This is a genomic window from Photobacterium sp. GB-36 (assembly GCF_003026135.1).
Classification (GTDB): domain Bacteria; phylum Pseudomonadota; class Gammaproteobacteria; order Enterobacterales; family Vibrionaceae; genus Photobacterium.
This window is the reverse complement of record NZ_PYNY01000023.1, coordinates 1-57,671: the sequence shown is the minus strand read 5'-3', so window position 1 is coordinate 57,671 and position 57,671 is coordinate 1. Positions and strand designations below refer to the sequence as shown.

Annotated in this window: 52 protein-coding genes and 3 tRNA genes (1 of these 55 running past the window's edge); 21 read left to right on the top strand and 34 right to left on the bottom strand. The window is 42.8% G+C overall.

What is annotated here, in order from left to right; genetic code table 11:
* Together C9J46_RS17270 and C9J46_RS17265 are read right to left on the bottom strand one after the other, a co-directional pair.
* Positions 1 to 437: the 5' portion of a uracil-DNA glycosylase family protein gene (locus C9J46_RS17270; RefSeq protein WP_107291276.1), read on the bottom strand. It extends 151 nt beyond the left edge of the window; the window shows 437 of its 588 coding nt (coding positions 1-437); it begins with the start codon at positions 435 to 437; its stop codon lies beyond the left edge, outside the window.
* Between the two features lie 31 nt (positions 438 to 468).
* Complete coding sequence (locus C9J46_RS17265; protein WP_107291275.1) at positions 469 to 1,380, bottom strand: D-2-hydroxyacid dehydrogenase; 912 nt, start codon at positions 1,378 to 1,380, stop codon at positions 469 to 471.
* A 67-nt stretch (positions 1,381 to 1,447) separates the two neighbouring features.
* Between C9J46_RS17265 and C9J46_RS17260 the strand changes: the two genes are divergently transcribed.
* The 3 genes from C9J46_RS17260 to brnQ all read left to right on the top strand — a co-directional run bounded on the left by C9J46_RS17260 (position 1,448) and on the right by brnQ (position 3,933).
* On the top strand, positions 1,448 to 2,035 hold the full coding sequence (locus C9J46_RS17260; RefSeq protein ID WP_005372684.1) for a YjaG family protein: 588 nt from the start codon (positions 1,448 to 1,450) through the stop codon (positions 2,033 to 2,035).
* Positions 2,036 to 2,387: 352 nt separating this feature from the next.
* Positions 2,388 to 2,510 carry a hypothetical protein gene (locus C9J46_RS21890; RefSeq protein WP_255418321.1) on the top strand — a complete coding sequence of 41 codons (123 nt, stop codon included), beginning with the start codon at positions 2,388 to 2,390 and terminating at the stop codon, positions 2,508 to 2,510.
* A gap of 115 nt (positions 2,511 to 2,625) precedes the next feature.
* A complete protein-coding gene (gene brnQ / locus C9J46_RS17255) occupies positions 2,626 to 3,933 on the top strand; it encodes a branched-chain amino acid transport system II carrier protein (RefSeq protein WP_107207956.1) in 1,308 nt (435 codons plus the stop codon).
* Between the two features lie 66 nt (positions 3,934 to 3,999).
* On the opposite strand, the gene C9J46_RS17250 is transcribed toward brnQ, so the two are convergent.
* Positions 4,000 to 5,058 (bottom strand): CNNM domain-containing protein, encoded by a 1,059-nt coding sequence (locus C9J46_RS17250; protein ID WP_005372680.1) that lies wholly within the window; start codon positions 5,056 to 5,058, stop codon positions 4,000 to 4,002.
* Positions 5,059 to 5,284: 226 nt separating this feature from the next.
* On the opposite strand from C9J46_RS17250, the gene hupA reads away from it, so the two are divergent.
* Positions 5,285 to 5,557, top strand: coding sequence for a nucleoid-associated protein HU-alpha (hupA, locus tag C9J46_RS17245; RefSeq protein WP_005372678.1), 273 nt, complete (start codon positions 5,285 to 5,287; stop codon positions 5,555 to 5,557).
* A gap of 43 nt (positions 5,558 to 5,600) precedes the next feature.
* Positions 5,601 to 6,287, top strand: coding sequence for a DUF1481 domain-containing protein (locus C9J46_RS17240; RefSeq protein ID WP_233217799.1), 687 nt, complete (start codon positions 5,601 to 5,603; stop codon positions 6,285 to 6,287).
* Positions 6,288 to 6,357: 70 nt separating this feature from the next.
* Here the strand turns inward: C9J46_RS17240 and purD are convergent, their stop codons facing one another.
* Both purD and purH read right to left on the bottom strand, forming a co-directional pair.
* On the bottom strand, positions 6,358 to 7,647 hold the full coding sequence (gene purD, locus C9J46_RS17235; protein ID WP_107291274.1) for a phosphoribosylamine--glycine ligase: 1,290 nt from the start codon (positions 7,645 to 7,647) through the stop codon (positions 6,358 to 6,360).
* Positions 7,648 to 7,752: 105 nt separating this feature from the next.
* The gene (gene purH, locus C9J46_RS17230) at positions 7,753 to 9,345 is read right to left on the bottom strand and encodes a bifunctional phosphoribosylaminoimidazolecarboxamide formyltransferase/IMP cyclohydrolase (protein ID WP_045150142.1); all 1,593 of its coding nucleotides are present in this window, start codon (positions 9,343 to 9,345) and stop codon (positions 7,753 to 7,755) included.
* 236 nt (positions 9,346 to 9,581) lie between these two features.
* On the opposite strand from purH, the gene zntR reads away from it, so the two are divergent.
* Positions 9,582 to 10,049, top strand: a complete 468-nt coding sequence (gene zntR, locus C9J46_RS17225) for a Zn(2+)-responsive transcriptional regulator (protein ID WP_107207960.1) — start codon at positions 9,582 to 9,584, stop codon at positions 10,047 to 10,049.
* Between the two features lie 10 nt (positions 10,050 to 10,059).
* On the opposite strand, the gene C9J46_RS17220 is transcribed toward zntR, so the two are convergent.
* A complete protein-coding gene (locus C9J46_RS17220) occupies positions 10,060 to 10,263 on the bottom strand; it encodes a hypothetical protein (RefSeq protein WP_105061403.1) in 204 nt (67 codons plus the stop codon).
* A 181-nt stretch (positions 10,264 to 10,444) separates the two neighbouring features.
* Between C9J46_RS17220 and C9J46_RS17215 the strand changes: the two genes are divergently transcribed.
* On the top strand, positions 10,445 to 10,726 hold the full coding sequence (locus C9J46_RS17215) for a pyrimidine/purine nucleoside phosphorylase (RefSeq protein ID WP_006647687.1): 282 nt from the start codon (positions 10,445 to 10,447) through the stop codon (positions 10,724 to 10,726).
* Between the two features lie 71 nt (positions 10,727 to 10,797).
* Here the strand turns inward: C9J46_RS17215 and malI are convergent, their stop codons facing one another.
* Positions 10,798 to 11,823: a Mal regulon transcriptional regulator MalI gene (gene malI / locus C9J46_RS17210; RefSeq protein ID WP_107260842.1), complete on the bottom strand. Its 1,026-nt coding sequence runs from the start codon at positions 11,821 to 11,823 to the stop codon at positions 10,798 to 10,800.
* A gap of 286 nt (positions 11,824 to 12,109) precedes the next feature.
* Here malI and malX point away from each other — a divergent pair, with 286 nt between their 5' ends.
* From malX to C9J46_RS17195, 3 genes are all read left to right on the top strand, one after another.
* Positions 12,110 to 13,690, top strand: a complete 1,581-nt coding sequence (gene malX / locus C9J46_RS17205; protein WP_107207962.1) for a maltose/glucose-specific PTS transporter subunit IIBC — start codon at positions 12,110 to 12,112, stop codon at positions 13,688 to 13,690.
* 71 nt (positions 13,691 to 13,761) lie between these two features.
* Positions 13,762 to 14,940 (top strand): MalY/PatB family protein, encoded by a 1,179-nt coding sequence (locus C9J46_RS17200; RefSeq protein ID WP_107291273.1) that lies wholly within the window; start codon positions 13,762 to 13,764, stop codon positions 14,938 to 14,940.
* A 302-nt stretch (positions 14,941 to 15,242) separates the two neighbouring features.
* Complete coding sequence (locus C9J46_RS17195) at positions 15,243 to 16,880, top strand: methyl-accepting chemotaxis protein (protein ID WP_107207964.1); 1,638 nt, start codon at positions 15,243 to 15,245, stop codon at positions 16,878 to 16,880.
* A 111-nt stretch (positions 16,881 to 16,991) separates the two neighbouring features.
* Here C9J46_RS17195 and fis read toward each other — a convergent pair whose 3' ends face one another.
* The 9 genes from fis to acs all read right to left on the bottom strand — a co-directional run bounded on the left by fis (position 16,992) and on the right by acs (position 26,186).
* Positions 16,992 to 17,288: a DNA-binding transcriptional regulator Fis gene (gene fis, locus C9J46_RS17190; RefSeq protein ID WP_005372656.1), complete on the bottom strand. Its 297-nt coding sequence runs from the start codon at positions 17,286 to 17,288 to the stop codon at positions 16,992 to 16,994.
* A 23-nt stretch (positions 17,289 to 17,311) separates the two neighbouring features.
* A complete protein-coding gene (gene dusB / locus C9J46_RS17185) occupies positions 17,312 to 18,277 on the bottom strand; it encodes a tRNA dihydrouridine synthase DusB (RefSeq protein WP_199187146.1) in 966 nt (321 codons plus the stop codon).
* A 176-nt stretch (positions 18,278 to 18,453) separates the two neighbouring features.
* Positions 18,454 to 19,338 carry a 50S ribosomal protein L11 methyltransferase gene (prmA, locus tag C9J46_RS17180; protein WP_107207966.1) on the bottom strand — a complete coding sequence of 295 codons (885 nt, stop codon included), beginning with the start codon at positions 19,336 to 19,338 and terminating at the stop codon, positions 18,454 to 18,456.
* Positions 19,339 to 19,501: 163 nt separating this feature from the next.
* Positions 19,502 to 20,959 carry a sodium/pantothenate symporter gene (gene panF / locus C9J46_RS17175; RefSeq protein ID WP_107291272.1) on the bottom strand — a complete coding sequence of 486 codons (1,458 nt, stop codon included), beginning with the start codon at positions 20,957 to 20,959 and terminating at the stop codon, positions 19,502 to 19,504.
* The gene (locus C9J46_RS17170; RefSeq protein WP_045084725.1) at positions 20,952 to 21,233 is read right to left on the bottom strand and encodes a YhdT family protein; all 282 of its coding nucleotides are present in this window, start codon (positions 21,231 to 21,233) and stop codon (positions 20,952 to 20,954) included. The genes panF and C9J46_RS17170 overlap by 8 nt, the downstream gene beginning before the upstream one ends.
* A 197-nt stretch (positions 21,234 to 21,430) precedes the next feature.
* Positions 21,431 to 22,774 (bottom strand): acetyl-CoA carboxylase biotin carboxylase subunit, encoded by a 1,344-nt coding sequence (gene accC / locus C9J46_RS17165; RefSeq protein ID WP_105061397.1) that lies wholly within the window; start codon positions 22,772 to 22,774, stop codon positions 21,431 to 21,433.
* Positions 22,775 to 22,788: 14 nt separating this feature from the next.
* On the bottom strand, positions 22,789 to 23,259 hold the full coding sequence (gene accB / locus C9J46_RS17160; RefSeq protein WP_107247313.1) for an acetyl-CoA carboxylase biotin carboxyl carrier protein: 471 nt from the start codon (positions 23,257 to 23,259) through the stop codon (positions 22,789 to 22,791).
* A 27-nt stretch (positions 23,260 to 23,286) separates the two neighbouring features.
* Positions 23,287 to 23,739: a type II 3-dehydroquinate dehydratase gene (gene aroQ / locus C9J46_RS17155; protein WP_105061395.1), complete on the bottom strand. Its 453-nt coding sequence runs from the start codon at positions 23,737 to 23,739 to the stop codon at positions 23,287 to 23,289.
* Positions 23,740 to 24,236: 497 nt separating this feature from the next.
* Entirely contained in the window at positions 24,237 to 26,186 is a 1,950-nt protein-coding gene (gene acs, locus C9J46_RS17150) for an acetate--CoA ligase (RefSeq protein ID WP_107291271.1), read from the bottom strand.
* A 385-nt stretch (positions 26,187 to 26,571) separates the two neighbouring features.
* Here acs and C9J46_RS17145 point away from each other — a divergent pair, with 385 nt between their 5' ends.
* The gene (locus tag C9J46_RS17145; RefSeq protein ID WP_107291270.1) at positions 26,572 to 27,747 is read left to right on the top strand and encodes a 3-phenylpropionate MFS transporter; all 1,176 of its coding nucleotides are present in this window, start codon (positions 26,572 to 26,574) and stop codon (positions 27,745 to 27,747) included.
* 170 nt (positions 27,748 to 27,917) lie between these two features.
* Positions 27,918 to 31,370 (top strand): PAS domain-containing hybrid sensor histidine kinase/response regulator, encoded by a 3,453-nt coding sequence (locus C9J46_RS17140; protein ID WP_107260836.1) that lies wholly within the window; start codon positions 27,918 to 27,920, stop codon positions 31,368 to 31,370.
* A gap of 85 nt (positions 31,371 to 31,455) precedes the next feature.
* On the opposite strand, the gene C9J46_RS17135 is transcribed toward C9J46_RS17140, so the two are convergent.
* The 7 genes from C9J46_RS17135 to aspA all read right to left on the bottom strand — a co-directional run bounded on the left by C9J46_RS17135 (position 31,456) and on the right by aspA (position 38,822).
* On the bottom strand, positions 31,456 to 33,159 hold the full coding sequence (locus C9J46_RS17135; protein WP_005372636.1) for a sodium:solute symporter family protein: 1,704 nt from the start codon (positions 33,157 to 33,159) through the stop codon (positions 31,456 to 31,458).
* An 11-nt stretch (positions 33,160 to 33,170) separates the two neighbouring features.
* Positions 33,171 to 33,437 carry a DUF4212 domain-containing protein gene (locus C9J46_RS17130; RefSeq protein ID WP_005372635.1) on the bottom strand — a complete coding sequence of 89 codons (267 nt, stop codon included), beginning with the start codon at positions 33,435 to 33,437 and terminating at the stop codon, positions 33,171 to 33,173.
* Positions 33,438 to 33,634: 197 nt separating this feature from the next.
* Positions 33,635 to 34,267: a MarC family protein gene (locus tag C9J46_RS17125; protein ID WP_107207973.1), complete on the bottom strand. Its 633-nt coding sequence runs from the start codon at positions 34,265 to 34,267 to the stop codon at positions 33,635 to 33,637.
* Between the two features lie 144 nt (positions 34,268 to 34,411).
* Positions 34,412 to 35,041 carry a response regulator transcription factor gene (locus tag C9J46_RS17120; protein ID WP_005372631.1) on the bottom strand — a complete coding sequence of 210 codons (630 nt, stop codon included), beginning with the start codon at positions 35,039 to 35,041 and terminating at the stop codon, positions 34,412 to 34,414.
* A 159-nt stretch (positions 35,042 to 35,200) separates the two neighbouring features.
* On the bottom strand, positions 35,201 to 35,782 hold the full coding sequence (locus tag C9J46_RS17115; RefSeq protein ID WP_107207974.1) for a thioredoxin fold domain-containing protein: 582 nt from the start codon (positions 35,780 to 35,782) through the stop codon (positions 35,201 to 35,203).
* 136 nt (positions 35,783 to 35,918) lie between these two features.
* Positions 35,919 to 37,226 carry an anaerobic C4-dicarboxylate transporter gene (locus C9J46_RS17110; RefSeq protein WP_107260832.1) on the bottom strand — a complete coding sequence of 436 codons (1,308 nt, stop codon included), beginning with the start codon at positions 37,224 to 37,226 and terminating at the stop codon, positions 35,919 to 35,921.
* 132 nt (positions 37,227 to 37,358) lie between these two features.
* On the bottom strand, positions 37,359 to 38,822 hold the full coding sequence (gene aspA / locus C9J46_RS17105; protein WP_107207976.1) for an aspartate ammonia-lyase: 1,464 nt from the start codon (positions 38,820 to 38,822) through the stop codon (positions 37,359 to 37,361).
* Positions 38,823 to 39,268: 446 nt separating this feature from the next.
* On the opposite strand from aspA, the gene C9J46_RS17100 reads away from it, so the two are divergent.
* Positions 39,269 to 39,784, top strand: coding sequence for an FxsA family protein (locus C9J46_RS17100; RefSeq protein WP_107207977.1), 516 nt, complete (start codon positions 39,269 to 39,271; stop codon positions 39,782 to 39,784).
* A gap of 74 nt (positions 39,785 to 39,858) precedes the next feature.
* Here the strand turns inward: C9J46_RS17100 and C9J46_RS17095 are convergent, their stop codons facing one another.
* Positions 39,859 to 41,232, bottom strand: a complete 1,374-nt coding sequence (locus C9J46_RS17095; RefSeq protein ID WP_107247319.1) for an MATE family efflux transporter — start codon at positions 41,230 to 41,232, stop codon at positions 39,859 to 39,861.
* 209 nt (positions 41,233 to 41,441) lie between these two features.
* Here C9J46_RS17095 and C9J46_RS17090 point away from each other — a divergent pair, with 209 nt between their 5' ends.
* Complete coding sequence (locus C9J46_RS17090) at positions 41,442 to 41,732, top strand: co-chaperone GroES (protein ID WP_005372610.1); 291 nt, start codon at positions 41,442 to 41,444, stop codon at positions 41,730 to 41,732.
* A gap of 41 nt (positions 41,733 to 41,773) precedes the next feature.
* Complete coding sequence (groL, locus tag C9J46_RS17085) at positions 41,774 to 43,417, top strand: chaperonin GroEL (RefSeq protein WP_105061388.1); 1,644 nt, start codon at positions 41,774 to 41,776, stop codon at positions 43,415 to 43,417.
* A gap of 886 nt (positions 43,418 to 44,303) precedes the next feature.
* On the opposite strand, the gene C9J46_RS17080 is transcribed toward groL, so the two are convergent.
* The 3 genes from C9J46_RS17080 to epmB form a co-directional block, all read right to left on the bottom strand.
* Positions 44,304 to 44,762 carry a molecular chaperone GroEL gene (locus C9J46_RS17080; protein WP_107260822.1) on the bottom strand — a complete coding sequence of 153 codons (459 nt, stop codon included), beginning with the start codon at positions 44,760 to 44,762 and terminating at the stop codon, positions 44,304 to 44,306.
* A gap of 434 nt (positions 44,763 to 45,196) precedes the next feature.
* Positions 45,197 to 46,099 carry a 30S ribosomal protein S6--L-glutamate ligase gene (gene rimK / locus C9J46_RS17075; protein ID WP_045137470.1) on the bottom strand — a complete coding sequence of 301 codons (903 nt, stop codon included), beginning with the start codon at positions 46,097 to 46,099 and terminating at the stop codon, positions 45,197 to 45,199.
* 437 nt (positions 46,100 to 46,536) lie between these two features.
* Positions 46,537 to 47,559, bottom strand: a complete 1,023-nt coding sequence (epmB, locus tag C9J46_RS17070; protein ID WP_107207987.1) for an EF-P beta-lysylation protein EpmB — start codon at positions 47,557 to 47,559, stop codon at positions 46,537 to 46,539.
* Between the two features lie 33 nt (positions 47,560 to 47,592).
* On the opposite strand from epmB, the gene efp reads away from it, so the two are divergent.
* Positions 47,593 to 48,159, top strand: coding sequence for an elongation factor P (efp, locus tag C9J46_RS17065; protein ID WP_008986072.1), 567 nt, complete (start codon positions 47,593 to 47,595; stop codon positions 48,157 to 48,159).
* Between the two features lie 176 nt (positions 48,160 to 48,335).
* On the opposite strand, the gene frdD is transcribed toward efp, so the two are convergent.
* Genes frdD through frdA form a run of 4 tightly spaced genes read right to left on the bottom strand, consistent with a single transcriptional unit; the run spans position 48,336 to position 51,658 of the window.
* Entirely contained in the window at positions 48,336 to 48,698 is a 363-nt protein-coding gene (gene frdD, locus C9J46_RS17060) for a fumarate reductase subunit FrdD (protein ID WP_107291269.1), read from the bottom strand.
* 10 nt (positions 48,699 to 48,708) lie between these two features.
* Positions 48,709 to 49,092, bottom strand: a complete 384-nt coding sequence (gene frdC, locus C9J46_RS17055; protein WP_107207989.1) for a fumarate reductase subunit FrdC — start codon at positions 49,090 to 49,092, stop codon at positions 48,709 to 48,711.
* Positions 49,093 to 49,094: 2 nt separating this feature from the next.
* Positions 49,095 to 49,835 (bottom strand): succinate dehydrogenase/fumarate reductase iron-sulfur subunit, encoded by a 741-nt coding sequence (locus C9J46_RS17050; protein WP_107207990.1) that lies wholly within the window; start codon positions 49,833 to 49,835, stop codon positions 49,095 to 49,097.
* Positions 49,835 to 51,658 (bottom strand): fumarate reductase (quinol) flavoprotein subunit, encoded by a 1,824-nt coding sequence (gene frdA / locus C9J46_RS17045; RefSeq protein WP_107207991.1) that lies wholly within the window; start codon positions 51,656 to 51,658, stop codon positions 49,835 to 49,837. Before frdA ends, C9J46_RS17050 begins: the two co-directional genes overlap by 1 nt.
* Positions 51,659 to 52,187: 529 nt before the next feature.
* Between frdA and epmA the strand changes: the two genes are divergently transcribed.
* Positions 52,188 to 53,156 (top strand): elongation factor P--(R)-beta-lysine ligase, encoded by a 969-nt coding sequence (gene epmA / locus C9J46_RS17040; protein WP_107291268.1) that lies wholly within the window; start codon positions 52,188 to 52,190, stop codon positions 53,154 to 53,156.
* 278 nt (positions 53,157 to 53,434) lie between these two features.
* Here epmA and C9J46_RS17035 read toward each other — a convergent pair whose 3' ends face one another.
* From C9J46_RS17035 to rsgA, 3 genes are all read right to left on the bottom strand, one after another.
* A complete protein-coding gene (locus C9J46_RS17035) occupies positions 53,435 to 54,151 on the bottom strand; it encodes a carbonic anhydrase (RefSeq protein ID WP_107247324.1) in 717 nt (238 codons plus the stop codon).
* A gap of 301 nt (positions 54,152 to 54,452) precedes the next feature.
* A complete protein-coding gene (gene asd, locus C9J46_RS17030) occupies positions 54,453 to 55,325 on the bottom strand; it encodes an archaetidylserine decarboxylase (protein WP_107287995.1) in 873 nt (290 codons plus the stop codon).
* A gap of 198 nt (positions 55,326 to 55,523) precedes the next feature.
* Positions 55,524 to 56,576, bottom strand: a complete 1,053-nt coding sequence (rsgA, locus tag C9J46_RS17025; RefSeq protein ID WP_107207995.1) for a small ribosomal subunit biogenesis GTPase RsgA — start codon at positions 56,574 to 56,576, stop codon at positions 55,524 to 55,526.
* A 72-nt stretch (positions 56,577 to 56,648) separates the two neighbouring features.
* Between rsgA and orn the strand changes: the two genes are divergently transcribed.
* From orn to C9J46_RS17005, 4 genes are all read left to right on the top strand, one after another.
* On the top strand, positions 56,649 to 57,194 hold the full coding sequence (gene orn, locus C9J46_RS17020; RefSeq protein WP_107207996.1) for an oligoribonuclease: 546 nt from the start codon (positions 56,649 to 56,651) through the stop codon (positions 57,192 to 57,194).
* 130 nt (positions 57,195 to 57,324) lie between these two features.
* Positions 57,325 to 57,401: transfer RNA gene (locus tag C9J46_RS17015), tRNA-Met, on the top strand.
* 22 nt (positions 57,402 to 57,423) lie between these two features.
* A tRNA-Gly gene (locus C9J46_RS17010) sits at positions 57,424 to 57,499 on the top strand.
* A gap of 89 nt (positions 57,500 to 57,588) precedes the next feature.
* Positions 57,589 to 57,665 (top strand) — tRNA-Met (locus C9J46_RS17005).
* The last annotated feature ends 6 nt before the right edge of the window (positions 57,666 to 57,671 follow it).

Sequence of the window (57,671 nt, the reverse complement as noted above, 5' to 3'; positions counted from 1 at the left end):
CATTGCCTTACGGTTTCTGTGAGTGTTTTCGGCTTATCTTGTAAATAATAGTTTTGTGCGTATTGTCCGATCAGTAATGTCATACCGATATTAGGCATCAGATCAAGCACTGGCAGATGCCATTTTGGTGCACACTCTGGGCGAGGCGGTAAATCACCAGTTTTCCCTTTTCCGGGATAACATAAACCCATCGGCATAATGGCAATGTGTTCTGGGTTATAGAAGGTATCTTTGTCCAACCCAAGCCATTGGCGTAGACGATCACCGCTAGGATCATTGAATGGGATCCCTGTTTGATGGACTTTTAATCCGGGCGCTTGTCCAATAAGCAATAACCTAGCTTTAGAGCTAAATTGAATCACAGGCCGTGGTACTAGGTGATCTTTGCAGATCTCGCAGTGGTGAATAAGATCGCGTAAGTTATCAACTTGTTTCATCTTAGTTGTACGTTAAAATATAGTTGCACTTTTAATATCCACTTTTAAAATCAATAAGATAATTTAGATCTTGCTGTTGTTTAAAGCGGAGGTAATTAGTTTTGAATATCTCTATGACTTGTTCTGGAAAACTTTCCGCCGCTATATGTGGAGTGATACTTATTTTTGGATGATGCCAAAAAGGATGATCTTGGTTAAGTGGCTCTTGCTTGAACACATCAAGGTAAGCATGGTTGAGCTGTTTATTATCAAGCGCATTAATTAAGTCTGATTCAACAACAGTATTACCTCTACCAACATTGAAAAAAAGTGCATTACGACAGTGCGACCAGCATTGTTGGTTATAGATATCATTCGTCTGCTCTGTTGATGGCAGAATAGAAACAATCACATCAGCCTTGCTGAGTGCGTGCTGCAATTCTGTAATTGGATACGTTTGAGCAAAATCAGTAGAGGCTGATAAGCCTTGCCTGTTGACACCAATGACCGAGAAGTTCAATGCTTTTGCCGTTTTTGCGAGTATACAGCCGATGCTTCCTGTTCCTATGATTACCATGGTTTTGCCACTGACAGATTGATAAGGGATTGGCTGCCATAAAGATTGTGTTTGTTGCTGTGCGTATTGGTGGAAGTGACGATAGTAATTAAGGCACTGACCAATAACATATTCACTGATCAAAGGGCCAAAATATCCTTTAACGTTAGTGAGTAAATAATCTTGTCGTAGGTGAGGTTTAATGAGGGCATCAATGCCTGCAAATGTTGATTGTAACCATTTTAGTTTGGGTAATTGTTCGAGTTGGTTGGCGATCAAAGGAGGATCCGCTAGAATTATGCTTGCTTGCGAAGGATCATCGGTTAAGCAAAGGTCCGGTAACTGCGCCTGTGCCAATAATTGGGTATAGCGTTGTTGTTGCTTTGATATTACTGAAACTTTGATCATGCTTTTCCTTTAGCCTTATTCGTTTATCAAGTAAACTTCACTTCAAATCACTACTGTAGATTATCTCATGCTTAAAAATCCGATCCAGTTACGCTTAGAAAAATTAGAACCGTGGCAACACCTGACATTTATGGTGTCTTTGTGTGAGCGTATGTACCCAAATTATGTATTTTTCTGTGCAGAAACAGGATTTGCTGATTCTTATAAATATCGAGTGATCTTAGATAGCGTCTGGGAGATTTTGACCGTTAAAAACGCCAAAATTAACTTCGAGAATCAGCTAGAAAAATTAGAAGATATGGTGCCAAGCGAAGATGAGTTTGATATCTACGCGGTAAGCCCTGCGATTGATGCGTGTGTTGCACTTGCTGATCTTCTGCATGCGATGTTAGATCGTGATCTTATGATGGAAACAGTGATCAAACTAAGTGCTTTATCGGCAGAAACTGTTGCTAATCTTGAGTACGCACAAACAGGTATCGAGATCACTAACGATAATCAAAAAGAAAATGAAGCAGTATGTGCGGAATGGGATACCCAGTGGGCGATTTTCCGTGCATTAAAAGAAGCAGAAACACGTGATATTGAATTGATTAAAGATCTTCGTGCAGAGTTGCGTGATGAGCCTGTCAGTAATATCGGTATTGAGCTCTAACAGCTAATATCGCCATGACAGTAAAAAAAGAGCCTAAGGGCTCTTTTTTTGTATCGGGTGAAAGTGCGTTGTTCAGCATAAAAATATTTCGTTATATAAGCAAAATATCGTAGAAAAGACGGTTATTTCATCATTTGTATTGTTTGTGTTTCAGTATGTTTGGGATTTGTGAAGTTTTTAGTTCTGGTTTTTAATTTAAAATCCAGTGAATATCACTGCTTGGTGATTTGAATTTGCACCATTACACTTATTTTATTTTGGCTATTGTAATTCGATCCCTTCACCGTTTATAACGTTACAGCGCCGTAGCACATTGTTTATGGCAATAATGGTTTATTCACGAGGAGGTACAATGCATACATTTATAGCAATGACATTCGCTACCTGTTTTTGTGGTCGTAATATTACTGCGCAATATGCGATGTGTGACGGTAATATCCGCCAACTCCTCATGCTCTCTCTAAAACGTATTTAGAGCTGGCTGCTTATATTTAAACATTACTGTCAGCTTGCGAAGAAGCTGATAGGTCCTTTGAAACATATTCCCATCTCGCTTCCTCCAAGCTGAAAGTCACAATCAAAGGAATACTATGTTAAGTGCACGCAATATTGCCGCATTAGGCTTTATGACATTCGCCATGTATTTAGGCGCGGGAAACTTAATTTTCCCTCCATTCTTAGGTTATCAAGCTGGTGATAACTTTCTAAGTGGCATGACAGGATTTCTTTTAACTGGAGTGGGTTTACCTGCGATTGCGCTGGTGATTGTCGCTTGGGTTCGAGGCTCTGATAACTTAACTGCTGCATTACCGAAACCTTTAGCAACTAGCTTTTGGGTGATGTTGTTTATTGTGATTGGTCCTGCTTTTATTATTCCTCGTACGATCACCGTGGCTTACCAATTTAGTCTTGCTCCCTTCATGGGTGATGTTGGTCTTATCCCTTTTTCTATAGCATTTTGTATCGCCGCTATTTTGTTCTCGTTATATCCCGGTAAGCTGGTGGACACTTTAGGCAAATGGTTAACGCCAATACTGCTAACGATTTTAGGTGTGATGGCTGTTGTCGCTATTTTATATCCTTCAGGTTATGTCACTGAAGCGACGGGAGCTTATGTTAATGGGGCGATGGCTGAAGGTTTAACCCAAGGTTATATGACAATGGATGCGTTAGGATCGATTGGTTTTGGCTGGGTTATCTTCCGTGCTATTGAAGGTATGGGCGTTAAAGAGCCTAAAGCCATTGCAAAATACACCTTAATTGCGGCGCTTATGTATTCAAGTGCAATGGCATTAGTGTACTTGTCTCTTGCTTATATTGGCGTAACAAGCGAAGGGCTGGGATTAAACTTCACTAATGGTGGTGAGATCTTAACCGCTTTCACCAATTATCATTTTGGTGTGTTTGGTACTTTGTTATTAGGTGCGGTATTGGTATTGGCGTGCTTAACAACAGCGATTGGGGTGACAACTGCGGGTAGTGAGTTTTATAGCCGTACTTTCACACCGGTGACCTATCGTAAAAGTGTTATTGTGATTATGGTGCTATCAGGCATTATTGCTAACGTTGGCTTATCGCAATTGTTGAAAGTGACATTACCTGTGGTTGTTGCGTTACACCCTATTGCGATTTCATTACTGATTATTGCACCACTGCGTCATCAATTATCACAAAAGATGGTATTGGCAACCTTAGCCGTTGCGATGATTTTTGGCTGTATTGATGCAACGCATATTCTTGAAGCGATGCCAGCACAGATGGATAAGATACTAGAGGCTAATCTACCGTTATATCACTATTACGCAGGTTGGATTTTGCCGACGGTAATCACCTTGGTTATCGGATTAATTGCGCAGCGTTTGACAGTAAAACGCCAAGTACTGACTAAAGAATACTAATGTACTGAGTGGTTTAAAGAGATAATAAAAAAGGGACCGAAAGGTCCCTTTTTTCATGATGGAGGATTATTTTTCTTCATCATTATTTTGAATTACACCATGCTTTTTCTTCCACTTTTCCCAACGCTGGAAAGCCAGTTGCTGCATGTCAGTATTTTTATCGGCTTCATCGACAATTTCTTCACCTACCAGGCTTTCGAAAATATCTTCTAAGGTCACGAGACCTTGTACTGTGCCGTATTCGTCAACGATTAAGATAAGCTGTGAACGTTCCTGCATTAAGCGCTCAAAAGCCTTAGGTACGCTAACGTTATTCATAATAACGGGTAGTGGGCGCATTAATACACCGAGTTCTTGGCCCCCTTTACCCGCTTGGCTTTCAGCAAATAGCTCTAGGCGGTGAACGAAACCGACAATGTTGTCACTCTGCTCGCTATATACCAATGGACGAGAGAACGGGCTGTTTTTATGCTGAGACAAGAATTCATTAATGGTTTGCTCTGCATCAACACGGAATAGCACCGGACGTGGCGTCATAATTTTCGTTACGCTTACATCACGGAATTGCAGTAAGTTGGTTAGGATTTTTGACTCGCCTTCACCTAACTCACCTGTTTCGTGTGCTAGTAACGCCATTGCTGAAATTTCATCACGTAATTTTGGTTGCTCATGACCGCGTGATAAACGACGAGTAATTTGTTCTGATACCCACACTAGAGGGATCAAAAGCAATACCATCCAACGCAACATAGTCGCTGAGAATGGTGCAAGTTGACGCCAGTAAGTTGCACCAATGGTTTTTGGCACAATTTCAGACAGTAATAAAATACCTATGGTTAATACGCCCGAGAACACGCCTAACCATTCACTACCAAATACGATAGTCGCTTGTGCACCTGCGGTTGCAGCACCGATGGTGTGAGCGATGGTGTTTAGGGTCAAGATCGAGGCAAGAGGCCGATCAATATTATCTTTGAGCGCGGTGAGTTTTGCCGCCGCAGGGTGGTTTTGTTGGCGTAATGTGGCGATATAACTTGGTGAAATACTAAGTAACACCGCTTCTAATACGGAACAAATAAACGAAACACCAATCGCAACGGAGATGTAAATCGTAAGGAGTACCATGTCAACCTATCAGTAAATTAGCGAATATCAGCTATATTAATCGGGGCTGGGCAGAATAAATACAACTATTTTTATGCGGTATTTGGTAACATTTTGTGAACTTGCGCTCAGATTGTGGTTAAAGAGTCCGCACCTGAGTCGAATAAAGCAGACAAACCTTTGCCACACGGGCTTCTTTTGAATTAGAGTTGTCTCGTCTTACGAAAAACCTTAGAAGGGAAACCTAATGAACAAGACCCAACTGATTGACCTGATCGCAGAAAAAGCGGATCTATCTAAAGCACAAGCAAAAGCAGCTTTGGAATCTACTCTTGACGGCATTACTGATGCGCTAAAAGACGGTGACCAGGTTCAACTAATTGGCTTTGGTACATTTAAAGTAAACCATCGTGCAGCTCGCACTGGCCGTAACCCACAAACTGGTGCTGAAATTCAAATTGCTGCAGCTAACGTTCCTGCGTTTGTTGCTGGTAAAGCACTAAAAGATGCATTGAAGTAATTGTGATACCGCCAGAATGAATTATTCATCTGGCGGTTTTTTTATGTCTAAAATTTCATTTCTCTTTTCTTTTCTTCTTCCTCTCATTCTCACTGGATGTGTTGCAGGAAACCTTGCTGATAACACCGCATTGCCGATCACTAGAGTGAATGTTGCTGAGCAAAAAGTAGATGGTACATATATCTATTGGTATTTATCCCGTCAGAATGCTCCAGAGCGGCTAGGAGAGCGTGTGTACAGTACTAAGCAAGGTGATTATCAAAGTGATTACCAATGGCAGTCAGGTAAGCTTAAAACGCTGTTACAACAGGGTGAGCGGTTAATCGATGGACAGCAAGTCCCCTTTGAATTACAACTTCGCTTCGATAGCCAAGGCGTCGCAGTTTATCAACGCTATAAAGAAGATGGGCATATCTTACCGTTAACGACAAATGAAATAACGGAGCTCAAACAGCACAGCGAATATTTAGTCCATCGGATTGAACGACTAAAAAGATCAAAACAGTATTTTGAGCAAGGCTATAGACAGCAACAACAGCAGATCTCTTGTCAAACTCAACAGCCGATCACGATTGATGATCCTAATGTATTATCCGCTTTTTCCCCATCGGGATATTGGACGGCTATTGGCGAGCAGAAAAACGGTAGGTTAAGAATTCATAAGTTGTTATCGGGTGTGGTGAGTGAGACTTGTTTACAAGCACCGACACTGATTGATACGAAGCAATAAATGCTTGCAAAAAAAAGACAATAAAAAACGCGCTGATTAAGCGCGTTTTTTAACTTAGGGAGAATGCGTTTTATTGCTGTTGCTCACGAGCTATAGCGCGATAACCAATATCGTCACGATGGAACATGCCATCCCACGAAATTTGTTTTGCCAACGTATAAGCACGCTGTTGTGCTTCTAAGACAGTATCGCCCATCGCGGTTGCACACAGCACACGACCACCGTTAGTGACGATATCGCCTTGATTATTCGTTGTGCCGGCGTGGAAGACTTTCTCGCCAGCCACTTCTTGTTGCGGCAAGCCTGAAATCACATCACCCTTGTTGTAGCTTGCTGGATAGCCGCCAGCGGCTAAAACAACACCGATAGAAGCGCGTGGATCCCATTTCGATTCTACGGTATCTAGCTTGCCATCAATCGCTGCTAAACATAGCTCAACCAAATCAGACTGCATACGTAACATGATAGGTTGAGTTTCCGGATCACCAAAGCGACAGTTGTATTCGATCACTTTTGGGGTGCCATCGCTCATGATCATCAAGCCAGCATAAAGGAAACCTGTATAAGGTGCGCCTTCTGCGGCCATCCCTTCAACCGTTGGGTAGATCACTTCTTTCATCACGCGGTCATGGATATCTTGTGTTACAACAGGGGCTGGTGAATAAGCGCCCATGCCACCCGTGTTAGGGCCAGTATCGCCATTTCCAACACGTTTATGATCTTGGCTGGTGGCCATAGGTAGAACGTTTTTACCGTCTACCATTACGATGAAACTGGCTTCTTCACCATCTAAGAACTCTTCGATAACTACGCGGTGTCCGGCTTCACCAAATGCATTGCCAGCGAGCATATCGCGTACGGCATCTTCGGCTTCTTGCTCTGTCATTGCGACAATCACGCCTTTACCTGCTGCTAAGCCATCCGCTTTTACTACAATCGGTGCGCCTTTTTGCTTTAAGTAAGCAAGAGCGGGGTCGATTTCAGTAAAGTTTTGATATTCCGCCGTTGGAATATTGTGGCGAGCAAGGAAGTCTTTAGTGAAAGCTTTAGAGCCTTCAAGTTGTGCTGCGGCTTCTGTTGGACCAAAGATGGGCAGTTTAGCTGCGCGGAACGCATCAACCACACCAATAACTAGTGGCGCTTCTGGGCCGACAATGGTTAAACCAATTTGATTATTTTGCGCAAATTCAACTAATGCTGCGATGTCTTCAACACCAATCTCAACATTTTCCAGTTTAGGTTCAAGTACTGTTCCTGCATTACCAGGAGCAATAAATACCGTTTCTACTTGTGGGTTTTGTGCAACTTTCCAGCCTAATGCGTGTTCACGGCCGCCGTTACCAATGATCAGTACTTTCATCGTTAATCCTTATTGCTTCGCGCTAAATACTTAAAAATCTCTGCTCTTTAAAAAAGAGCAGAGACTAAATCGATAGTTTTATTCACTTAAGTTTGTGATGACAACTTAGTGGCGGAAGTGGCGCATACCGGTAAATACCATCGCCATACCATGCTCGTCAGCAGCAGCAATGACTTCATCATCACGCATTGAACCACCCGGTTGGATAACACAAGTAATGCCTGCTTCTGCTGCGGCATCAATACCATCACGGAACGGGAAGAATGCATCTGATGCCATTACGCTACCCGCGACTTCTAGGTTTTCGTCAGCGGCTTTGATACCTGCAATTTTGGCAGAATAAACGCGGCTCATTTGGCCTGCACCAACACCTATGGTCATATTGCCTTTTGCATACACAATCGCGTTTGATTTCACGTATTTCGCTACTTTCCAGCAAAATAGTGCATCACGCAGTTCGTCTGTGGTTGGTTGACGTTTAGTGACAACGGTTAAATCATCAACCGATACCATACCTTGGTCACGGTCTTGAACCAATAAACCACCATTTACACGCTTAACGTCAAAACCCGTGGTTTTGGTTGTCCATTCGCCACACTCAAGAAGACGTAAGTTTTTCTTGGTTGCAACAACGGCTGCCGCCTCTGCTGATACTTTCGGCGCGATAATAACTTCTACAAATTGACGATCAACAATCGCTTGTGCAGTTGCTGCATCTAATTCACCGTTGAACGCAATAATGCCGCCAAATGCTGAGGTTGGGTCTGTTTTGTAAGCGCGATCGTAGGCTTCAAGTAAATTGTCCCCGAGTGCAACACCACATGGGTTAGCGTGTTTTACAATTACACATGCTGGTAAATCGAATTCTTTCACACACTCAAGTGCAGCATCAGTATCTGCGATATTGTTGTATGATAATGCCTTACCTTGAAGTTGCGTTGCTGTTGCGACAGAAGCTTCTTGTGGATTGGCTTCAACATAGAATGCTGCTGCTTGGTGGCTGTTTTCACCGTAGCGCATGTCTTGTTTTTTCTCGAACTGCTGATTGAAAGTGCGTGGAAACTTCGATTCCTCATCACCTTCTTTGTTGTCGCCGTAAGATGGCACCATAGTACCAAAGTAGTTGGCGATCATACCGTCGTAAGCTGCAGTATGTTCAAAAGCTGAGATAGCTAAATCGAAACGTGTTGCCTGAGTTAGTGAGCCATTGTTGGTGCTAATTTCTGTTAGTACGCGGTCGTAATCGTGCGCATTAACGACAATCGCTACATCTTTATGGTTTTTTGCTGCAGAGCGAACCATTGTTGGACCACCGATGTCGATGTTCTCAACTGCGTCGGCGAGCGTACACCCGGCTTTGGCAACAGTTTCAGCAAAAGGATAAAGGTTAACAACAACCATATCGATAGGGTTAATGCCGTGCTTTTCCATTACTTCGTCGTCAGTACCACGACGGCCTAGTACGCCACCATGAACTTTTGGGTGAAGGGTTTTTACACGGCCATCCATCATTTCTGGGAAACCGGTGTAATCAGAAACTTCAGTGACTTGAATGTTTTTCTCGGCAAGTAAACGAGCGGTACCGCCTGTCGATAAGATTTCTACGCCGCGATTGGCAAGAGCCTGTGCGAATTCCACAATACCTGTTTTGTCTGATACGCTGATCAGTGCACGGCGAATAGGACGAGCGTTTTCCATGGCTACTATCTCTTTTAATTACACGGTGAATAGAATATTTCCCAAGACCAAGCCCATTTGGTGTGAATTGGTTTTGGGAAATATCCTGATTCTCATCACATCAACAAAACTTGGGTGATGACAATAGTGATTTATCAATAATGGTCATTTGTGTGTAATGTGACCATTATTTTACATGAATAGGAAGATTACGCAAACGTTTGCTTTTTTGGGTGTCTTTAGGAGAAATGAGCAAGATGGCGATGTATTTGATTGGTCAATTAGCAAAGTTATGTCAGGTCAGTAGCGATACATTACGGTTTTACGAAAAAAATGATTTGCTCCAGCCTGCAGGCCGAAGCGACAGTGGTTATCGTTTATATAGTGATGATAATTTATCGCGAGTTAAATTTATCTTACGGGCCAAAGCTATTGGCTTAAGTTTGGAAGAAATTCGTGAGCTATTAGATATCCGACTGGAAGCTAGTCAACATAGTTGTGCGGAAGTAAAAGCGATCACCCAAGCTAAGCTTGACGAAGTGGATATGAAAATAAAGGAACTCTCGCGTATTCGACGCGCGTTAAAAAAGATCAATGATGCGTGTTGTGGCCATGTGGATGATGATGCGAGCCATTGCTCAATCCTTGAGGCCTTGAACGATAGCTGTGATACGCCAGATCCTATCGGTGACACCAAGTCATGTTGTTCAAGGCACAAGAAATAGAACGTATAAATTAATCGCTGGTGGCTTCTTTTGCATTTTGGATCGCATCTTTTGTGGTATCACGGAAAAAGTGTCCCGTTGCTTTGGTTGCATCACGGGTCGCGTGACCAATCTCAGTGAAGCCATCTTTAATATTTTGTTTATCGCTACTGCTACAACCAACTAATGGTAACGAAGCGATCAGTAGTACCGCTAAAACATGTTTATTTAACATCTGAGATCCCTTGATAAAATTTCAAAGACTAGTGTAGCGTTTTTTTATCATGAACCAAGTTAAATTCATGTCATGAATATCGTGATTAGCGTCATTATATTTCATTAGGGCATTGTGAAATTTTGTGATAATTTCCAGTCAAAAGCGTATCGCTAATACGAATTAAAGATAAGGAAAATCGATGTTAAAAGTAAATGAATATTTTGATAGCCAAGTAAAATCAATTGGCTTTGAATCTTCGGGTGATCATGTCAGTGTTGGCGTAATGGCACCTGGCGAATATACTTTTGGTACTGTAGCACCTGAGCGTATGACGGTGGTTAAAGGTGCATTAACTGTAAAACTACCAGGCCATGTTGACTGGGAAACTTACAACGCAGGCGATAACTTTGAAGTTCCAGGTGACAGTTCATTTAATGTGAAAGTATTGGTTACTACTGCTTATCTTTGTGATTACTTATAATTTTAAATTATAGTGATTATCTAAAAGCTTCACTTCGGTGGAGCTTTTTTGTTTGCCGCTGTTTGATATCTCTATGCCGATCCTCGTTCAATTAATTGTGGCGGTAAAATAAACTGTTGTGCCGTTTCATTATGAACCGTCATTTTTGCGAGTAACCGTTGTCCTGCAAGTTGACCCATTTGTCGCGTAGGAGAGCTGATCATGGTTAGGCTTGGCTGAGTTAAAGCCGCTTCAGGGGTATCATCAAACCCAATTAAGCCGATTTGTTGACCAATATAGTTATCTTTTCCGACACTTTTCCCTACCCGTTGAATACCATACATCGCCCCTAATGCAATGGCTGGTCGGTGGCATAATAGCGCGGTAATTTTAGGATGCTGAGTTAGCAGTTGTTGAACATGATCCGCGGCTTGGCACTGGTTATTCTGAGCTTCAATTATCCATTCATTTTTAAACGGTAAGCCATATTGCATTAATGTCGTGCCATAGCCGCCAATACGCTCAGCACGGGTGAGTGAGTCACTGCTGCCACCAATATACGCAATATGACGATGACCTTGTTGGATCAAGTGCTGAGTTGCAAGGATTGCGGCTTGATGATTATCAGGCCCAATATAATCGACCTCATTATTCACGGCGGAGCGGGCCAAGCAAACCGCAGGAATATTGGCTTGTTTGGCCATTTCGAGAACTTGGTTGGTTGCTTCTCTTACCGGGCTAAATGCAATACCTGCGACACCTTGTTGGATCATCGATTGGACACATTGGATTAATTTGTCTGCTTGATGGTTGGACTGAGCAAGAAATAACATATGGTCATGTTGTTCAAGCTCATCGCTTAACCCTGCCGTGACTTCGGTATAAAAGGGATCTGTAATATCCGCTAAGATCCAGCCGATCAAATTTGAGTGATTGGATCGTAAATTCGCTGCGGCGTTATTGCGAACATAGCCTAAGGCTTCAACTGCTTGATTGACCTTATCGATTGTCGCTTTTGATATACGGCCTTTATTGCCCAGCACCAAAGAAACAGTAGAAACGGAGACGCCGGCATAGTCGGCAACATCGGTGATCTTTACTTTGCTTGATTTAGCCATTAGATAGTTAATTACCCTGTATTTATCTATCAATATAAAACGTTATATCTATAATCCGAATATTAACAGGATCACAGTTTTTAATATGTGTTATGGCGCGAGATATGTTCCGTGATCTCGATGCCGATAAAAGTTGATAAAACGTTTTATCATTTATTTCGTAATTCAGCAAAAGCGTTGGCAGAAGTTTTGAGCTCATCTTCGTCGACGTTTTTTTTCAACAAAGTGATAAAACGTTTTACCACTTTGTTTTTGACGAAGATAAAACAGTGATCAGGTGACAATGATGTCTAAATCTGCAAATAAAACAACGCTATGGGAATTTTTCCAAAGCTTAGGTAAAACGTTTATGTTGCCAGTGGCACTTTTGGCGTTTTCCGGTATTTTACTGGGTATTGGTAGCTCGTTATCAAGTGCTGCAGTAAAAGAAAGTATGCCTTTTCTTGATAATACCGTACTGCAATTGCTGTTCATGTGGATGACCAAAGTTGGTTTGGTTGCATTTATCTATTTACCTATCATGTTTGCCGTAGCCATTCCTCTTGGCCTTGCTCGTGAAGAAAAAGGTGTTGCCGCGTTTGCAGGTTTTGTTGGTTACGCAGCACTTAACTTATCGATTAATTTTTACCTAACAGTGGCTGGCGTATTAGGCAATGCGACCGAAGAAAAAGCCTACGGTGTGAAGTCTGTTTTAGGCATAGAGTCGATTGATACTGGCATTTTAGGCGCGGTGATCGTCGGTATTATTGTGGCGAAACTGCATGCACGTTTCTATACCTACAAAATGCCTGATGCATTAGCTTTCTTTGGTGGCGCGCGTTTTGTTCCGATTATCTCAACCTTAACGCTAGGTGTGGTTGGTCTATTAGTACCGCTAGTATGGCCTTACTTTGCTATGGGTATTAATGGTATTGGTAGCTTAATCTCTCACTCAGGCCCATTTGGTCCATTCCTTTTCGGTACCGGTGAGCGCTTGTTATTGCCATTTGGCTTACACCACATTCTTGTTGCATTGGTGCGTTTTACGGAAGCGGGTGGCACGATGGATGTGTGTGGTAACACGGTAAGTGGCGCATTAAATATTTTCTATGCAGAGCTTTCTTGCTCAACAACTAATGGCTTCTCTAACTCGGCAACATCATTCTTGTCGCAAGGTAAAATGCCAGCTTTCCTTGGTGGATTACCCGGTGCTGCTCTTGCGATGTACCACTGTGCTCGCGTTGAAAATCGCAGCAAAGTAAAAGCGTTATTGTTATCAGGTGTGGTTGCGTGTGTGATTGGTGGTATCACAGAGCCATTAGAATTCTTATTCCTGTTCGTTGCACCAGCACTGTACTTTGTTCATGCTATTTTAACGGGTGTTGGCTTTATGGCGATGCACCTATTAGGCGTAACGATTGGTAATACTGATGGCAACATTATCGACTTTTTGATTTTCGGTGTACTTCAAGGTACGGCAACGAAATGGTACTTAGTACCTCTTGTTGCTGCAGTATGGTTTGTGATGTATTACAGCGTATTCCGCTTTGTGATCACTCGCTTTAATTTAAAAACTCCAGGCCGTGAAGTGGCTGATGTAAAAGATGAGTTAGCCTTTGCGGAAACGGGTGAGAAAACGACGGGTTACAAAGGTAATATTATTTTAGAAGCACTGGGTGGTGCTGCAAACATTACGTCACTGGATAACTGTATTACTCGTTTACGTTTATCGGTTAATGATATGAGTTTAGTGAATGACGCCGTACTCAAAGCTAACGGTGCGTTGGGGGTCGTTAAGCTTGACGATCATAACTTACAAGTCGTGATTGGGCCTCAGGTGCATATGGTCAAAAATGAAATGCAGGGCTTAATGCCAGCGACGGCATAATATGATTGCGGAGCCTAGTGCTCCGCTTTTTTGTTTTGGATAACTGTTTTTGCTTGTTGCAAGAGGTTGATATGTTTGATTTCTCTACCCCAGTTAACCGTTATGGTACCTATTGTACCCAGTGGGATTATGTTGAAGATCGGTTTGGTGAAGCGGATTTATTGCCGTTTACTATTTCTGATATGGATTTCGCCGTTGCGCCATGTATTGAGAAAGCGTTATCTGAGCGATTAGCACATGGTGTATTTGGCTATAGCCGATGGAATCATGATGATTTTAAATCTGCGATCACAGGATGGTTTTCACGCCGCTATCATAGTCCAATCAATCCCGAGCATATTGTGTATGGTCCATCGGTGATTTACATCATTTCGCAATTAGTGATGCAGTGGACAAAGCAGGGGGAAGGAGTCCTCATTCATACTCCAGCCTATGATGCGTTTGGTAATATGTTAGCGGCTAATGATCGTCTCATGCTAACAAGCCCGTTGTTAAAAACGGCTGGTGGTAGTTATGAGATTGATTGGGCACAATTTGAAGCACAAGCGGCAAAACCAAACTGTAAAGTGTTGTTACTGTGTAGCCCACAAAATCCAACTGGACGAGTATGGACACGTGATGAACTCAGCCGTATGGCACAGATCTGTTTGCAACATCAGGTGAAAGTGATCTCCGATGATATCCATATGGATATGGCATTTAATGATTATATTCCTTGGCCTGAAGTGGCATTAGATGATAATTGGGCGTTGGTTTCTTCAGGATCAAAGTCATTTAATATTCCTGCATTAACGGGCGCATATGCGTTTATTGCCGATCAAACGGTGCGTGAACGGTACCTTACTCAGTTAAAAGCGGCACATGGTTTATCGTCACCGTCGATTTTAGGCGTTATAGGACATATTGCCGCTTATAACCAAGGTGAAGTATGGCTCGATAGTTTAAAAGACTACCTTCAAGCTAACCTTTGTTATGTCGCAGAGCAGTTAAATCAGGCCTTTCCTGAGTTGAATTACCAAGTGCCTGAGGGGACATATTTAGCGTGGATTGATTTAACGCCATTGAGCGTGGATATGGATGCTCTACAACAACGTCTAATTAGTCATTACAAAGTCGCCATTATGCGCGGTGATACCTATGGTCAAGAAGGGCAAGGCTATGTTCGTTTGAATGTCGGTTGTCCTCGTAGCAAAGTAGAAATAGGTCTCAAGGCATTGATGAGTGCATTACATGATCTAAAACATCAATAGAATATTGCTTGTTTTATAACTAAGAAAAGCTTCGCGTCGGCGGAGCTTTTTTGTATCTGTTATTGCCACTCACTTTTAGAGATCAAGCGTTTTATCAATTGCGCCTTTATATGACATGTAACGCATATGTTGGATTTATAAAAATTATCTGGAGAGAAAGCATTATAGTACAGTATTTAGCAAGGTTGAGTTCTGGTTAATCACGCCTAACATGTTGCTTTAGATACTTAGAGCCTAATTGATCTTGTCGTTATAGCGAAACTATTTCATGACTAAACGTAATAAGTAGGATAGGGAGTTCTATGAATCTATCGTTAACACATGCATCAATTAGTACCAAAGCTTGGATCATATGGCTGTTATTTGCCATCGGTCTTATTTCTATTTCTGCATTAAATATTTCCTCAACTAATCAACATATGCGAGCTAATTATGAGGGAGGTATTAAGCAAATAGTAGAAGGGGCGGTAGGAGTGGTTAATTACTATCATGCACTTAGCTCCAATGGCACATTGAGCGAAGAAGAAGCGCAAAAACAGGCTTTAGCGGCAATTAACGCAATGCGTTTTGATGGCGGAAATTATATTTTTGCGGGAAATAAGGAAGGCTATCAAATTGCAACCCGTTTTGATGAAATGATGGGGACTGACATTCTGTCACTAACAGACGGTAATGGACGACGATTCGTCGAAGAGCTTTACAGTGTCGGTAAGCAAGGTGGTGGTTTTGTTGATTATATGTGGAAGTCATCGTCAGATCCTAATCAACTGATTTTAAAAACGAGCTATGCTGATTATTTTCATCCTTGGGGCTGGATGATTGGCGCAGGAATGAATATCAAAGCCTTAAACCAAGATATTCAAGCCAGCCAATGGCTATCGTTTGTGAATGTTGCTGTTATTTTGGCAATACTGTCATTATTGATGGCGTATTTTATTCGTAGTATTACTTTGCCAATTAAAAAAACCGTTGCTGCGATGCGCGATCTATCAACCGGTGAAGGTGATTTAACTCAGCGTCTTAAAGAAGAAGGCGGTCCTGAATTAACGGCGCTTGCGAAACATTTTAATCGCTTTGTTATTTCTATTCAGGCCATTATCCATAATATTAGTGATGCAGGTTCACAACTGACTCACTCTTCGCGTTGTTTATCACAATCAGTGTTATCGATGGATAGTAATTTAAATCAACAGAAAGAAGACACCGATCAACTCGTGGGGTCAATGGGGGAAATGCTCACTGCGGTTGAAGAAATTGCAGGCAGAACCGTTGATGCCACTGATTTTAGTATTAAAGCAGCGAAACAAACAGAAGCCAGTAAAGTGATTATTCAGCGTAATATTGAAGAGTCACAATTGCTCGCATTAGATATTGGTGAAGCCAGTAAAGTGATCACCCAACTAGCAACAGATAGCCGTAATGTCGATACCGTGTTGGAAGTGATACGTGGCATTGCAGAGCAGACCAACTTATTAGCGTTAAATGCTGCGATAGAGGCTGCAAGAGCCGGTGATGCAGGGCGAGGCTTTGCTGTTGTTGCTGATGAAGTTCGCACCCTATCACAGCGCACACAAGAGTCGACGATTGAAATTCAAACCATTATTGAAAAATTACAACAAGGTGCGGAGCAAGCGGTTGGTGTCATGAATCAGGGGGCTGAAAAAGCCCAGAATGCGTCAAAGATTTCTGCATCGGCAGGGGAAGCGTTGAATTTAATTGTTGAAGAAGTTCATGCGATACAAGGGATGAATCAGCAGATCTCAGCCGCAACAGAGCAGCAATCATTAACCGTTAATAGTATTAATCAAAATGTGGCAAGTTTGAATGATAGCTCGATATCATTGTCGACTGAATCTAATCAGATGTCGTCATCGAGTGAAGAGCTCAATCAAATTTCGGAAGATCTAATGGTGACGATTCAGCGTTTTAAACTGCATTAAAGTAGGACTATTATGTTTTATTTAGCATGACAGTACCGAATAGCAGCCAATAAAAAAGCCATGCCTGAAATACAGGGATGGCTTTTTTATCAATAACTTAAACTAAATGTATTAGTTCATGCCATATTTTTTAAGCTTCTTACGTAGCGTACCACGGTTGATACCCATCATGGTTGCAGCGCGAGTTTGGTTACCGCGAGTGTACTGCATGATAGTGTCTAATAGTGGTTGTTCAACTTCTGCAAGCACAAGCTCGTACAGATCGTCGACTTCCTGACCATTTAATTGAGCAAGGTAGTTTTTAAGGGATGCCTTCACTGAATCACGTAATGGTTTCTGTGTGATTTGGTCTTGTGAAGTTACAGTTGTTACTGTTAACGCTTCGGAAGTCAGATTTTGTTCGAACATAATTCTGTAAGCTCTTCTAGTATTTATGCAACGTTTTCGAAGTAGCCTTGCAGCGCATCAAGTTGCTGTTGAGCATCCTCGAGTGCGTTGAAGGTCTGGCGGAAATCACCGGCTGGTGCATGTTCTTTCAAGTACCAAGACACGTGTTTACGTGCAATGCGCAGTCCTAGGTATTCACCGTAGAACTGGTGGAGTTCTTGAACATGTCCCAACATGATTTCACTGATCTCATCAATTGATGGGGCAGCGAGGTGTTCACCAGTTGTTAAGTAATGGTGGATTTCTCTAAAAATCCACGGCTTCCCTTGTGCAGGTCGGCCAATCATTAGAGCATCGGCACCCGTATAATCGAGTACAAAGCGTGCTTTTTCCGGGCTATCGATATCACCGTTAGCGATAACTGGGATCGAGATGGCTTGTTTCACCGCTCTAATGTAGTCATATTCCGCTTCACCTTTGTACATACATGCCTTGGTACGTCCGTGAAGGGCGAGGGCTTGTATGCCGCATTGCTCGGCGAGTTTGGCTATGTCGACACAGTTTCTATTTTCCAGATCCCAACCAGTACGGGTTTTAAGCGTAACTGGAACATCTACCGCATCCACCACTGTACGAAGAATGTCTTCGATAAGGTTGGGATATTGCAGTAGTGCAGAACCGGCTAATCGTTTGTTTACTTTCTTTGCTGGGCATCCCATGTTGATATCGATGATTTGCGCACCGTTTTCAACACTGAACTGCGCAGCTTCAGCCATCAACTTTGGATCAGCCCCTGCTATCTGAACCGAACGAATACCTGATTCACCTTCGTGAACCATACGATTGAGCGATTTAGACGTCTTCCAGAGATCTGGGTTCGACGACATCATCTCGCTAACTGCCATACCTGCACCGTAGCGAAGGCATAACTCACGAAATGGCCGATCGGTCACACCCGCCATAGGCGCGACTATCAGCTGGTTTTTAAGTTGATAAGGACCGATTTGCAAAATGTCTCTACCTGACTGTGCCAGTAAGGGCGCGCATTTTACGCATTTTTTGCTCTGCTGAAAAGGCCAATAATTGAGCATGATGATTTTGTTTGCCAAAATCGTATGATTTTCAATCAATTGACCGATTAAATTTATAAATAAAAATCAGCAGTAGTACCCAAAACTGCGTGTGATTATGCCTTACGGCCTGAGATGCGACACCACTCTTCACGTGCAATTACTGGGTCTAAAGCCAGTTCATCGCTGTAGTAGGTTGACACATCAGCCGCTTGGCTTTCTAGCACACCTGAGATCGCTAAGTCGCCACCGTCTTTAACAAGGCTCTTGATCACTGGTGATAGTTCACGCAGTGGGCCTGCAAGGATGTTAGCAACTACAACGTCAGCTTGAATACCTTGAGGCTGATCTTGTGGTAGGTATAGTTCTAGATTGTCAGACACACCGTTACGTTCTGCGTTATCACGTGACGCTAAGATAGCTTGTGGGTCGATATCAATACCAATAACTTTTGCTGCGCCAAGTTTTAGTGCAGCAATCGCTAGAATGCCTGAACCACAACCAAAATCGATAACCGTTTTACCGGTTAGGTCTTGGCTGTCTAACCACTCAAGACAAAGTGATGTTGTTGGGTGAGTGCCTGTACCAAATGCTAGACCTGGGTCTAATAGTACGTTCACCGCATCTGGCTCTGGCGCTTCACGCCAGCTTGGGCAGATCCATAGACGACGACCGAAACGCATAGGGTGGAAGTTATCCATCCACTCACGTTCCCAGTCTTTATCCTCTAACTGCTCGATTTTATAAGCAAAATCATCAGCAATTAATGGGCTGTTTTTAAGCATGTTCAGCACGAAATCCATGTCGGCTTCAGCATCATACAAACCAATTACATCGGTATCACCCCAAAGGCGGGTTTCACCTGGCATAGGCTCGAAAACTGGCGTGTCTTGTGCGTCTAGGAAGGTGACAGACAGAGCACCAGTCTCTTCCATTAGCATGTCGCCAATTGCTTCTGCGCTCTCTGCAGTTGCGTTCAGTTTAATTTGAATCCAAGGCATGGTTTATTCGCTTATTTTGTGACTACTTGAACATAGGGGGCGAAGTCTAGCATGAAATTTCACCAATCCCCATTATCAGATGCCATTCTAGAGATAAAAAAAAGATAGTACCGACTGGTACTATCTTTAATGTAGTTGATTATTTAGCGTGATATAGCCGATTTTAGTCGCTTAATTGCGGTGTTTCTACTTTTGTTGGTTTTGCATAGCTACCAATGACAAAGGCGATCAAACCTAATAAAAGTGTTGGCACAATCGCATGAACGCCATTCATATCGGGCTTACTAAATGACAAAATAATGTAGCTACTCAAACCAACAATCATGGAAGCAAAAGCACCAGTTGCAGAAGCTTTTTTCCAATATAAGCCGAGTACAAGAGGCCATAAAAATACGGCTTGTAAGCTACCAAAGGCTAATAAGTTAAGCCAAATGATCATGTCGGGCGGATTCATCGCAGCGATAAACACTAAACCTGAGAAAATCCCTGTTACCCATAGTGATAATTTAGGTAGGCGCTTTTCAGCGTGTTCATTATTGGCAATGTTTGGATTGATATAGTTGATATATAAATCTTTGAGCAGTGTTGCTGAAGCTTGAATGAGTTGTGAGTCGATAGTCGACATAATCGCCGCCATTGGGCCTGCCAAGAACACACCGGCTACAACAGGTGGTAATACGGTTACCATAAGGGTTGGCATGATCTGATCGGGGCTAGCGATATCAGGCACGATAGCACGGCCTAATGCGCCTGCTAAGTGCATCCCAAACATCAGTAGCGCTACCATGATGGTACTGAGTACCATGCCTTTATGCAGTGAATTACTGTCTTTATAAGACATACAACGTACCGCAGCATGCGGCAAACCGATGACACCAAAACAGACCAAAATCCAAAAACTCAACATAAAGGGCTGACTCAGGAAATGATTTGGACCGTAAGGGGTAATTAACGCCGGATCAATATCGTGAAGCTTGGTGACTAATGCGCCGATACTTCCGCCCGCATGCACGATCCCAACCAGTAACGCAATGGTACCGATGATCATCATCAAGCCCTGTAAAGTATCAGTCATCACAACAGCACGAAAGCCACCAATTGTCGTGTATAGGCCTACGGTGATCGCAAAGATCATTAAGCCATGCATATACGATAGGCCTGTTACGGTTTGGAGCAGACGTGCACCACCGACAAACTGTACGACCATGGTGCCAAAGAAGGCGATCAGTAATGACAGTGAAGCAAAAATGACGACCCCACGGTTTTTATAGCGAGCATAAAGGATGTCATTAAGGGTTAATGCATTATGACGTCTCGCTTCGATGGCAAATTTCTTACCGAGTACACCAAGGGTCAACCATGCTGCGGGTAACTGGATCATCGCAAGTAATACCCAGCCTAAGCCCATTTTATAGGCAGCCCCTGGACCACCAATAAAGGTGCTGGCGCTGGCGTAAGTGGCTGCAAGGGTCATCGCAAGGACAAAGCCGCCCATGCTACGCCCACCGACTAGGTACTCGGTAAGAAAGTTTCCTTTGCTTTGAAAGCGTCGGGTGTAAAGTGCCATCGCAAAGACTGCGGCAAGGTACAGTACGATAGGAATAATGAGTTGGCTATTCATGGGGGTCTTCGTGGTTAATATCTAAAGGAAGATCTCGGTAGACGACTTTGACCATGACACCGCACATGACGGTAAAAATGATCGGGCCGACAATGCATGACATCAAGAACCAGAGTGGAAAGCCAAAATATAGGGTTGGCATGCTTAGATCACCGATGGCGGGCGCTAAGCCGTAGGCGGATAGGTACCACCAAAGAAAATAAGCTAACGCTAGTCCTATCGCCCAGAGTGCCTCTTTATGGGCTTGGCGATAGCGTGCTGAGAGCGTTTTCATGCTGTATCTCCAGTTGTTATCAAGTGTTTTCCTACTCAATACAGTGTAGTAACTAGTAGGGTTGGTCAAAAAGGTGGGCTATTGTGGCAAAAGATGCTGTGTTATGCCATGTGAACCGATCAATCGAGGTGAATTGAGATTGGGTATAAACAAAAAAGACTACCCGAAGGTAGCCTTTTATCGTCAAGCAAGTTCGCTTATTGCAGACCGAGTTTCTTCTCAAGGTAGTGGATGTTTGCGCCACCTTTTTGGAAGTTCTCGTCAGCCATAATATCTTGCTGAAGCGGAACGTTGGTTTTAATGCCGTCGATGATCATTTCGCTCAATGCATTACGCATACGAGAAATAGCGACATCACGATTTTCACCGTACGCAATTAACTTACCGATCATTGAATCGTAGTAAGGCGGTACTGTGTAACCTGAATAGATGTGTGATTCCCAACGGATACCCATACCACCTGGCGCATGGAAACGCTCGATAGTACCTGGGCAAGGTAGGAAACGCTCTGGATCTTCAGCATTAATACGACACTCGATAGCATGGCCACGAATTTGAATATCGCTTTGGCTAAATGACAGCGGTTGACCTGCGGCAATACGTAGCTGCTCTTTGATCAAGTCAACGCCTGTTACCATTTCGGTTACTGGGTGCTCAACCTGAATACGGGTGTTCATTTCAATGAAGTAGAACTCACCGTTTTCGTAAAGGAATTCGAATGTACCTGCGCCACGGTAATTGATTTCTAAACATGCACGAGTACAACGCTCACCGATGTACTTACGCATTTCTTCGGTAATGCCCGGTGCTGGTGCTTCTTCAACCACTTTCTGGTGACGACGCTGCATCGAACAGTCACGTTCACCTAAGTGAATCGCGCCACCTTGACCATCAGCTAAGACTTGAACTTCAATGTGACGTGGGTTTTCAAGGTATTTCTCCATGTAAACCATGTCGTTATTGAAACAAGATTTTGCTTCAGCACGGGTCATTGCGATCGCTTCAGTCAATTCATTTTCTGAACGAACCACACGCATACCACGACCACCGCCGCCACCAGAGGCTTTGATGATCACAGGATAACCGATACGTTTAGCAAAAGATTTGTTCTTTGCTTCATCGTCATCAAGTGGGCCGTCAGAGCCAGGTACACAAGGTACGCCAGCTTTTTTCATTGCCGTAATAGCAGAAACTTTATCGCCCATTAGACGAATAGTGTCAGCTTTTGGACCTACGAAAATAAAGCCTGAACGCTCAACTTGTTCTGCGAAGTCAGCATTTTCAGAAAGGAAACCGTAGCCTGGGTGGATAGCGACTGCCCCTGTAATTTCAGCGGCACTGATAATACGAGGAATATTTAAGTAACTATCGATACCGCGTGCAGGACCAATACATACTGACTCGTCAGCAAGTAGAACGTGCTTAAGATCGCGGTCAGCGGTTGAGTGAACCGCAACCGTTTTAATCCCTAGCTCTTTACAAGCGCGCAAGATACGAAGTGCAATTTCACCTCGGTTTGCAATTACTAATTTATCTAACATAGCCAGAGCCTCGATTACTCGATGATGATAAGAGGCTGATCGAATTCAATCGCATCGCCGTCTTCTGCAAGAATAGCGACAACTTTACCGGCTTTGTCAGCTTGGATTTGGTTCATCATTTTCATCGCTTCAACGATACATAGTGTGTCGCCGATATTCACCGATTGACCAACTTCAACAAATGATTTTGCTTCAGGGCTTGGAGAGCGGTAGAAAGTACCAACCATAGGTGAAAGCACAGAGTGACCTGATGCAACAGGTGCTGGTGCTTCAGTTGCAGCTACAGGTGCTGCTGCTGGCGCTTCTACCGATGCAGTTGGCATAGGCTGTTGTGCCATTGGCGCTGCCATGTATTGTTGTGGCATTGCTGTTGCTGGAACGCTACGGCTGATGCGTACTGATTCTTCACCTTCAGAGATTTCTAGCTCAGCGATGCCTGATTCTTCTACAAGCTCAATTAGCTTCTTGATTTTACGAATATCCATTTATATTTCTCTTTTTATATTGTTCAGTTAGCTATCTGCATGCAGACGACGTACCGCTGCATTCAGGGCGAATTCATAGCCGTCAGGGCCTAAACCACAAATCACGCCTACTGCTTTATCGGATAAGTAAGAATGATGACGGAAAGGTTCACGAGCGTGGACATTAGATAAATGCACTTCAATAAACGGAATGGCGACGCCGAGTAAGGCATCACGAAGGGCTACACTCGTATGAGTAAAAGCTGCAGGATTGATAATGATGAAATCGACCTTGCCATAAGCTTGATGGATTGCATCAATTAACACATGTTCCGCGTTGGATTGAATATGTTCTAATGCCACACCTAATTGGGTAGCTTTAGCAGTGAGCCCATCAACCACTTGAGTTAATGTTTGATGGCCATAATGGCCCGGCTCTCGTAGACCTAGTAAGTTAAGATTAGGTCCATTTATTAATAAAATTCGTTTAACGGTCGACATCTTGACGTATTTTCACTTGTTTATGAGGTTAAACTCTAACAACTTGCAGACTTATGCAATTTTGTTTCCGTGTGTCCGTTTTTTTACTGCTAAACGTTCATTGTTGAGCAATTATAGTGAATTCACCGCAAATCGCAGCAAAATACTGGTCTAATCACCACTTTTTTGTGCGAACACGTGTAAGCCTTAGTGAGGAGTGTCGTTACTATTAGAGGTTTTATCTTACGACAAGTTCACTCTACTAAGTGTAAGAATTTAGTAATAATTATGACTAAATTCGAACCATACCCACAAGATGAAAAACGGTAAAGTTTAGTCGATAATATTTGACGAATAAATCAACAATCAAGCTGTTGATTTATTCAGCATTGCGATCAAAGTGGCGTATTTTAGGCTGAGAATGCTGGTAGTTAGCTGAATTGAATGAAGATAAGGATGGCGAGAAAATAAAAAAGACCGCAATTGAGCGGCCTTTGTATATTGATAAAAAAGTTGAATTACATCACTTTTTGTTTTTCTTCAATGAGTCGATCAACGACGGTTGGATCAGCAAGGGTTGAAGTATCACCTAAGGTTGAGGTATCTCCAGTTGCTATCTTACGAAGAATTCGGCGCATGATCTTACCTGAACGGGTCTTCGGTAATGCATCTGTCCAGTGTAAGAAGTCTGGTGTAGCGATAGGACCGATTTCCTTACGTACCCAGTTTTTCACTTCTTTATGCAGTTCTGCACTTGGGATTTCACCATCGTTTAGGGTGATATAGGCGTAAATTGCTTGGCCCTTTATCTCATGTGGTACACCCACAATCGCCGCTTCTGCAATCTTATCGAAAGCAACGAGTGCAGATTCAATTTCAGCCGTACCCATACGGTGACCTGAAATATTTAATACATCATCAACACGACCTGTGATCCAGTAATAACCGTCTTCATCGCGACGAGCACCGTCACCGGTGAAGTACATACCTTTAAAGGTAGAGAAATAGGTTTGTTCAAAACGTTCGTGATCGCCCCAAAGCGTACGCATTTGACCTGGCCATGAATCGGTCATGACTAAGTTACCGTCAGTCGCGCCTTCAAGGATATTACCGACGTTATCAACCAGTGCTGGTTGTACACCAAAGAATGGACGCGTAGCAGAGCCTGGTTTTAGTGCGGTTGCACCCGGTAGTGGGGTAATTAAAATGCCGCCTGTTTCTGTTTGCCACCATGTATCTACGATTGGGCAACGTTTGTCACCAATTGTACGGTGATACCATTCCCATGCTTCAGGGTTAATGGGTTCGCCAACAGAGCCCATGATACGCAGTGATGAACGGTTAGTACCTTGAATTGCTTCATCACCTTTCGCCATTAGTGCACGAATCGCAGTAGGTGCTGTGTATAAAATGCTGACTTGGTGCTTATCAACCACTTCACTCATGCGACTGGTTGATGGGTAGGTTGGCACGCCTTCAAATAATACCGTGGTTGCACCATTAGCTAGAGGTCCGTATACCAAGTAGCTGTGACCTGTGATCCAACCCACATCTGCGGTACACCAGTACACATCACCTTCTTGGTAATCAAAGACGTATTTAAACGTCATCGTGGCGTAAACGAGGTAGCCACCTGTGGTGTGAAGTACACCTTTAGGCTTACCTGTTGAGCCTGACGTGTAAAGAATAAATAGAGGATCTTCAGCGTTCATTGGTTCAGGAGCACAGTGAGCCGAAGCCACGGCTGTTGCTTCATGCCACCATACATCGCGAGCATCATTCCAAGCGACTTCACCGCCTGTGCGTTTAAAGACAACCACTTTTTCAACCGTCGTTACTTCAGGGTTTGCTAGCGCGTCGTCTACATTTTTCTTAAGGGGAACGGCACGCCCACCACGCACGCCTTCATCAGCAGTCACAACTACTTTTGCATTTGAATCGATAATACGTCCAGCCAAGGCTTCCGGAGAGAAACCGCCAAAGACGATAGTGTGCACCGCACCAATACGGGTACAAGCGAGCATTGCAATTGCCGCTTCGGCAACCATTGGCATGTAAAGACACACTACGTCACCTTTACGTACACCTTGGCTCTTCAGGGCGTTAGCAAACTGACAGACTTCTTGATGTAATTCATTGTAGGTTAGGGTGGCGTCATCATTAGGATCATCACCTTCCCAAATAATTGCTGCTTGATCGCCTTTGGTCGCGAGGTGGCGGTCAATACAGTTAGCAGAGACATTAAGCTCACCGTCTTCAAACCATTTAATGCTGACGTGGCCGGTATCAAATGAGGTGTTTTTAACTTTAGTAAATGGTGTCATCCAATCAACGATTTGGCCATGTTCACGCCAAAAACCTTCAGGGTTAATCACTGATTGCTGATACATCTCACGGTATTGCTCTTCATTGATATGAGCTGTTTTTGCGATGGTCTCATTGACCGGATAAACGTGAACCTCACTCATCCTATTCTCCTTGAGTTCTTATACTTTCTGCGCCCTGCATCCTTAGCCGATGTAATAAGGGTGAGCAAACTGACTTTTTATAGTTGTTTTGTGCTGCGTATACGTTGTGCCATTTTTTGTGTGTCTACAATTAGACTTTAGGATGAGAGAGCTGGATCAAAGGGCGTAAATGCAAGTTACATGGATTTTTCATGACAATTTGTAGATGAATATAGGAACTTGAGTGATAGCGTGAGGCGAATAAAAATCAAAAGGAGACCTCCGTCGCACTATTAGAGTAATTATGTGTTGTTAGTGGGGTTAAATTGCGGACTGACATTAGTTTGAGAAGGAAACTACGTCATAATATGTTGCTTTTTTATTCACCACATTATGCGAGATCACTATGTTTACACGTTCGCCCTACAGCTGGAGCTCACAATACTTGTGGGGCTTCTTCTTCTCTTACGGTGTTTACCTGCCATTTTGGGCTATTTGGTTTAAGCATATTGGAGTGGATGATTCTGATATTGGGTTGCTGTTGGGCTTAGGTTTTACAGTTCGTTGTATTGCGAACTTAGTGATAACACCACGTATTCACAAGGTAGAGCATCTTATTCCGGCACTTAGAGGCTTTACTCTGCTAGGTCTCGTTGCCTGTATTCTTTATATTGTCGGTGGCGGGGGATTATGGGTACTAGCTGCTGTCACTATCTTATTTAATTTATCCGCAGGGCCTATCGTGCCCATCTCTGATGCGATCGTGAATCATTATGCTAAAGGAGGGCTAGTGGATTACGGTCGTACTCGGCTTTGGGGGTCAATTGCGTTTATTGCTGGCTCTACCATTGTTGGTCTACTGGCAAATCACTATGGTGCCGATATCATTCCGTGGGTGGCATTATCAGGTTTAGCTTTCTCACAATTAATGGCGGCAAGAAACCCTGCGATTATGCCATTCGATGAAGGGAGCTCTGAGCAAGTTCGCCCTGCATTGTGGGGGATTCTACGTAATGGTGCGGTGATTAAGTTGATTGTGATTGCGGCATTACTGCAAGGTAGCCATGCTGCTTATTATGGTTTTAGCTCTATCTATTGGCAGAAAATTGGTTTTAGTGAATCAATGATTGGTTACCTATGGAGCTTCAGTGTTGCTGCAGAAGTGATGGTATTTCTGGTTAGTAAGCGCTTATTTTCTGGTTGGTCGGTAAATAATATGTTTCGCTTAGCAGCATTCGGTGTCTTGGTGCGTTGGGGATTAACCGCCACTTTGACAGATCAGTGGCTGATGTTCCCCGTTCAAGCTTTACATGGCGTAACTTTTGCTGCAGCTCACTTAGCGGCGATTCGCTATATTCAACAACAGCCGAGTAACCATTCTGTTGCGCTGCAATCGTTATACAACGCGATTCCGTTGGGAGCCGTAATGGCAGTATTAACATCGATGAGTGGTTGGATGTATGGCAATTGGGGGGCTAATGTGTTTTGGATCATGGCCGCGATGGCTTTTCCGGTGTTCTTTATTCGTTTAACGCCTTCTCAACAGATCGCGGTGACCGACTATCAAACCAGTAAAGCATAGTGATTACTAACTTCTATTCTAAAGCGTAGTCTTGATGGCTGCGCTTTTTTATTGCGATAAAGAAAAGAGAAGGCTCACTATCTTACTGAGAGAACTGTGATCAGACAGGATTGAGTAAGCTGTGACAACTTAGTTACAGTGGTGAATCAGTTTTAAAAGGATGATGTGTGATGGTACAGGGATGGATTGTTATAACCGTATCACTGGTATATCTCGGCGTACTGTTCGCGATTGCATGGTATGGCGATAAAAAAAGCCAATGGTTAGCAGGGTGGCGACCGTGGATATATAGTTTATCCATTGCGGTGTATTGTACCTCGTGGAGTTTTTTTGGCACGGTGGGACAAGCTAGCCGTGAGCTGTGGTCTTTCCTTCCCATTTATCTCGCGCCAATTATCGTATTTACTTTAGGCTGGAAAGTCTTAGCTCGGCTGATCTTTATTGCTAAGCGAGAACACATTACTTCAATAGCGGATTTCATCGCAGCCCGTTACGGAAAATCGCAAGGTTTAGCCATGCTCGTCACCGTGATCGCGGTGATAGGTATTTTGCCTTATATCGCGTTGCAGTTGCGTGGCATTACGCTGGGGCTTGAACAGATCACGCCGAATTTAGGCGAGATGTTTAATCAAGAAGGGTTAGATACTGCGTGGATAGTGTCCGGTGTATTAGCATTATTTTCTATTTTGTTTGGTACTCGGCATATTGATTCCACCGAGCACCACCGCGGTATGATGATGGCGATAGCGTTTGAGTCATTGATCAAGCTTGCAGCGTTTCTCGCGGTTGGCATTTTCGCGCTGAGTTTATTTCAAACCGCTCCTCAGCTTAATGCGCTAAGTTGGCAATCACTTACTTACACGTCACCTAATATTGGTAGTTTATTTATTCATATGCTACTTACCATGGCGGCAATTATTTGTTTGCCACGTCAATTTCATACCATTGTGGTGGAAAACCATAGCCAAGCTGATTTACATAAAGCGCGTTGGATCTTTCCTTGTTACCTGTTCTTAATGGGGATCTTTGTTATTCCCCTTGCTTTGATTGGCCAGCAATTACTACCGAATGTTTCAGCAGATACTTACGTAATTAATTTACCGTTACAGCAAGGTGCGAACGGTATTGCGCTGCTCGCTTTTATTGGGGGGGCCTCTGCGGCGACAGGAATGGTGATTGTTTCAACCATCGCTTTGGCAATTATGGTATCGAATGATTTAGTGATGCCCTTAATGTTACGTCGAGTACGCATTGGGCCGCGTAATTTTTCAGCTTTTTCTGGCTTATTATTAAATGTCCGTCGGGTGTTAATTGCGGTGTTATTACTTGCAGCATGGGGCTTTTATCATGTGCTAGATAACGTTCATTCACTGTCGGCGATAGGTTTATTGTCATTTGCTGCGATTGCACAATTTGCTCCAGCGTTGCTTGGCGGTATTTACTGGCGCTTTGGTAATAAAAAAGGGGTGTATACCGGTTTAGTTGGTGGGATGACGATTTGGCTTATTACCATGATGAGCCAAACCAGTATGTTGGCAGGGGATGCGGGCAGTAATGTTTTACTGTGGTTATTAAGTCCACCACAACTGCCTATTTTACGAAGCTTGACTTCTGTTGATTGGGGCATGTTGTTGAGCTTATGTGTCAATGTTAGTTTGTTTGTCGGGGTTTCATTAATAACACGGTCGTCACTCACTGAGCGTTTACAAGCGGCTTCTTTTGTTGGTGCTTCTCCTGCAGAAACGGAAGATGGAAGCTTATATCAAACCCGTGTGACGGTCGCTGAATTAGAAATGTTGGCTTCTCGTTTTGTTGGCCGTAAACGCGTTCGCCATGCATTTGCTCAGTTTGCCGAGCAGCAAGGTAATCGCTTAGAGCCTCAGCAACAAGCTTCTGCCAGTATGATCCGCCATACCGAAAGAGTATTGGCTGGCGTTTTTGGTGCCTCTTCAGCAAGGTTAGTGCTTACTTCTGCCTTGCAAGGAAGAAACATGCAATTAGAAGAAGTCGCAACGATTGTTGATGAAGCTTCTGAGTTGTTTGACTTTAGCCGAGGGTTATTACAAGGAGCGATTGAGCATATTAGCCAAGGTATCGCTGTGGTTGATAAACAGCTTCGGCTGGTGGCGTGGAACCAACGGTATTTAGAGCTGTTTTCTTTTCCTCCGGGTTTGATCCAAGTTGGTCGCCCTATTACTGATGTGATTCGGTATAATGCTGAGCAAGGATTATGTGGCCCCGGCGATCCTGAAGCACATGTAGCTAAACGAGTTGAGCATTTACAGCGGGGAACGGCACATACGTCATCGCGAATTCGGCCTGATGGACAAGTGATAGAAGTGCAAGGTAATCCAATGCCTGGTGGTGGTTTTGTGATGAGTTTTAGTGATATTACCGCGTTTCGTCAGGTTGAAATGGCATTAAAAGAAGCCAATGAAAACCTTGAAGCGCGAGTTAAAGAGCGGACCCAACAGCTTGAACAATTGAATCATCAATTAATGATAGCCACTCAGCAAGCGGAGCAACAAGCGCAATCCAAAAGTCGCTTTTTAGCGGCGGTGAGTCATGATTTGATGCAACCGCTCAATGCTGCGCGCCTTTTTTCATCTTCGTTAACTGAAGTTGCAGAGGGCAAAGAAAGTGCGCGTTTAGCCACTCATATCGAAAGTGCATTAGGCGCAGCAGAAGATCTGATTGGAGATCTGTTGGATGTTTCTCGTTTAGAAGCAGGTAAATTACAAACACATATTGTGCCGTTTAAAGTCAGTGATGTGCTTAATACATTATCGGCTGAATTTGGTGCTTTAGCGCAACAACAACAGATCACCTTTGATGTGGTATGCAGTGATGCAGTGATCATCTCAGATGCCAAGCTCTTACGCCGTGCTTTGCAAAATTTCTTAACTAATGCTTTTCGTTATAACCCTAGCGGTAAAGTGTTGTTAGGTGTGAGGCGTCGAGGCCTGCGTTTACAGATTGAGGTTTGGGACAATGGACCGGGGATCCCGATAGAAAAGCAGACCAATATCTTTGATGAATTTACCCGTATAGAACAAACAGGGAGCGAGCATGGCTTGGGATTAGGGCTGGCGATTGCGCGTGGGATCTCACGGGTATTGGATCACCCATTAGATTTACGCTCATGGCAGGGAAAAGGCACAGTCTTTTCGTTATCAGTACCATTAGGTAATGCGTCTATGCTAGCTGCTTGTACGCAGGTATCCACAACTGAGATCAAAGCGCCATTAGCTGGGCTGAAAGTGCTGTGTGTCGATAATGAAAATGACATTTTATTAGGAATGGAAACCTTACTCACTCGCTGGGGTTGTGAGGTTAAATTAGCTGAAAATCTTGATGAAGCTATGTGTGCTCTCGAACAACAGTGGCAACCCGATGTTATCTTTAGTGATTACCATTTATCCCATCAACAAACAGGATTAGAAGTATTGCTGCAATGCCGTTCAAGGTTAGGTGATAGTTTTAAAGGGGTGGTGATTAGCGCAGATAGAATGACCGAAAATCAGGCCGCGATCCGAGGCCATGGTTTTGGATTTATCAGTAAACCAGTTAAGCCATTAAAGCTTCGCGCGGTACTGAATCAATGTTTGCCTGTAGAAGCATAATGTGAATTAGTACAAAGAAAAAGGCGGAGTCCAATGGACTCCGCAAAAGCTAGGGAAGTATAGCTAAGGAGAAGTGAGGTATTGCTTAGTGATCTTGGGCAGCGCCAGAGCCTTGAGGGAAGCGGATAGATTCCACCATCTCTTGGACATCATCAGGTACTTCGGCAGTAAACTTATTCACCACAATCGCGACAACAAAGTTTAGACACATACCAAGCGTACCGATCCCTTCTGGGCTAATACCAAAGAACCAGTTGTCAGGTGTACTTGCTGCAGGGTTAATAAATTTGAAGTAAATAATGTAAGCTGCAGTGAAAGTAATACCCGAAATCATGCCTGCTATCGCCCCTGATTTATTCATCTTCTTATAGAAGATCCCAAGAATAATGGCAGGGAAGAAAGACGCGGCGGCTAAGCCGAATGAGAAAGCAACCACTTGAGCAACAAAGCCTGGTGGATTAATTCCTAAGTAGCCTGCACCCACAATCGCTACGGCGGCACCAATACGGGCGGCGAGTAACTCTTGTTTGTCGGTCATGTTCGGTTTAAAGCCTTTTTTCAGTAAATCATGTGAAATCGAGGTGGAGATAACCAGTAGTAACCCCGCAGCGGTTGATAGTGCGGCAGCTAAACCACCGGCGGCAAGCAGTGCGACAACCCAGTTAGGTAGTTTGGCAAGTTCAGGGCTGGCTAATACAATAATGTCACGGTTGATTTTCATCTCGTTGCGATCATCGCCAGAGTAGAACATCTTGCCGTCATTATTTTTATCTTCCCACGCGACAAGACCCGTTTTTTCCCAGTTTTTCACCCAACCTGGTGCTTGCTCGGCAGGAACCCCTTTCATGTCTGGGCCATTAATCGTATCAATCATATTTACACGGGCAAATGCAGCAACCGCAGGTGCTGTGGTGTAAAGTATAGCGATAAAGACTAATGCCCAACCTGCTGATACGCGCGCATCTTTTACTTTTGGTACGGTGAAGAAACGGATAATAACGTGTGGTAGACCTGCAGTACCCACCATAAGAGCGGCACAGATGAAGAACACATCTACCATGCTTTTTGAACCATCGGTGTAAGCGGTGAAGCCAAGCTCGGTGGTTAAACCATCGAGTTTTTCAAGTAGATACGTTTCAGAACCATTGACCGTTGATCCCAAACCAAATTGTGGAATAGGTGAGCCAGTCATCATTAAAGAAGTAAAGATAGCGGGAACCATGAAGGCAAAAATTAATACACAGTATTGCGCGACTTGGGTGTAGGTGATCCCTTTCATGCCACCCATTACCGCGTAGAAGAAGACGATCCCCATGCCGATAATGATCCCCATGTTGATATCCACTTCTAAGAAACGCGCGAATACCACTCCAACCCCACGCATTTGGCCTGCTACATAAGTGAATGAAACAAAAATGGCACAGAACACAGCCACCATGCGGGCAGTTTTAGAGTAATAACGATCACCGATAAAATCAGGTACCGTAAATTTACCGAATTTACGTAAGTAAGGTGCCAGACATAGTGCTAATAATACGTAGCCGCCAGTCCAACCCATTAAGTAGACGCCACCATCGTAACCAATAAATGAGATGATCCCTGCCATTGAAATAAATGAGGCCGCTGACATCCAGTCTGCTGCCGTTGCCATGCCATTAGCGACAGGGTGGACACCACCGCCAGCAACATAGAACTCACTGGTTGATCCTGCACGAGCCCAAATCGCAATACCGATATAAATGGCGAATGTAATGCCGACGAGAATAAAGGTCCAAGTTTGAATATCCATGTGACGCTTCCTTAATCTTCCTGAACGTTGAATTTACGATCGAGTGCATTCATGCGATTAACATAAACAAAGATCAGAATGACAAAGGTATAAATCGCCCCTTGCTGCGAGAACCAAAAACCTAACTTAAAACCACCAATTTGAATGGTATTGAGGGCATCAACAAATAAGATCCCTGCGCCATACGAAACACCAAACCAGATTGCGAGTAGCGATCCCATGATACTGAGATTTTCTTTCCAATAGGCTTGTGCTTGCTCCTTGGATGCGAACGCCATTGTTATCTCCTTCACAATTTCAAATACGATATTTGTTGTTAATAAATTGTTACGAAAGAAACAATAGCAATGAAAGTAGATTCTATCTGTGCAACTTTAGTCGAGGGTAAAAAAGCAAAAACGCCCTGATGAGGGCGTTTTTGTGAGCGGTAAATCGCTTTTTATAATGAAGACGGCAATTATGATTAGCCAAAAGTCTAAGTTAATAGGTAGAAATCTTTTATACCCATTAAAAGATTATTGACGGCAACAGCGGCCAATATTAATCCCATGACACGGCTGATGATCGCCGCGCCTACATTACCAATGTATTGTTGGATTTTATTGGCGCCAAGTAAGAGTAATAAGGTAATCAGTAATACCGATATCATCACCAGTGTCGTAATGATTTGTTCACTGATGGCGTAGCGATTGTTATCTGTCAGCATCACGATAGCCATCATGGCGCCAGGAGATGCAATGGAGGGAATAGCAAGTGGGTAGACAGCTAAGCTGCCCAACTCTGAATGAGCGACTTCTTCTTTGCTCATTTTACATTCTTGATCGACTTTACCCTCACCAAAAATCATGGTTAAGGCAAAAAGTAGTAGAACGAGCCCGCCAGCGGCTTGAAAAGCGGGCAATGGAATTTGCATCGCTTCTAATAGTACCTGACCGACAATAACAAAAAATAATAATACACCTGTTGCAATAGCAACGGCTTTTAAAGCAACAATACGCTGTTGCTGTGCAGTTAATTGTTGGGTTTGAGAAAGGTAAACCGGGACTGAACCGATAGGATCAATCACAGCCCAAATAAGAACAAATTGAGTCACTAAGGCAGTAAGCAAACGACCCTCCATAAGCTAATGCAATGAAATAGTGTGAGTAGCCGCTTATGAGTGTATCAAAATATTCAATTGTGATGGTTAGTCACATTTTATTTAAGGCATGATAACGTAACAAAATATTATCAGGCCGATAGTGAAGGGGCGTTATAGATCCAGCTGTTGCAACAATATAACGGCTTGGGTTCTATTTTTGACTTCAAGCTTGCGAAATATCGCGGTCATGTGTGCTTTTATCGTTGCTTCAGAAACGGTTAGCTCGTAAGCAATCTGTTTGTTGAGTAAGCCATCTGACAACATGCCTAATACTTTATATTGCTGTGGCGTTAGGGTGGCAATTTTATCTGCTAGATCTCGATAAGCGTTATTGTTATCTGCGATGTCTTCAGGAAAAAAAGGTTCACCATCGAGGACTTGATTCAGTGCTGAGATCAACGCACGCATATCACTAGATTTTGGAATAAAGCCAAATGCACCATGACTATGAACCTGACGAATGACTTTTTCTTCTTCACTGGCAGAGATCACAACAGTCGGTAGTTCTGGGTATTGTTGACGAAGTTGGATTAATCCAGACATGCCATTTGCACCAGGCATTTTGAGATCGAGTAACAGCAAATCGACATCAGGCTCTTTTTCTAACAACGCAAATAAAGAATCAAGGGAGTCTGCCTCGAGCAGGTTCGCACCGCTAATCGCCATATGGACCGATTGAAACAGGGCATTACGAAACAGAGGATGATCATCGGCAATAACGATAGTGTGCTGAGCTTCCATGGCAGTACTTTTCTTATTATTAATAAACTAACGCTAACACTTCACTGATCACTGCGCAATTTTCATACCATAAAGATCTGAAGTTGATCCTTAATCATTCACTTTAGTTGTAACTCAACACTTCTATTTTGTTAAATGTGACTGTTTTTCTGCAAATAGTTACTGGAGATGCAGTGCTTGTTGGTGCAGGTGTTCACTAAATTTACTGGCATCCATAAACCCTGTTACTCGGGCTTTCGTTGCTTGGTTACCGTTATTATCCCAGAACAATAATGTTGGGAAACCTATGACATTTAGCTGTTGCATCAACGCTAGATCTTGTGGGGTATTAGCGGTCACATTCGCTTCGAGTAAGGTGTATTTCTGTAATTGCATCGCTACGGATGGTGAAGGGAAGACTTCTTTTTTGTAGGTAATACAAGGCGCACACCAATCAGCGGTTACGTCCAGCAATACCGGTTTATGTTGGCTTGCTGCGTCTGCTAACGCTAGATCTAAATCATCAATAGATTGAATAGAGATAAAAGTAGTGGTCGAAATGAGCTGAGCTTGGCGTTCTAAATGTTTAATCGTGGTAAAGAGGAAAATAGAGCACAGACCAATAATGATCCCAAGTCCAATGCTATATAACCCTTTATATGGGATAGGGTGGCGGCAGATAAACCAGAGTGTTCCGCAAGATAACAGGATACATATAATCGTTATCGCCATGATAATCGGGTAATTAGTTAATAACATCATAGTGATAACTCTTATCTTTGGGGATGTTATTAGCTTAGCAAGAATTTCATCAATTTGTGTAAATGGATGTCAAAGTTAAGACAAAAAAAGATTGCTCGAGAGCAATCTTTTTTAAAATTGGAATGTGTATTTGGTATTACAGCAAGAAGCCGCCAACAGCAAAACCAAGTGCTACGGAAGTCGCTATCGTAACGACACCAGGGACAAAGAATGGGTGGTTAAAGACAAGGTTACCAATACGGGTGGAACCTGTGTCATCCATTTCAACGGCAGCCAATAGGGTTGGGTAAGTAGGCAGAACGAACAATGCACTCACTGCTGCAAATGAAGCAATCATAGTTAGCGGTGCGACGCCAATCGCCAATGCTGCTGGCATCAGTGCAACAGTTGTTGCGCCCTGAGAGTAAAGTAGCATTGATGCAAAGAATAATACCAGTGATAGCATCCATGGGTATTCACCTAATAGAGAACCAGCAACTTCCTTGATACCATCAACGTGGGCGTTAACAAATGTTGAACCTAACCATGCCACACCTAATACACAGATACAGGCAGTCATACCTGAACGGAACGTCGGCGCAGAAGCAATTTTTGATGCGTCAATCTTACATAACCAAACGGTAGCTGCAGCTGCTGTTAGCATTACTGACATGATTGCTTCGTTACGACCTAGAGTTGGGTTGTCAATTAAGCCAATAGAGTGCGAAATAGCAGCGGCGTAGCAAACGACAAAGATAATCGCGACTAAAAAGATGTAAGTTGCCCGTTTTGCTTGAGGTTTAATTTCGCGACGGCTTGTATTATCAGCCGTTACTAGACCTTTTGCTAGGCGTTCTTGATAAATAGGATCATCTTTTAGCTCACACCCCATAAAATTGGCAACAAAAGCGCCAACCATACAAGCAATGAATGTTGTAGGGATACAGATTGCCAGTAGTGTTACGTAGCTTACGCCGATAGGTTCTAAAATACCGGAGAAAGCAACAACGGCCGCAGATATTGGGGATGCAGTAATTGCAATTTGTGAGGCAATAACGGCAATAGAAAGAGGGCGAGATGGGCGAATACCTTGGCCTTTAGCCACTTCTGCAATAACCGGTAAGGTTGAAAATGCGGTATGTCCAGTACCTGCCATTACCGTCATTAAGTAGGTCACGATTGGCGCATAGAAAGTAATGCGCTTTGGATTTTTACGCAGAAAATCTTCTGCAAGTTGTACCAGCCAGTCCATACCGCCCGCGACTTGCATGGCGGCAATGGCAGTGATCACTGACATAATGATTAAGATAACATCGACAGGGATAAATGATTGGCTGGTAGGCACACCTAACACTAGCGATAAAACAATAACGCCTGCACCACCGGCGAAACCAATCCCGATCCCACCAATCCTTGCCCCTAAAAAGATAAAGGCAAGGACAACAAAGAGCTCTATTCCAATCATAGAATTTTTCCTGTTTAAAAGTTTAAAAAATAGAAGTTAAAAATAAAAAGTTTGAGGTAAAAACAAAAAATTTCGCAAAAAAAAGCGGATCCTCTAGTGAAAATCCGCTGTATTACTCAGGTACCGCTACGCTTAGTTATAGCGCTGTGCCTTGTATTGAGGGTGCATTAAGTTTTCGATGGAGAAGATATCATCTAATTGCTCTTCCGTCAGCAAGCCGCGCTCTAGCACCACTTCACGGACGCTCTTACCGGTTTCAGCACAGATTTTACCTACGATATCGCCTTCATGGTGACCAATGAATGGGTTTAAGTAAGTCACGATACCGATAGAGTTAAACACGTAGCTCTCACAGACATCTTGATTGACTGTGATGCCTTCGATACATTTCTCACGTAAATTAACACACGCATTTTTAAGCAAGCTGATTGATTCAAACAACGCTTGGCCAATCACAGGCTCCATGACGTTAAGTTGAAGCTGACCTGCTTCTGCTGCAAAAGTAATGGTTGTATCGTTACCAATTACTTTAAAGCAAACTTGGTTAACCACTTCTGGGATAACAGGGTTTACTTTTGCAGGCATGATAGATGAGCCTGCTTGCATTTCAGGAAGGTTGATTTCGTTCAAACCTGCACGAGGACCAGAAGACAGTAGACGTAGATCGTTACAGATCTTAGAGAGTTTCACCGCAGTACGTTTTAGCGCGCCGTGAACCATAACATAAGCGCCACAGTCAGATGTTGCTTCGATCAAGTCTTCTGCTGGGGTAACAGGTAGGCCTGTAATTTCAGCTAGACGTTGAACCGCTAGGTGTTGGTAACCTGTCGCTGCATTCAAACCAGTACCGATAGCCGTCGCACCTAGGTTGACTTCAAGCAGTAGCTGCGCGGTGTAATGCAGGTTTTTGATTTCTTCTTTTAACAACACACTATAAGCATGGAATTCTTGGCCTACCGTCATTGGTACAGCGTCTTGTAGCTGAGTACGGCCCATTTTTAAGATGCTAGCAAATTCCGTTGCTTTCACATCGAAGGCTGTCTTTAGGTACTCTAATGCTTCTAGCATGTTAATGATGCTGTTATATACCGCAACGCGGAAACCAGTAGGGTAAGCACAGTTAGTCGATTGTGACTTGTTTACGTGATCGTTCGGGTTAATGATGTCATATTCACCTTTCTTTTTGCCCATAAGCTCAAGAGCAAGGTTTGCAATCACTTCATTGGTGTTCATGTTGACAGATGTGCCAGCGCCGCCTTGGTATACATCAGAAGGGAATTGATCCATACAACGGCCTGTTTCTAAAATAAGATCACAAGCTTGCTCGATGTAGTTACCGACTTCTGAAGGGATCGCACCCAGTTCTTTGTTCGCCATCGCTGCAGCTTTTTTGGTGAAAACCATGCCGCGAACAAACTCAGGTACGTCTGAGATGGTGGTATTAGAGATATTAAAGTTTTCGATTGCACGTAGAGTGTGAATACCCCAATACGCGTCTGCTGGAACGTGACGCTCACCAAGAAGATCTTCTTCGATTCGAGTTGCAACATTCAGTGCTGCTTCGTTATTTTTTTCAAGATCAATCATCTGAGACATAATATAGCCCTTTGGGAATCTTTTAATAAAATCAATGATTAAGCCAACTGTCTAAGCAAAGGGTCCGTTTTGCTAAGTTGAAGCAAGATGATCGTACCTGACATCTTAATTGATGCTGATGATACTCCCCTGATTGGCTAAAAACATAATCCAGATCACTTTTTACGTGAGCCTGAAAATATTTGCACAGAAACGCGATCCTACTCACAAAAGTTGTTAACAGGAGGGGTGGCTTATTTATCTAAAAATGAAAAGAAATAACAAAATATGAACAAGTTGTTTGAGGGGGAAATGTGTATTTAAGGTTTAGTGCAAAAAGAACTGTTGAATTATTTGTTAACGATTTTTTATCTTAGGCGACACGGTATTTAGCGTTTAAACATGTAATACTATATTGAGTCATTCAGCGTTTTGAATACCGATACGTTATAAAAAAGAGGTTAGGTGTGTTTGCAATATTAATGCTGCTTTTTATCGCCGTTCCAATGATTGAAATTGGTCTATTTATTCAGGTCGGTGGCTTTTTAGGTTTTTGGCCGACCATGATGCTAGTGTTTATTACTGCCGTGGTTGGGGCTTCTTTGGTACGTAGCCAAGGATTAGCGACATTAATGTCTGTACAAACAAAGATGCAGCAAGGGCAAATGCCAGCACAAGAAATTGTTGAAGGTGTACTGTTAGCCGTTGCTGGAGTGTTATTGCTTACGCCTGGATTTATGACAGATGCATTAGGCATGTGTATTTTACTGCCGCCTATTCGTGCCAAAATTGCACAGCAATTGATGCAGCGCGTAAAAGTGCAGAGCAACTTTAATCAGTTTGGTGGCGGTTTTAGCTCGGGGTTTGATGGGCAATCAACTGGGCCGTTTAGTCATAAAAATGATAATGGTGATGTTTTCGATGGTGAATTTGAACGTAAAGATGATCAAAATAACAACCATCAAAACCCACGTTTAAAGTAGGTCTTTAAACGTAGTATATAAAAAGTTATTAATAAAAAAGGCAGCGTTAGCTGCCTTTTTTATATTTACACTATTCATATTTTAGAGGGGATAACGAGCGAAGATAAGGTTGTTTTTCGTAATCGCCGCGCATACAAATAAGCACAAATACCACCAATAACATTGGCAATGGAGATGCCGATAAAGAGCCCTTTCGTACCATAGTACAAGCTGCCTACCCAAGCGCTTGGTAGCAGAAAACCAAATAAACGTAACAGGTTCCAAATCAGTGCGTTGACGGTTTTATGTAATGCATTGAGCGCGCTAATGAGTAGCATACATACTGCTTGTAAACCATAACTAGCTGGTACGACTAATAAATAATGCCACAGTTGATGTTGTACTGTGGCATCACGAGAAAACAGTGAAGCTAATGGCACACTGAGTGGCACCATGGCGATAAAAATCAACAGTTGGAATAAAATCGCAAAATGCATGGCAGTAAAAAGCGCCTTAAAAGCCCGTTCCGGTTTATTGGCGCCAAGGTTTTGCGCCATAAACGGCATTAATGCAGAGCCCAATGCCATCATCCCTATCACTAAAATTGATTCAATACGCATCGCGGCACCGAATGCGGCAACTGATGCGGTACCTTGCGCGGCAAGCAATGACATTAATAGAGCGCTCGATAATGGATTGAGTGCGTTTGATAATCCAGCAGGCGCGCCAATATGTAAAATCTGCTGCCAATCAGATTTTAATTTTAGGAGGACTGGCATTGTGAGTAATTTTTCACGGCGATGGAGCAAATACAATGATGCGGTTAATGCTACAGCCCAACTGATCCCGCTTGAGATAGCAGCGCCTTTCACTCCTAATTCTGGAAACGGCCCGTAACCAAAGATCAATAAAGGATCGAGGATACCGTTAATTAAACCAGCTATGATCATAATTTTAGCTGGGCTTTTGGCATCGCCTGTTGCGCGTATTGCACTGTTACCCGTCATAGGGATCACCAATAAGGGGATTGCGATGTACCACACAGTCATATATTCGTGGATGATTGGCAGTAAATCCGCACTGGCGCCCATTAAGGAAAAGAGTGGATCTATCGTTAGCCACCCAACGGTTGAACCTAACACCATTAAAATAACGGCAAGCAATAAACCATGTGTGGTAAGTCTTGCTGCACTTTTGGTATCACCACTTCCGAGTAAACGTCCAATGCTGGTGGAGATCCCAACACTCATGCCCATGGTGATACAGTTCAGACCAAAGGTAACGGGAAATGTAAAACTGACCGCGGCTAATGCATTGGTGCCAAGTAGTGAGATAAAAAATGTATCAACCAGATTAAACATTAAAATAGCAATCATACCGAATACCATTGGTACAGCTAAACGGCGTAATGCATCTGGGATCGGATCGGATAATAAGCCGTATTTATCAGGCTTGTTGTTGGTTTCCATAGCGGTCTCATTGTAAGGATGCTTGCATACCCTAATGCAAAGAATGTGATCGGGCAAAAGTTCTCAAATAAATAATGAAAAAAAATTGGTCTACACCTTGGGTTCTCTCATATTAGACCCAACATGTTTAGATAATAGAAAAGTCGCCAAACATCAGTTTGTGTGTACATTCATGTATGGAAATTACCAATTATCAGGAGAGACGACCGATGAATATTCGTCCTTTACACGACCGTGTTATCGTTGAGCGCCAAGAAGTTGAATCTAAGTCTGCTGGCGGCATTGTATTAACAGGTTCTGCGGCTGAAAAATCAACACGCGGCAAAGTACTTGCAGTAGGCAAAGGTCGTATTTTAGAAAACGGTTCTGTTCAGCCACTTGACGTTAAAGTTGGCGACACTGTTATCTTTGCTGAAGGCTACGGCACTAAGACTGAAAAGATCGATGGCAAAGAAGTTCTAATCATGTCTGAAAATGACATCATGGCAATCGTTGAATAATCCGATCACATCGAATTAAAAATTAAGAAAGGAAACGCAAGATGGCTGCTAAAGACGTTAAATTTGGTAACGACGCACGAATTAAAATGCTAGAAGGTGTCAACATTCTAGCTGACGCAGTAAAAGTAACATTAGGTCCTAAAGGCCGTAACGTTGTACTAGACAAATCATTTGGTGCACCAACGATTACTAAAGATGGTGTTTCTGTTGCGCGTGAAATTGAACTGGAAGATAAATTCCAGAACATGGGCGCACAAATGGTGAAAGAAGTTGCATCACAAGCTAACGATGCGGCGGGTGACGGCACAACAACAGCAACAGTACTTGCACAAGCGATCATCGCTGAAGGTCTAAAAGCAGTCGCTGCGGGTATGAACCCTATGGATCTTAAGCGCGGTATCGACAAAGCGGTTATTGCTGCGGTTGAAGAGCTAAAAGCGCTATCTGTTCCATGTGCTGATACAAAAGCTATCGCACAAGTAGGTACAATCTCTGCGAACTCTGATGCAACTGTGGGTAACCTAATTGCTGAAGCGATGGAAAAAGTAGGCCGTGATGGCGTTATCACCGTTGAAGAAGGCCAAGCACTTCAAGACGAACTAGACGTTGTTGAAGGTATGCAGTTTGACCGTGGCTACCTATCTCCATACTTCATCAACAACCAAGAAGCGGGTTCTGTTGATTTAGAAAGCCCATTCATCCTATTGGTTGATAAGAAAGTATCAAATATCCGTGAACTTCTTCCTGCATTAGAAGGCGTTGCTAAAGCATCTCGTCCTCTACTTATCATCGCAGAAGACGTTGAAGGTGAAGCGCTAGCAACATTAGTTGTGAACAACATGCGTGGCATCGTGAAAGTGGCCGCTGTTAAAGCACCTGGTTTCGGTGACCGTCGTAAAGCAATGCTTCAAGATATCGCAGTACTAACAGCAGGTACCGTGATTTCTGAAGAGATCGGTCTTGAGCTAGAAAAAGTTCAGCTAGAAGATCTTGGTCAAGCTAAGCGTGTAACTATCACGAAAGAAAACACAACAATCATCGACGGTTCTGGTGAAGAAGCGATGATTCAAGGTCGTGTTGCACAAATTCGTCAACAAATTGAAGATGCAACATCTGACTACGACAAAGAAAAACTTCAAGAGCGTGTCGCTAAACTTGCTGGCGGCGTAGCGGTTATCAAAGTTGGCGCAGCAACTGAAGTTGAAATGAAAGAGAAGAAAGACCGCGTAGAAGATGCACTACACGCAACTCGCGCAGCGGTTGAAGAAGGCGTTGTTGCAGGTGGTGGTGTTGCACTTATCCGCGCAGCATCTAAAGTTGCAGGCCTTACTGGCGACAACGAAGAGCAAAACGTGGGTATCCGTGTAGCACTTCGTGCAATGGAAGCACCTATCCGTCAAATCACGAAGAACGCAGGTGATGAAGAATCTGTTGTTGCTAATAATGTACGTGCAGGTGAAGCGAACTACGGTTATAACGCAGCAACTGGCGAGTACGGTGATATGATTGAAATGGGTATCCTAGACCCAACAAAAGTAACTCGTTCAGCACTTCAGTTCGCAGCATCTGTTGCTGGTCTTATGATCACGACAGAAGCAATGATTACTGACAAAGCGACTGATACTCCTGCAATGCCTGATATGGGCGGCATGGGTGGTATGGGTGGCATGGGCGGTATGATGTAACCCATTAATAACAGTAGAGATTTTTCTCTTAGTTATTTGAAAAGTCGAGCATGATGCTCGGCTTTTTTATTGCCTGATAAATATAGAACCAATATACGTAACATTGTTTTTATTGTTGTACATAGTTTGTCGGGAATATTCCTAAAAAAGCTGCACAAAAATAAAGTTATTTTAAAACAATGAGTTATGTAAGTGTTACGATGTGTTAGCTTATACCGTTGAAAGTGTACACCTATTTGCTGTTCTTGTTATATAAAGGTGTTCATTTTGTCCTGCTGTTCTCTCTAATAGACTCAGATAAAAATAAGACGTGATTGTTATAATCAAACATGTAATCAGAAAAAGTTATGTACAGTATTATATCTAAAAAACACCAATAACTACCTCTTAATTCATAAACATATAAAAGTTTATATTTCTAGCTTTTTAAGCAAATTGTGGTTTTGTGTTTTTATTGTTTATAAACTTAATTAAGCTACTTAATTACCATTAATATATTAGAGCATGTTTTTTGTGAAATAAGATTAAAAATGCGTTCAATAAGTATTGGTTTAATAATACTTAATCAAACTATCGACTTTGACGTGGTCGATAAATATGATTTTTCTAGTATATTAACCTCTATGAACTATTGCTCATCTAGAAAAAAGCCCCAAAAGCTGTACGTTGTTTTTGTTGTTTTATTTCAATGAGTTATGTGGAAATTAAAAGGCGCTATAAATGCGACTGTATTTGAGCATAAAAAAGCTGTAACTTTTACATTTAGCTGTACAGGTTAGTTCGGAGAGGAGATTTTGATGTCTGATAGGGCTGGAAACGATGGTGTTTAGTTATAAAAACGCCCCTGTATTGACAGAGGCGTAGTGAATATCAAAAAGGGAGTCTATTAGCTCTCGCTAGGCAGGTTATCCTGATTTAATGAGACCCACGCAGCCATAAAGCAAATAATGAACGACTGGATGAAACCACGTAAATCGATATCACCTTGAACTAATACATCATCGGCGTTAGTTTCCATGTTAAAAGATACGGTACGATCCTTTATGCTGAAGAATACACGACCAACCAGTACTAAGTTCTCACCATTATCGTCTGGGTTGTAAACCATACCTGCACCAATTTGATCGTGTTCAGTGATAGGTAAAGCGCTAAACGCTAACTTTTCAGCCCCTTCAAAGCCAAAGCCTGCGTAATGCTTACTTGGATCTTCTTGTTGTAATAACTGAGAAAGCATCTCTGTATAAGTCTCTAGGGCTTCTTCCGGTACATCTTTAGTATTTACCTGTCCCATGTCAAAAGGCTTTTCATCTTCAATCATAGCAACGTTATAGGTAAAGTCTGTCATCGTTAATCCTTTGATTTTTAATATCATCATCATTATATAACGTACTACGTTAACGTAATTTTGAACGGTCTGATAGTGTTAATCTCATCAGTGATTAGTGGATGTTTTAACGATCACATTTATAGGAATGTGATGATATATTGTTCCAAACTTTGCTTTTTTCAGTGAAGAGGTAAGCTGTTACTTACTAACTATATTAATAATAAATAAGGCATAAAGAACCTGGCGGTATTAAAGTTTTAGTTTGCTGAGGAAAAAGCTTAAAAAGCTGTACAGAATTAATTTGTTTATAATCAATAAGTTAGGCTGGCATTCTGAGGTTTTTACTTGTGGGTGTTTTTGTTCTGCTTTTTGCTGTATTTTAAGTGAAAAGCTGATCTTTATTTTAGTTCATAATTGCCGTTGTTATGAAATATAACAACGGCGAGTTCAACTTATTGATTTAATTGAAACCTTTTGCTCTTGTTGGCATTTTTTTCAATATATTCGATGATCATACCAGCAATATCTTTACCTGTTGCGGCTTCAATGCCTTCAAGGCCTGGTGATGAGTTGACTTCCATGATTAATGGACCACGGTTAGAACGCAGTAAATCTACACCTGCCACGCTTAATCCCATTGCTTTCGCTGCTGCAATCGCCGTTTTACGCTCTTCTGGTGTAATACGGATCAGTGATGCACTCCCACCACGGTGTAGGTTTGAGCGGAACTCACCTTCAGCTGCTTGGCGCTTCATTGAAGCAATGACTTTATCGCCAATAACAAAACAACGGATGTCGGCGCCACCGGCTTCTTTAATATATTCCTGAACCATAATATTGGCTTTTAAGCCCATAAAAGCCTCAATCACACTCTCTGCTGCTTTTTGAGTTTCAGCTAATACTACGCCAATCCCTTGAGTACCTTCTAATAACTTAATAACCAAAGGTGCACCACCGACCATTTTGATTAAATCAGGTACGTCATCTGGTTTACTCGCAAAGCCGGTAACAGGCATACCAACACCTTTGCGGCTTAATAACTGTAATGAACGTAGTTTGTCGCGTGAACGGGAAATAGCAATGGATTGATTGACAGGGAAGACACCCATCATTTCAAACTGACGTAATACAGAGCAGCCATAAAAGGTAATGTCTGAGCCAATACGCGGAATAATGGCATCAAAACCTGTTAAATCATTGCCCTCAAAGTGAATTGAAGGCTGCACAGAGTTGATGTTCATATAACAACGCAGTGCATTAATAATCACAGCTTCATGTCCTCGTTGCTCACAAGCTTCAACAAGGCGACGGGTGGAGTATAGGTTAGCGTTTTGCGACAAAATGCCAATTTTCATTGCGTTACTCGCGACAAATAAGAGGTGATAGTCAGCAGCGTTAAGTTTGGCGAACTTGTTAAATATATGCCGCTGTATGAGTCGCGACTATGCGCTTAAAACAATAAAAAATCGATAGCCGTAAAGATGATTTTTTTTGATTGTGTTGGATAAATTTATTTATCGAATAAGTAAAAGTAACGTGATGTTCTTTTTAATGTAAGTAAAAAGAACATCACGTTACCTATGCTTAGTTGTTATTTTACTGGAAAAGCTGTACGTGTTATTTTAGTTTTTAATAATCAATGTGTTATGATTGGTTTATCATGTTACTTTAAGTGATTGTTATAGTGTGGTCACCTTTTTGGTGTAATTAATTCGAAAAGGTTTTTATTTTGTTTTTGGTGTAAAAAAAGACGATTTAATCGTCTTTTTCGTGTTGCTGTTGGGTTTATGGCCTATTCAAGCAGTAAGTCCAGCGGCGTTTTACTTGCTCGTCCACCGACTTCTCTGGTGAGTTTAGGGACGAGATACCCTGAGACTTGGGTGATTAATCCGGCCATTAATTGACGAGCCGTTTCATCATCTACCATATAATGCGCAGCGCCTTGTACGCGGTCTAAAACGTGGAGGTAATAAGGCTGAATACCTGCATCAAATAATGCTTCGCTAAGGTCTGTTAATGTCTTTACCGAGTCATTAATGCCTTTTAGCAGTACGCCTTGGTTAAGTAAGGTGACATTGGCTTGTTTTAGCTTCTGCATTGCTGTTTTTAGCGCATCATCGATTTCGTTGGCATGATTAATATGAGTCACCAAAATCGTTTGTAAACGCGTCTCTGCCAGTATTTGACACAAGCTATCGGTAATACGGTTAGGGATCACCACTGGTAGCCTGCTGTGGATACGTAGGCGCTTGATATGAGGTATTGCTGAAATATGCTCAACAAGCCATTGGAGCTCATGATCTTTAGCCATTAACGGGTCGCCACCGGATAAAATCACTTCATTGATTTCAGGATGGGCGGCGATGTACGCCAGGCTCTGCTGCCATTGATGCTTGTTACCTTTATTGTCGCTATATGGAAAATGACGACGGAAACAATAACGGCAGTTGACCGCACAGCCACCTTTGACTATCAGCAATACACGATTGTGGTATTTATGCAGTAACCCTGGAATATCGTTCTGCTGCTCTTCTAGGGGATCGACAGAGTAACCTTGGTGAACTTCGAATTCTTGCTCTAAGGGTAAAATTTGACGTAAAAGTGGGTCATGTGGGTTGCCGATTTCCATTTTATCAACAAAGCTCAATGGAACACGTAGCGCAAACAGCTTCCTTGCGGCGAGGCCATTTTCCCATGGTGTGGGATCAATTTTGAGCAATTTGAGTAACTGAAAGGGATCAGATATCGCATTCGATAGATCATTAAGCCAGTTTTGCTCAACAGATGGCACGTTTAGGGGTATGATATGCGACATTAAATACAACTCGAAGATGTTAAGAGGATTAGAATGGCGTCTTTCAGCACCAATGAATTCCGCGGCGGAATGAAAATTATGCTAGATAATGAACCATGTGTCATTATCGAAAACGAATTTGTTAAGCCTGGTAAAGGTCAAGCGTTCAACCGCGTACGAATCCGTAAACTTATTTCTGGTAAAGTTTTAGAGAAGACTTTTAAATCAGGTGAATCAGTTGAAGCTGCGGACGTAATCGATACTGATCTTGATTACCTATACAATGATGGTGAATTCTACCACTTCATGAACAACGAAACGTTTGAGCAAATTGCTGCTGACGTTAAAGCGGTTGGTGAGAATGCTAAGTGGTTAGTTGAAAACAACACTTGTACGCTAACACTTTGGAACGGTAACCCAATTGCTGTTACTCCACCAAACTTCGTTGAGCTAGAAGTGACTGAGACAGATCCTGGTCTTAAAGGTGATACACAAGGTACTGGCGGTAAGCCAGCAACACTAAGTACGGGTGCTGTTGTTCGTGTACCTCTATTTATCGCTATCGGCGAAGTGATCAAAGTTGATACTCGCTCTGGTGAATACGTAAGCCGTGTTAAGTAATTAATCGGTTTATAAGGTCGTTATATTATTAACGATGAAAAGGTCGCGTAAGCGGCCTTTTTTGTTTCTATTTTTTGATATTGATGGAAAAAGGTAAATTAGAAAGGGTTGCTATCATAAAATTTAGATAATAAAAAAGCACCGCTTGCGGTGCTTTTTGTGTTTTTGTATACAGTTTAAATCATGAATACAAAAATGATGGATAGGGCGGTGATCAAAAACGCAAATGCGTAACAAGCGATCTTACCGACCACACCTGCATGGATTTTTAAATCATGCATACCGTGGTGCAAACGGTGCATCGCATGCCACATTGGTAGCGACAGAGTTGCGATAACAAACAGGGCACCAATAAAGCTGGTTGCGAAATCTGCTGCGCGATCGTAAGTCGTTGCTTCTGGGCTAATAATGCCAAGAGGAACAAGAATACCGAGTACTAAAATCGTAACCGGTGTGATCATTGCAAACCAAGTACCGCCAGCACCGAACAGACTCCACCATACTGGCTCGTCAGAACGTTTAGGATGTAAATTAACCACGACGGACTCCTTAAACTATCGCAAGAACAAACAAGGTAATAACAGCAACAACAGCCCACTGAGCAAGAATGATAATTTTCTTATCAAGCAATTTGCCTTTAATACGAATAGGCACAACTTGCGGCATCATATTGAAGTAGGTGAATGCGTGGAATAGGCTACCTGCTAGGGCAAGAATATTTAAAATAATCACAATAGGGTTAGCCATGAAATCTAACCAGCCTTGCCATGCTTCAGGACCTTTAACTAGGCTACCTAAACCGAATGTTAAGCAGATTGTAAAAAAGATCAAAGGTAGTACTGTTGCTTCGCGGATCATGTAGAAGCGATAGAAAGCGCTGTCTTTCCACCAAGTACGCTTCATTTCACGAACGTAAGGTTTACGGTTGCTCATCCTTATGCCTCCATTGGTTTGATCATTGCAATAACGAAATCTTTAGAAGATTCCACTTTGCCTTGGTTAACAGCCGCAGCTGGATCAACACTCTTAGGACAGACTTCAGAACAGTAACCTACGAATGTACAACCCCAAGCACCGTTTTCACCATTGATAAGCGCCATACGTTCATCTTTACCATTGTCACGGCTATCAAGGTTGTAGCGATGAGCCAGAGTCAATGCTGCTGGGCCAATAAATTCAGGGTTTAAACCAAACTGAGGACACGCGGCGTAGCACAGACCACAGTTAATACAGCCTGCAAATTGCTTGTATTTCGCCATTTGCTCTGGTGTTTGTAGGTTTGTACCATCTTCAGGTGTGCGATCGTTACCAATAATGTATGGCTTAATCGCTTCAAGACGCTCAATAAATGGCGTCATATCGACAATTAAATCTTTTTCAATCGCAAAATTTGCTAATGGCTCAATTTTTACACCGTTAGGGTAGTCACGTAAAAAGCTCTTACAAGCAAGTTTTGGCACGCCATTTACCATCATGCCGCAAGAGCCACAGATAGCCATACGACAAGACCAACGGTAGGATAAATCCTTATCTAGGTGGTCTTTAATGTAACCAAGCGCATCAAGAACAGACATGGTTTCATTGAACGGTACTTCGAATTGTTCTAGGTACGGTTCTGCGTCTTTTGCTGGGTCATAACGCAGAATTTCAACTGATTGAATGCGAGTCGCTGACATTATGCCTTTTCCTCTTGTTGCTCTGTGGCTGCTAGTTTTTCAGCAGAGTCTTTTGCTGCAGCTTCGTCAGCGGCAGCACCATATAGACGTGCTTTAGGTTGAGATTTGGTGATCGTTACATGGCTGTAATCGATAATTGGTGCTGCGCCATTGTTGTAAAACGCTAACGTGTGTTTTAGGTAGTTCACATCATCACGTTCAGTACAACCGTCATCAAGGCGTTGGTGTGCACCACGAGACTCTCTACGATTTATTGCTGAGTGTGCCATCGCTTCAGCCACTTCTAGGCCGTAACCAATTTCAATTGCGTATAGCAGATCGGTATTAAAGACTTTGCCTTTATCTTGAATGGAGATGCGCTTGTAACGCTCTTTTAGCTCCGCTAGCTTATCAATCGTTGCCTGCATTAAATCTTCTTGGCGATAGATACCACAACCCGCTTCCATGGTGTGACCCATTTCAGTGCGGATCTCTGCCCAGTTCTCATCACCTTCTTGTGCCATTAGGGCATCAATACGTGCTTGAACTGCATCAATTTGTGCATTGATCGATGCGTCATTCCAACCTTTGAATTCCTCGGCACGTTTAACCGCGTGCTCACCAGCAACACGACCAAATACCACGAACTCTGCTAATGAGTTAGAACCTAAACGGTTGGCGCCGTGAAGACCGACAGATGCACACTCACCCACAGCAAATAAACCTTTAATGCGAGTTTCACATTCGCCATTTGTTTCAATACCACCCATGGTGTAGTGAACAGTAGGGCGAATTGGGATCGGCTCTTTTGCAGGATCGACGTTGACATAGGCTTTTGCTAATTCACAGATGAACGGTAGACGTTCATGCAAGTATTCTTCACCAAGATGGCGTAGATCTAGGTGTACCACATCACCAAGTGGGTGCTTGATGGTGTTACCCTTTTGTTGTTCATGCCAGAAAGCCTGTGACACTTTGTCACGAGGGCCTAATTCCATGTATTTGTTCTTTGGTTGGCCGACAGGTGTTTCAGGGCCCATGCCGTAGTCTTGCAAGTAACGGTAACCGTTTTTATTTACAATGATACCGCCTTCACCACGACAGCCCTCTGTCATCAGGATCCCTGTGCCAGGAAGACCTGTTGGGTGATATTGTACGAATTCCATATCACGTAGTGGAATACCGTGACGGTACGCCATTGCCATACCATCGCCAGTTACAATGCCACCGTTAGTATTACAGTGGTAAACACGACCTGCACCACCCGTTGCAAGGATCACTGACTTTGCTTTAATACAAATCAATTCGCCTTCAGACATGTGGATTGCAATTAGACCTTGTACTTCACCATCTTCAACTAAAAGATCAACCACAAAATATTCATCAAAACGTTTGATTTGAGAATACTTAATCGAGGTTTGGAATAAGGTGTGCAGCATGTGGAAGCCAGTCTTATCTGCAGCAAACCATGTACGTTCTACTTTCATACCACCAAAACGACGAACGTTTACTTCACCGTTTTCTTTACGGCTCCATGGGCACCCCCACTGTTCCATCTGGATCATTTCGCGAGTGGCGTTCTCAACGAAATATTCCACAACGTCCTGTTCACATAGCCAGTCACCACCGCCAACGGTATCGTTGAAGTGATTATCTAAGCTATCTTCGTCCTTGATCACGGCAGCAGAGCCACCTTCAGCCGCAACAGTGTGCGAACGCATTGGATACACTTTTGAGATCAGTGCAATTTCTAGTTCTGGGTTAGCTTCTGCAGCAGCGATGGCAGAACGTAGGCCTGCACCACCTGCGCCGATTACAGCGATATCTGTGGTAATAGTCTTCACAGCTATCCTCCGAAGGTAAGACGGTAAAAATTGAAAAGATGCGCGTGGCGCATCTATCCTTGAAATCCTGAGCGCATTCTATGAAACCCTGTGATTAGATAAATTGATTTAGACGCAGGTTTTTACCGAAATAGTCAAAAAATGTAAGAAGATTACAAAACCTGTGATATTTGTCACAATCGATCATGTTTTTAAATTGTTATCTCTTTGTATTTATTGGTTTTTATGTTTATTAAATGTTAATTGATGTGTGGCGGTTATTTTGTTTTTATTGGGGGTGCTTTTTAACTTGATGATAAGAAAGACAAATAAAGTGATGCTTTAGTTGCGGGGATGTGGGTGTTGTAAGCTGGTGATTAAATATTAAGTTTTCATCAGAGAAAAAAAGAGAAGCTATTTTTTCATAATTTATTCATATCTTTATCAGTCATAGAGACTTTGTTGTGATCTCTTGTGGGAATCTGCGACGTTTATTGCTGAGCTCTGATAAAATGTGAGCATTAATCAATTTCATTAAAGAAGAAAGTTTATGTCTACTTGGCAACCTACTGCGTCTATTGAGCAACTCAAAAAACGCGCTCATCTGTTAGCGGTTATTCGTCAGTTTTTCGCCGCTCGTGAGGTGATGGAGGTCGATACTCCAGCCATGAGCCAAGCAACGGTGACGGATGTACACCTACATACTTTTCAAACCGAATTTGTAGGGCCTGGGTATGCTGATGGGCAAATGTTATTTTTAATGACTAGCCCTGAATTTCATATGAAACGATTACTTTCCTCGGGAAGTGGGGCGATTTATCAGATTTGCAAATCTTTTCGTAATGAAGAATCGGGTCGTTACCATAACCCCGAATTCACCATGTTAGAGTGGTACCGTCCTAACTTTGATCATCATTTGCTCATGGATGAAATGAATGACTTACTGCAGTTAGTTTTAGGTTGTGGTGCCGCTGAGAAGATGACCTACCAACAGGCGTTTATTAACCAGCTTGGCGTGTGTCCTTTAACTGGCACAATGACGGAACTTAAAGCGGTGGCTGCAAATCTTGGGCTGTCTGATATCGCTGAACCTGAAGACGATCGCGATACCTTATTACAGTTGCTATTTAGCATTGGCGTTGAAGGTAAAATTGGTCAGCATGTACCAGCTTTTGTTTATGACTTTCCTGCCTCGCAAGCGGCATTGGCGCAAATTAACCCAACTGATCCTCGTGTGGCAGAGCGCTTTGAGGTGTATTTTAAAGGCATTGAACTGGCGAATGGCTTTCATGAGTTAGCGAATGGTGATGAGCAATTACAACGTTTTGAGCAAGATAATCAAAAGCGTTTAGAGATGGGATTAAAGCCTCAACCGATTGATATGAATTTGGTTAACGCGCTACGTGCTGGTTTCCCTGACTGTGCGGGTGTCGCCTTAGGTATCGACCGGTTGATCATGTTGGCATTAGGACTTGATCACATTGAAAAAGTGACAGCCTTTCCTATTGAACGAGCATAACCGACAACATTGTTGAGACGTTACGTTTGTTATCAACGTAAAAAAGCACGGTAATTATCATTATTACCGTGCTTTTTTATTACGTAAGATAAATTTAACCGATACCTCCAAGGTGCAGATAAACATCAACAGAGGGCGGTATCAGGGCGACCACAAATTTACCTAAAACAGCTTTAATTCATTTAGATAGTCCGCAAGTAGGATTTCAAGGCGTCTTATCTTTGATGATTTAATATAGAGAATTCACACCTTAAATGCAAGTGGTTCTCATTACGTGGTTATTCAACGATAATTCGCGCGTTAATGGGTTGTACTGGTCGGTTGTTATTGCCCATGATTTGATGCAGTTTCTCGGTTTGATCTTTTGAGCTGTATTGTGGTGTTTCTAAAACAAACCAGCGAACACCTTCAGTACATGGTGGTGTCGTTAGTGAGCCATTGAATTGATAGTACTCTCGCTCGCGAGGAAGAAGATTATTCGGGCTCAGATCATCGGTGAAATCGATGGTATTACCTTTAGTTGGGATATCTTTTAGTAAAGAGCTAAGAGCATTGTTCTCACGTAAGCCGTTTTCAAACATCACTGCGATAACGGCAATGTTGCCTTTATCATCTACATTCACAAAGTGCGCTTCTAACGGGTATTGCTTACCGTTGATTAAGTTTTCAGATGGCGTATGGAAATGAATTTGCTTCAAGGTATACGTATCGCCATCCACAATCAGCTTATTATCACCACTCACGAGTGCTTCCACTGTATGCCCATTATTGGTGATATCTGTGATTTTTCCGTCATACTCAATTCGCAGTGGGGCAAGGTTTGTTTGCAGTGCAGAAGTGATGTTAATTGGGCTTTGATTTTTACCTAATCCGCACATTGGATAGCTTTCAGCCCAGTGTTCGTTGCTTTTGCCATAGCCCCAGTCAGCGGCTTGTGCAGTTAGAGACACTCCTGCAAGGAGAGAAAGAAGAACTAAAGATGCTTTTTTTATCATGTGAAAACCTTTGTTATATCGCATTTATATAGTGAAAAAGCGGCGCGTTGGTGTTGTCAGGTTAAGGACTGACATAACGGCATTTATTCTAGATAGGTATGATGGTAAGTCGAATACGAGAGAAAGGAAAATAAGATTATCTTTGTTAAGAGTTTACGGTATTGAGAGTGGAGGAAATGTCATATTCTTTAGTGCAATGATTGATCGATGATTACATGGCGTCGTCAACTCGAGCTTAGTGTTTACCGTATTGTGGATAAGAAAAAAGGGCTAATATAGCCCTTTTTTCTTTTATTTATTATTACAGATTTTGGGAGATTTGCTCTGCGTAAGGCTGACCCATACGTGTTGTTTGCAGTGGTTTCATTTCCTCTACAAAACGTACCGCATCTTTAGGGAATAAGTTGATCACCGTAGAGCCGAGCTTAAAGCGGCCCATTTCTTCACCTTTTTTCAGGCTAATTGCTGCAGTACCTGTTGCGGGGTAATCCCAACGACGTACTTCTGGGCCTGTTGGCGGTGTTACTGTTCCTGCCCACGTGGTTTCAATACTGCCCACAATCGTAGCACCAACCAGTATTTGTGCTAATGGACCAAACTCGGTATCAAAAATACACACAACACGCTCGTTACGTGCAAATAGATTAGGGACATTTTCTGCAGTTAGCGGGTTAACTGAAAACAGATCGCCGGGTACATAAATCATTTGGCGCAATATACCATCGCATGGCATGTGAACACGGTGGTAATCACTCGGTGATAAGTATAGTGTCGCGAAATCACCGCCCATAAATTCATCGGCAAGATTTTTATCACCACCTAATAGTTCACAAGCATCAAAGTAGTGACCTTTAGCTTGGAATAAACGGCCCTCTTTGATTGGACCGAGTTGGCTAACGCAAGCATCTGCTGGGTGGCTAATGATACGTGTATCTTCATTAATTGGACGCGCACCATCTTTTAGTTCACGAACAAAGAAAGCGTTAAACGTTGGGTAAGCCGTAGGATCGGGATTACGTGCTTCTGCCATATCAACATTGTATTGTTTGATGAACCAACGAATAATCGCTGTGGTGACTTTGCCGCCTTCTAATGAAGCCAGTTTGCCCACTAAACGTGTTAGCGCATGCTTTGGCGTACAATATTGCAGGCCGATTTTTATCTTATCTAGCACAATTAATCTTCCGAAAAATACCACTTAATCAATAATCTAGCTGCTTATGTCAGAGACAAAGAACAACCCGAACAGGCAATGATACCTAACTCTTAGAGGAAAGTCAGGTTATCTGCATGGGTGGCTAAGAGTTTGAGAGTCGAGTCCAAAAATGAAGAGCATCCCAAAGAGAGTATAGGTACTCTCTTTGGGAGGGGATCAGTCAGGCTTGTTGCGAGAAAATTGGCGGTTAGCAACATTTTCCGACATGCTTTCAATGATCTTATGGTAGCTATTGAAACGGTCTTGGCTAATTTCACCTTTTTCAACGGCTTCACGCAAAATACAGCCCGGATCGTTTTTATGTTTACAATCGCGGAATTTACACCCGCCAAGGTAATCACGAAATTCAACGAAAGCTTCTGTTACTTGCTCTGATTCTAAGTGCCATAAGCCAAACTCACGCACTCCTGGTGAATCAATCAGATCACCACCTTCTTCAAAGTGATATAAACGTGCTGCTGTCGTGGTATGTTGGCCTAACCCTGAGTTACTTGAAACATCACCGATATCAGCTTCAACTTCAGGCATTAAGGCATTAACCATACTTGATTTGCCCACACCCGATTGGCCAGCAAAAATACTGGTATGATCTTTTAAGTCTTGCTTTAAGCCATCTAAGCCTTCGCCTGTATCGGTACTGACAAGGCGAACGTGATAACCAATCTTCTCGTATTGTGCGAGTTTTTGTTCAACATTTTTACGCTCGTCTGCACTCAATAAATCGACTTTATTTACGACAATAAGCGGCTTAATGCCGATAGTTTCTGCGGCAATAATATAGCGGTCGATTATGTTAAGCGATAGCTCTGGTAAAATAGCTGAGACGATAACAATACGGTCAACGTTGGCTGCGACTGCTTTTACGCCATCATAATAATCAGGACGAGTCAGCATTGATTGGCGCTCATGCACTGCTTCCACCACGCCAGCAATACCTTGTAAGGCTTCAACTCCTGGACGCCAAACAACACGATCGCCAGAGACGAGACTTTGAATGCTGCGACGTAAGTTACAGCGATGAATTATGCCTGTTTCGGGATCTTCGACATCAGCATGTTGGCCGAAACGAGTGATCACCAGTCCTTCTCGCGCATTTTCTAATAATGACTCATCCCATTGGACGTCATTTTTCTCGCGAGTTAGGCGTTTATTTTGGTTTGAGCGGACGCGTCGGCTCTGACCTTTAGTTAGCTTTTTCTTTTTTGCCACAAGAATATCATTCAATTTGGTTAGCTTTCGGTATTATCATACATGGTTTAGTCACAAAATAGGCAATATCGAATGACAATCAGCGACAAGAATCTCATTTGGATCGATCTTGAAATGACAGGATTAGATCCAGAAACCCATAAAATCATTGAAATAGCGACAATTGTTACTGATCCTCAACTCAATATTTTAGCGGAAGGCCCTGTACTTGCGATCCATCAGCCTGAAGCTGAGTTGGATAAAATGGATGATTGGTGCACAAATACGCATACAAATAGTGGTTTAGTTGAGCGTATTCGTAAAAGTACCGTGACAGAGCAACAAGCGGTTGCACAAACAATTGCATTTTTAGAGCAGTGGGTTCCTAAAGGATCTTCACCTATTTGTGGTAACAGTATTGGTCAGGATCGTCGTTTCTTATACAAGCATATGCCTGAGCTTGAGCAGTACTTCCATTACCGTTATTTAGATGTCAGTACCCTAAAAGAATTAACGCGCCGATGGAAACCTGAATTATTAGATGGGCTTAATAAAAAAGGTAGTCACTTAGCACTTGATGATATTCGCGACTCAATTGATGAATTACGCTACTATCGAGAGAATATATTTACAATTTGATGGTTAAATCGGCACTTGAAAAACTTTATTCGTTTTTTTCTGCAGAAGTCTTGCATCAGTCAATTTTAGTCGTATAATGCGCAGCCTCGAAAGGAGATAACGCGTTTGTTTCCTTTCGATAAAAATCGGACGCGGGGTGGAGCAGCTTGGTAGCTCGTCGGGCTCATAACCCGAAGGTCGTTGGTTCAAATCCGGCCCCCGCAACCAATCTCTTTTAAAGAGATGTGATGCGACACTAGCTCAGCTGGTAGAGCGCAACCTTGCCAAGGTTGAGGTCACGAGTTCGAACCTCGTGTGTCGCTCCACTTTTTTACTTGGTAGAGAAGTGATATTCATGGCTACGGCGATGGATAAAAATAGTTGTCACCCAACTTAAAACAGGTGAAAAATCGGACGCGGGGTGGAGCAGCTTGGTAGCTCGTCGGGCTCATAACCCGAAGGTCGTTGGTTCAAATCCAGCCCCCGCAACCAATCTCT

What these genes read in the sequence shown, in the direction of transcription:
- C9J46_RS17090 (WP_005372610.1), top strand. Translation starts at nt 41,442, where the DNA reads ATGAATATTCGTCCTTTACACGACCGTGTTATCGTTGAGCGCCAAGAA.
- fis (WP_005372656.1), bottom strand. Translation starts at nt 17,288, where the DNA reads ATGTTCGAACAAAATCTGACTTCCGAAGCGTTAACAGTAACAACTGTA.
- C9J46_RS21890 (WP_255418321.1), top strand. Translation starts at nt 2,388, where the DNA reads ATGCATACATTTATAGCAATGACATTCGCTACCTGTTTTTGTGGTCGT.
- C9J46_RS17145 (WP_107291270.1), top strand. Translation starts at nt 26,572, where the DNA reads ATGTTTACACGTTCGCCCTACAGCTGGAGCTCACAATACTTGTGGGGC.
- C9J46_RS17135 (WP_005372636.1), bottom strand. Translation starts at nt 33,159, where the DNA reads ATGGATATTCAAACTTGGACCTTTATTCTCGTCGGCATTACATTCGCC.
- C9J46_RS17200 (WP_107291273.1), top strand. Translation starts at nt 13,762, where the DNA reads ATGTTTGATTTCTCTACCCCAGTTAACCGTTATGGTACCTATTGTACC.
- malI (WP_107260842.1), bottom strand. Translation starts at nt 11,823, where the DNA reads ATGGCTAAATCAAGCAAAGTAAAGATCACCGATGTTGCCGACTATGCC.
- purH (WP_045150142.1), bottom strand. Translation starts at nt 9,345, where the DNA reads ATGGAAAACGCTCGTCCTATTCGCCGTGCACTGATCAGCGTATCAGAC.
- C9J46_RS17195 (WP_107207964.1), top strand. Translation starts at nt 15,243, where the DNA reads ATGAATCTATCGTTAACACATGCATCAATTAGTACCAAAGCTTGGATC.
- panF (WP_107291272.1), bottom strand. Translation starts at nt 20,959, where the DNA reads ATGAATAGCCAACTCATTATTCCTATCGTACTGTACCTTGCCGCAGTC.
- accB (WP_107247313.1), bottom strand. Translation starts at nt 23,259, where the DNA reads ATGGATATTCGTAAAATCAAGAAGCTAATTGAGCTTGTAGAAGAATCA.
- C9J46_RS17095 (WP_107247319.1), bottom strand. Translation starts at nt 41,232, where the DNA reads ATGGAAACCAACAACAAGCCTGATAAATACGGCTTATTATCCGATCCG.
- hupA (WP_005372678.1), top strand. Translation starts at nt 5,285, where the DNA reads ATGAACAAGACCCAACTGATTGACCTGATCGCAGAAAAAGCGGATCTA.
- C9J46_RS17120 (WP_005372631.1), bottom strand. Translation starts at nt 35,041, where the DNA reads ATGGAAGCTCAGCACACTATCGTTATTGCCGATGATCATCCTCTGTTT.
- epmB (WP_107207987.1), bottom strand. Translation starts at nt 47,559, where the DNA reads ATGTCGCATATCATACCCCTAAACGTGCCATCTGTTGAGCAAAACTGG.
- C9J46_RS17250 (WP_005372680.1), bottom strand. Translation starts at nt 5,058, where the DNA reads ATGGTACTCCTTACGATTTACATCTCCGTTGCGATTGGTGTTTCGTTT.
- C9J46_RS17130 (WP_005372635.1), bottom strand. Translation starts at nt 33,437, where the DNA reads ATGGCGTTCGCATCCAAGGAGCAAGCACAAGCCTATTGGAAAGAAAAT.
- acs (WP_107291271.1), bottom strand. Translation starts at nt 26,186, where the DNA reads ATGAGTGAGGTTCACGTTTATCCGGTCAATGAGACCATCGCAAAAACA.
- groL (WP_105061388.1), top strand. Translation starts at nt 41,774, where the DNA reads ATGGCTGCTAAAGACGTTAAATTTGGTAACGACGCACGAATTAAAATG.
- C9J46_RS17140 (WP_107260836.1), top strand. Translation starts at nt 27,918, where the DNA reads ATGGTACAGGGATGGATTGTTATAACCGTATCACTGGTATATCTCGGC.
- zntR (WP_107207960.1), top strand. Translation starts at nt 9,582, where the DNA reads ATGGCGATGTATTTGATTGGTCAATTAGCAAAGTTATGTCAGGTCAGT.
- brnQ (WP_107207956.1), top strand. Translation starts at nt 2,626, where the DNA reads ATGTTAAGTGCACGCAATATTGCCGCATTAGGCTTTATGACATTCGCC.
- rimK (WP_045137470.1), bottom strand. Translation starts at nt 46,099, where the DNA reads ATGAAAATTGGCATTTTGTCGCAAAACGCTAACCTATACTCCACCCGT.
- C9J46_RS17215 (WP_006647687.1), top strand. Translation starts at nt 10,445, where the DNA reads ATGTTAAAAGTAAATGAATATTTTGATAGCCAAGTAAAATCAATTGGC.
- frdC (WP_107207989.1), bottom strand. Translation starts at nt 49,092, where the DNA reads ATGAGCAACCGTAAACCTTACGTTCGTGAAATGAAGCGTACTTGGTGG.
- C9J46_RS17170 (WP_045084725.1), bottom strand. Translation starts at nt 21,233, where the DNA reads ATGAAAACGCTCTCAGCACGCTATCGCCAAGCCCATAAAGAGGCACTC.
- efp (WP_008986072.1), top strand. Translation starts at nt 47,593, where the DNA reads ATGGCGTCTTTCAGCACCAATGAATTCCGCGGCGGAATGAAAATTATG.
- aroQ (WP_105061395.1), bottom strand. Translation starts at nt 23,739, where the DNA reads ATGTCGACCGTTAAACGAATTTTATTAATAAATGGACCTAATCTTAAC.
- orn (WP_107207996.1), top strand. Translation starts at nt 56,649, where the DNA reads ATGACAATCAGCGACAAGAATCTCATTTGGATCGATCTTGAAATGACA.
- C9J46_RS17050 (WP_107207990.1), bottom strand. Translation starts at nt 49,835, where the DNA reads ATGTCAGCGACTCGCATTCAATCAGTTGAAATTCTGCGTTATGACCCA.
- C9J46_RS17260 (WP_005372684.1), top strand. Translation starts at nt 1,448, where the DNA reads ATGCTTAAAAATCCGATCCAGTTACGCTTAGAAAAATTAGAACCGTGG.
- accC (WP_105061397.1), bottom strand. Translation starts at nt 22,774, where the DNA reads ATGTTAGATAAATTAGTAATTGCAAACCGAGGTGAAATTGCACTTCGT.
- C9J46_RS17240 (WP_233217799.1), top strand. Translation starts at nt 5,601, where the DNA reads ATGTCTAAAATTTCATTTCTCTTTTCTTTTCTTCTTCCTCTCATTCTC.
- C9J46_RS17115 (WP_107207974.1), bottom strand. Translation starts at nt 35,782, where the DNA reads ATGATGTTATTAACTAATTACCCGATTATCATGGCGATAACGATTATA.
- aspA (WP_107207976.1), bottom strand. Translation starts at nt 38,822, where the DNA reads ATGTCTCAGATGATTGATCTTGAAAAAAATAACGAAGCAGCACTGAAT.
- purD (WP_107291274.1), bottom strand. Translation starts at nt 7,647, where the DNA reads ATGAAAGTACTGATCATTGGTAACGGCGGCCGTGAACACGCATTAGGC.
- C9J46_RS17265 (WP_107291275.1), bottom strand. Translation starts at nt 1,380, where the DNA reads ATGATCAAAGTTTCAGTAATATCAAAGCAACAACAACGCTATACCCAA.
- prmA (WP_107207966.1), bottom strand. Translation starts at nt 19,338, where the DNA reads ATGCCTTGGATTCAAATTAAACTGAACGCAACTGCAGAGAGCGCAGAA.
- malX (WP_107207962.1), top strand. Translation starts at nt 12,110, where the DNA reads ATGTCTAAATCTGCAAATAAAACAACGCTATGGGAATTTTTCCAAAGC.
- C9J46_RS17220 (WP_105061403.1), bottom strand. Translation starts at nt 10,263, where the DNA reads ATGTTAAATAAACATGTTTTAGCGGTACTACTGATCGCTTCGTTACCA.
- C9J46_RS17110 (WP_107260832.1), bottom strand. Translation starts at nt 37,226, where the DNA reads ATGATTGGAATAGAGCTCTTTGTTGTCCTTGCCTTTATCTTTTTAGGG.
- C9J46_RS17035 (WP_107247324.1), bottom strand. Translation starts at nt 54,151, where the DNA reads ATGATAAAAAAAGCATCTTTAGTTCTTCTTTCTCTCCTTGCAGGAGTG.
- epmA (WP_107291268.1), top strand. Translation starts at nt 52,188, where the DNA reads ATGTCTACTTGGCAACCTACTGCGTCTATTGAGCAACTCAAAAAACGC.
- C9J46_RS17080 (WP_107260822.1), bottom strand. Translation starts at nt 44,762, where the DNA reads ATGACAGACTTTACCTATAACGTTGCTATGATTGAAGATGAAAAGCCT.